Annotated in this window: 23 protein-coding genes and 4 pseudogenes; 18 read left to right on the forward strand and 9 right to left on the reverse strand. The window is 72.3% G+C overall.

Translation table 11 applies throughout. The annotated features are described in order from the left end of the window. Window positions 1-640: 640 nt before the first annotated feature. Complete coding sequence (locus ABZ924_RS02710; protein ID WP_361902977.1) at window positions 641-1,291, reverse strand: hypothetical protein; 651 nt, start codon at window positions 1,289-1,291, stop codon at window positions 641-643. A gap of 152 nt (window positions 1,292-1,443) precedes the next feature. Here ABZ924_RS02710 and ABZ924_RS02715 point away from each other — a divergent pair. Beyond that, a pseudogene (locus tag ABZ924_RS02715) lies at window positions 1,444-1,662 on the forward strand (transposase); the annotation flags it as partial. An 18-nt stretch (window positions 1,663-1,680) separates the two neighbouring features. Here the strand turns inward: ABZ924_RS02715 and ABZ924_RS02720 are convergent. Next, window positions 1,681-2,569: pseudogene (locus ABZ924_RS02720) on the reverse strand (IS110 family transposase); the annotation flags it as partial. Between the two features lie 199 nt (window positions 2,570-2,768). Here ABZ924_RS02720 and ABZ924_RS02725 point away from each other — a divergent pair. Together ABZ924_RS02725 and ABZ924_RS02730 are read left to right on the forward strand one after the other, a co-directional pair. After that, window positions 2,769-3,601 (forward strand): annotated as a pseudogene (locus ABZ924_RS02725) (IS5 family transposase); the annotation flags it as partial. Window positions 3,602-3,720: 119 nt separating this feature from the next. Continuing rightward, window positions 3,721-3,942: pseudogene (locus ABZ924_RS02730) on the forward strand (UDP-N-acetylglucosamine--N-acetylmuramyl-(pentapeptide) pyrophosphoryl-undecaprenol N-acetylglucosamine transferase); the annotation flags it as partial. Between the two features lie 208 nt (window positions 3,943-4,150). Here the strand turns inward: ABZ924_RS02730 and ABZ924_RS02735 are convergent. The 4 genes from ABZ924_RS02735 to ABZ924_RS02750 form a co-directional block, all read right to left on the reverse strand. Next, a complete protein-coding gene (locus ABZ924_RS02735) occupies window positions 4,151-4,462 on the reverse strand; it encodes a hypothetical protein (protein WP_361902980.1) in 312 nt (103 codons plus the stop codon). Then, on the reverse strand, window positions 4,459-5,622 hold the full coding sequence (locus ABZ924_RS02740) for a polymorphic toxin type 44 domain-containing protein (protein ID WP_361902983.1): 1,164 nt from the start codon (window positions 5,620-5,622) through the stop codon (window positions 4,459-4,461). The genes ABZ924_RS02735 and ABZ924_RS02740 overlap by 4 nt, the downstream gene beginning before the upstream one ends. A gap of 12 nt (window positions 5,623-5,634) precedes the next feature. Next, window positions 5,635-6,039: a hypothetical protein gene (locus ABZ924_RS02745; RefSeq protein ID WP_361902986.1), complete on the reverse strand. Its 405-nt coding sequence runs from the start codon at window positions 6,037-6,039 to the stop codon at window positions 5,635-5,637. A gap of 697 nt (window positions 6,040-6,736) precedes the next feature. Continuing rightward, window positions 6,737-7,336: a transposase gene (locus tag ABZ924_RS02750; RefSeq protein ID WP_361902988.1), complete on the reverse strand. Its 600-nt coding sequence runs from the start codon at window positions 7,334-7,336 to the stop codon at window positions 6,737-6,739. Window positions 7,337-8,453: 1,117 nt separating this feature from the next. On the opposite strand from ABZ924_RS02750, the gene ABZ924_RS02755 reads away from it, so the two are divergent. Both ABZ924_RS02755 and ABZ924_RS02760 read left to right on the forward strand, forming a co-directional pair. Continuing rightward, window positions 8,454-9,272, forward strand: a complete 819-nt coding sequence (locus ABZ924_RS02755) for a DUF6426 family protein (protein ID WP_361902991.1) — start codon at window positions 8,454-8,456, stop codon at window positions 9,270-9,272. Continuing rightward, window positions 9,272-10,411 (forward strand): Fic family protein, encoded by a 1,140-nt coding sequence (locus tag ABZ924_RS02760; RefSeq protein ID WP_361902994.1) that lies wholly within the window; start codon window positions 9,272-9,274, stop codon window positions 10,409-10,411. The genes ABZ924_RS02755 and ABZ924_RS02760 overlap by 1 nt, the downstream gene beginning before the upstream one ends. A gap of 416 nt (window positions 10,412-10,827) precedes the next feature. Here the strand turns inward: ABZ924_RS02760 and ABZ924_RS02765 are convergent, their stop codons facing one another. Next, the gene (locus ABZ924_RS02765; protein ID WP_361902997.1) at window positions 10,828-11,097 is read right to left on the reverse strand and encodes a hypothetical protein; all 270 of its coding nucleotides are present in this window, start codon (window positions 11,095-11,097) and stop codon (window positions 10,828-10,830) included. A gap of 179 nt (window positions 11,098-11,276) precedes the next feature. Beyond that, window positions 11,277-12,314 carry a helix-turn-helix transcriptional regulator gene (locus tag ABZ924_RS02770; protein WP_361903000.1) on the reverse strand — a complete coding sequence of 346 codons (1,038 nt, stop codon included), beginning with the start codon at window positions 12,312-12,314 and terminating at the stop codon, window positions 11,277-11,279. Window positions 12,315-12,472: 158 nt separating this feature from the next. Between ABZ924_RS02770 and ABZ924_RS02775 the strand changes: the two genes are divergently transcribed. From ABZ924_RS02775 to ABZ924_RS02825, 11 genes are all read left to right on the forward strand, one after another. Then, window positions 12,473-12,736, forward strand: a complete 264-nt coding sequence (locus ABZ924_RS02775; RefSeq protein WP_361903003.1) for a hypothetical protein — start codon at window positions 12,473-12,475, stop codon at window positions 12,734-12,736. A gap of 45 nt (window positions 12,737-12,781) precedes the next feature. Next, window positions 12,782-13,003 (forward strand): MbtH family protein, encoded by a 222-nt coding sequence (locus ABZ924_RS02780; protein WP_361903006.1) that lies wholly within the window; start codon window positions 12,782-12,784, stop codon window positions 13,001-13,003. A 322-nt stretch (window positions 13,004-13,325) separates the two neighbouring features. Then, entirely contained in the window at window positions 13,326-16,880 is a 3,555-nt protein-coding gene (locus tag ABZ924_RS02785) for an amino acid adenylation domain-containing protein (RefSeq protein ID WP_361903009.1), read from the forward strand. 79 nt (window positions 16,881-16,959) lie between these two features. After that, entirely contained in the window at window positions 16,960-24,273 is a 7,314-nt protein-coding gene (locus ABZ924_RS02790; RefSeq protein WP_361903012.1) for an amino acid adenylation domain-containing protein, read from the forward strand. Beyond that, window positions 24,270-25,556: an MFS transporter gene (locus tag ABZ924_RS02795; protein WP_361903015.1), complete on the forward strand. Its 1,287-nt coding sequence runs from the start codon at window positions 24,270-24,272 to the stop codon at window positions 25,554-25,556. Before ABZ924_RS02790 ends, ABZ924_RS02795 begins: the two co-directional genes overlap by 4 nt. 11 nt (window positions 25,557-25,567) lie before the next feature. Further along, window positions 25,568-27,061: a lyase family protein gene (locus ABZ924_RS02800; protein ID WP_361903018.1), complete on the forward strand. Its 1,494-nt coding sequence runs from the start codon at window positions 25,568-25,570 to the stop codon at window positions 27,059-27,061. Then, on the forward strand, window positions 27,051-28,022 hold the full coding sequence (locus ABZ924_RS02805; protein ID WP_361903021.1) for a kinase: 972 nt from the start codon (window positions 27,051-27,053) through the stop codon (window positions 28,020-28,022). The genes ABZ924_RS02800 and ABZ924_RS02805 overlap by 11 nt, the downstream gene beginning before the upstream one ends. After that, window positions 28,019-30,295 carry a pyridoxal-phosphate dependent enzyme gene (locus ABZ924_RS02810; RefSeq protein ID WP_361903024.1) on the forward strand — a complete coding sequence of 759 codons (2,277 nt, stop codon included), beginning with the start codon at window positions 28,019-28,021 and terminating at the stop codon, window positions 30,293-30,295. Before ABZ924_RS02805 ends, ABZ924_RS02810 begins: the two co-directional genes overlap by 4 nt. A 19-nt stretch (window positions 30,296-30,314) precedes the next feature. Beyond that, complete coding sequence (locus tag ABZ924_RS02815; protein ID WP_361903516.1) at window positions 30,315-31,361, forward strand: GntG family PLP-dependent aldolase; 1,047 nt, start codon at window positions 30,315-30,317, stop codon at window positions 31,359-31,361. A gap of 1 nt (window position 31,362) precedes the next feature. After that, window positions 31,363-37,938: an amino acid adenylation domain-containing protein gene (locus tag ABZ924_RS02820; RefSeq protein WP_361903027.1), complete on the forward strand. Its 6,576-nt coding sequence runs from the start codon at window positions 31,363-31,365 to the stop codon at window positions 37,936-37,938. Next, on the forward strand, window positions 37,935-38,423 hold the full coding sequence (locus ABZ924_RS02825; protein WP_361903030.1) for an FBP domain-containing protein: 489 nt from the start codon (window positions 37,935-37,937) through the stop codon (window positions 38,421-38,423). Before ABZ924_RS02820 ends, ABZ924_RS02825 begins: the two co-directional genes overlap by 4 nt. A 100-nt stretch (window positions 38,424-38,523) precedes the next feature. Here ABZ924_RS02825 and ABZ924_RS02830 read toward each other — a convergent pair whose 3' ends face one another. Beyond that, on the reverse strand, window positions 38,524-38,790 hold the full coding sequence (locus tag ABZ924_RS02830) for a hypothetical protein (RefSeq protein ID WP_361903032.1): 267 nt from the start codon (window positions 38,788-38,790) through the stop codon (window positions 38,524-38,526). Window positions 38,791-39,101: 311 nt separating this feature from the next. On the opposite strand from ABZ924_RS02830, the gene ABZ924_RS02835 reads away from it, so the two are divergent. Both ABZ924_RS02835 and ABZ924_RS02840 read left to right on the forward strand, forming a co-directional pair. Further along, window positions 39,102-39,248 (forward strand): DnaB-like helicase N-terminal domain-containing protein, encoded by a 147-nt coding sequence (locus ABZ924_RS02835; RefSeq protein ID WP_361903035.1) that lies wholly within the window; start codon window positions 39,102-39,104, stop codon window positions 39,246-39,248. Window positions 39,249-39,421: 173 nt separating this feature from the next. Continuing rightward, complete coding sequence (locus ABZ924_RS02840) at window positions 39,422-40,693, forward strand: hypothetical protein (RefSeq protein ID WP_361903037.1); 1,272 nt, start codon at window positions 39,422-39,424, stop codon at window positions 40,691-40,693. Window positions 40,694-40,783 lie beyond the last annotated feature (90 nt).

Consider the following 40,783-nt stretch of genomic DNA (forward strand, 5'->3'; position numbering starts at 1 on the left):
CAGGACCGGGAACTCACCGCGGGCACCAACGCGGCAGCCCTGACCGGGCTCATCCAATCCGTCTGGCACGGATTGTCAGTGCGGTCCAACGTCGATACGGCTCGCGAGGAACTGCTCGCGACGGCACAACTTGCTCACCAGCTGATCTGCCAACAGCTCGCGTCACCAACGTCATGACCCGCAACAACTAGTTGTCCCATGGTGTCCGAGCTGGGATGCCAGGGCCGAATAAGCCAGCAGGATCGGTGACAGAGTTCATACCGGCACCCCGGCTGCGGTGAAGCGCACCGGGGGCAGGTCGTGGCGGGATCGACGGTCCAGCCACCGCCCCGCCCCAGGGTCGTGCGTACCGGCACGCCGGAGTCCATGAGCGCCTGGCGGTGGCGCTGCACCGTCCGCGTACTGCCCTCGAAGCGGGCGGCGAGCGGTGGCTATCGCAGCAGCCATGCTCGAGCTCCGGCCGACCGGTTCCATCAGCTGGAGAATCCAGCGCTGTGCCGCCTCGGTGTTCGCTGCGGCGGGTGACTGGAAGCGCCTGGGCGGGAGCGCCTGCGGATTGCGCTCATGAACGCCGGGGCGATCGAGGTACGGTGACACCGGTCCGACACGGAAGGAGTCGTAGCCGGATCGGTGCACTGGGCTACTGCTTCTGGGCCGCGACGGCGATCTCGGCAGAGGTGGCGGTCGGGCGCTTGCCAGCCTGGATCTGCTGCAGACGCTTCAGGACTGTGGCGGCCATGTCGCGAGCCGCGGTGGCATCCTCGCCGGCGTCCGCGACCTTGACCTCGATGTTGACCGTGCCCGAACGGGTGTAGGCGTACACGCTGCCTGTCTTGTGGACGAGGAATGAGCTCTCCTCCCCCACAGTCGTCGGCTTCGCCTGCACCGGTGTGAGGCCGTCGCGCTTGGCCCAAGCGATGTAGGCGGCCTTCGCGCTCTCAGGCGTGTCGAACTGGCAGACAGCCAGGTCCATCATGCGTGTGCGGGAGGAGCCGTTGTAGAAGAAGTTGGCGTCGCCAGCGCGGGCCCAGCCCTTCGGCGAGCCGCCTTCGGTGTGGGTGCAGTCGTCCGCGGTGCCAGGCCGATCCTTGCTGAGGCTTCCGGGGTCGTAGCCGGCAGGTGCCTCACCGCGGTCCGGGATGGCCTGCGTAATCTCGCCCTGGCTGAATTGCTTCGATATGGGCTTCTCGCTCTCCTCGGGCGCACTCCAGCACAATCCGCGACCGCTGAGCCAGAGCCTGCGCCGTCGTCCGGCGCCGTAACCAGCCCTCCAGCACAGCCCGCTGGGCATCAGTGACCGACAACGGCGGAATCTTCGGACCCGGACGACTCATGCCCGACTACGACGAATCTCCGACTCAGGTCACCAGGGCCTGTCCGGCGGATCATTCGCGGAGCCAGAGCCTGCGGCAGTGAGGGGTGCCATGGAAGATTTAATCGCCCGCCGCGATCGTTTACGTGCTGGTCAGCGGGTGTGCCTGGCGGGCCCTGCCACCCTGCTTCGGGATATCGAAGTCCACGGCCCACCGCCGGTTCCTGATCTGGTCGAGGTCGGGAGTCTGGGGCCGGCTGCACGAAGAGATCCTGTACCGGCTCGACGACGCCGGGCTCCTCGATCTCTCCCGAGCAGTCCTCGACTCCGCGCACGTGCGGGCCAAAAAGGTGCCTCTATGGCTTTCGTCAAGCCGTAGCGGGTGTGGGTGGTTGGTAGAAGGTGCCGTCGCGGAGCATGGCGAAGAGGACGTCGATGCGGCGTCGGGCAAGTGCGATGGGGGCGGCGATGTGGTGCTTCCCCTCGCGGCGTTTGCGGTCGTAGTACGCGCCTGACTCGGGCTGGGACAGCGAGGCGAACGCGGTGAGGTAGAAGGCCCTCTTGAGCTGTTTGTTGCCTCGGCGGGAAGGGTGTTCGCCGCGGATGGAGGACCCGGAGTTCCTGGTCACGGGTGCGAGGCCGACGTAGGCGGCGAGGTGGCCGGCGGTGGCGAAGCCGCTGCCGTCGCCGACGTCGATGAGGATGCGGGCCGCGGTCCTGATCCCGATGCCGGGCATCGAGATCAGGACCTGGGAAAGAGGGTGGGCCTCCAAGAGTTCCTCGCTCCGGGCGGCGAGGAGTTTTCGCTGGTCAAGAACGGATTGGAGCGAGCTGGCGAGGCTGGGGACGATCAGCGCGGCGGCGTCCGTTCCCGGGACGACGACGGTCTGTTCGTCGAGTGCGGTGAAGATGTCGTCGACCAGCCGGTCGGCCATCCGCGGCGCTTTGGGCCGTATCAAGGTCACCAGGCGGCGGCATCCGGCTTTGCGGATCTGGGCCGGGGATCCGAACGGCCGGGTGCTGGATCCGCGGACCCAGGACCCGTTCGAGGGATGGGTGGATCTGAGTGAGAAGACCGCGGAGCCGGTTGGCGATCCGGGTGGACTCGCCCGCGAGGTCGTCGTCGAACCCGGCGATCATCGCGAGCTCGGCCACGGTCTCGTCCGCGGGATCGATCGTCCGCAGGGTGTGGGGCATCTCTCTGGCGGCATCCGCGATGATGAACGCGTCGCGGGCGTCGGTTTTCGCCTCACCGGGACACGGTCCAAGCCACGAGGAACTCCGGCCAGCGGCGGGTGGCGGTGGTTGGGTCGGGGCGGTCATCGAGGAGGCGGTCCGAGAGGAGGGTGGGGGGCGGTCGGGCAGGCGTTGGGCGGCGGTGAGGAGGCGGGGTACTGGTGGACCGGGAGGGAGAGGTCTAGGCAGTGTCTGATGGCTCTTGCCCGGATGGTGGGCCGACCACCGGGCCGTGGTCAACGGTGTGCTTTACCGGACCCGGACCGGCATTCCCTGGCGTGACCTGACCGAACGCTACGGATCCTGGCAGACCGTCTACGAACGCCACCGCCGCTGGTCGGCCGATGGCACCTGGTCGAAGATCCTGCGCGCGTTACAAGCCGGCGCTGACTCCACCGGGCAGGACGCGGACGGCTCGTGGGCGGTCAACGTCGACGCGACCACCTGCCGGGCCCACCAGCACGCAGCCGGAGCCCGGCACGCACCCCCGGCCGACCACCCCGAAAAGGGGGTGGTGCGCGCGTGGACGCAGAGGGCCGCGAGGCCCTGGGACGCTCCCGGGGCGGACTGACCAGCAAGGTCCACCTGCTGGCGGACGACCGCTGCCGTCCCCTGGCCTGGCTGACCTCGCCCGGCCAGCGCGGGGACAGCCCGATGTACATCCCGCTCATAAAGGCCCTGAACGTGGCCCGCACCGGGCCCGGGCGCCCGCGCACCCGGCCGGACCGGGCCCGCGACGACAAGGCGTACTCCAGCCGCGCCAACCGCGTCTACCTGCGCAAACGTGGCATCAAGGCAACGATCGCCCAACCGGACGACCAGCGCGCGAAGCGCCGCAGGCGCGGCCGATCCGGCGGACGCCCACCGGCCTTCGACCATGAGCAGTACCGCCGGCGCAACACCATCGAACGCTGCATCGGCAAGCTGAAGCAGCACCGGGCCGTCGCGACCCGGTACGACAAACGCGACTACATCTTCAACGGCACCCTAGCCACGGCCGCCATCGTGATCTGGCTCCGCGACCTCATCAAAGAGCCATCAGACAATGCCTAGAGGCGGGGCTGAAAAACGTCGGTGGCGATGGCGGCGGCCTGCCCATGTGGACCTGGGCGTTGTTGTGCACGACCTCGCCGGGTACCTGGCCGCCCGACGCGTCAAAGTCCCGGCAGCGGGCCGGTCTGGCCGCACAGCTGTGCCGTCGGCCACTGGTGCTGCACGAGCAGACGGTCCGGCTGGGACTGGCCAACCGGAAGCTCGCGAGCTCGGCCACGCGGATCGCGGTGTCATCGGATTCGCCGCTTGCGCTGCTGCCGGCCGAGGTCCGTGACCGGGCGGTGGTCACCGGCAACCCGGTCCGCCCCGAAGTGCTCGCCGGGCAGGCGGACAAGGCGGTGCATGGGCCGCCGTGTCAGGTACTCAGCGGCAGGCTGCGCGTCGCCGAGGGCGGCTGTTCGGTCGGCCTGCGAGAAGGCGCCGATGGCATCGAAGCTGCGAGCCACGGCAAGTGGCCGAGTTGAGACCGTGGGCAACCTCGAAGCTCCGAGTCCGAAGAAGCCGTGGTTGCGGCCGCGCTCGGCGCATCACCGCGTCGGGGCGACCTCGTCAGCAGCGGTAGCCGTTGGGGACCTGGAGGAGAGCCACGAAGATCCATACCATGACCGCGGCGCCGGCCGTGCCACCCAGGAGGGCGACCGTGAGGTTCCAGCGTCCTACGTACCCGATGAGCATCCCCCACCACACCGCTGCCGCGATCGCGAGCAGTGCTCCGTAGAAGGTCAGCGCGAGGCCGTTGGCCGCGCCGTTCACCCCTACATCGCACGCCCGCCACGCGGCTGCCAGCAGCACCGACCCGAGCACACCGGTGGCCAGACCGGCCACGGGGGCGACCGCACAGCCCCACTGCCCCCGCGTCACTTCCGGGTCCTGACCTGCGGGACGTTCTCGCCATTGCGCTGTGCTTGCTCCATCTGGTCTATCGCGTCGTTGATTCCTTGCCGGAGCTGTTCCTCGGTCAGGTTGTCGCCGTACTTGTCGTAGAGGTCCATGCCGACGCGCATCGTTATCTGATCCCCTTGGTCGTCGTCCCCGGTGAGCACCGTTTCTCCAAGGGAGGCGCCTTTGATCAGGGTATCCGCGTCGAAGCCGGCTGCTCGGCCGACGTATCCGTAGTGGACGTTGGAATAGATGTCGTAGAAGACTTCGCGGTTCGTTCCAGGCTGCTTGAAGAAGTAGTCGTCAAGCGTTTGCAGGTCGTATCGCTCCTGCAGCTGCGGCTTGTGGTCCCAGTCCTGCCCCGGAGCCACCTTCACGCCCCACATCGTCAGCGCCGTGTTGATGTCGGAACCGTAGTTACGCCCGAATTCGTACCACTCGGGTTTGTCCAGCAGGGACCGTATGTTCCCGACGGTGTCCGATTTTGCGTTCCGCTTCATCTCCTCGAAGATCCACTTTTCGGCGTCGGTGAATTTCTGCTCACTCCGCGCCGACCCCGTCGGCGGGATGACGGGACTGGCCGAGGCGTTGAACCCCCCGATGGTGCCGTCGAGGACGTTCCCGTCCACGACCACGGCTTCGAGTGCCTGCTTGACGGCCTTGTCGAACTCGTCCATGGCCCTCACCGCCGCGGCGATGTGCGCGGTCCAGGACTCCTCCACGCTCTTCAGGTCCGGGTCGCGCCGCAGGGTCCGTGCCTGCGCCGGGTCCTGAACCCGCGTGAAGTCGAAGGTCGCGCGTCCCGCTGCCGAGACCGCCATGCCCGCGGCCACCGCGTCCTCCCGCGCCGATTCGACCTTCTTCTTCAGGTCCGCGAAACCGGTGTGCGCGTCCGTCAGGAGCTTGGCAACCGCCTTCGCCTCGGTCTGCGCGGACTTGTACTCACGCCGAGTCGTCGCGAACTTCATCTGCGCCGCTTCCACACTGAACCCGAGCCAGTTCTGGCCCAGGGTAATCTTCTGGACCGTCTCCCCGTAACGCTCCTCTACCTTCGACAGATCAGCGGCCATGGATTGCCACTTTTCGGCAGCTGTCGTCAGGACGCCGAGATCGGTCGTCATGACTTCCTGGTAGGTCAGCACGAGCCCGGCCCCCTACAGTCCCTCGAGCTTGGATTTCGGCGCCAGCGCGCGGAGTTCGTCACCCGTGCGTACGTCGTTCTGTACGAACAAGCCGGAGGTGCCACGTAAGGAGGCCTTTTCGGCGCTCAGGCGGCCCATTAGCATCTTCGCCTGCTGGTCCCAGGTCTCCGTTACCTTCTTCAGGCCGGAAGCCGTTTCCCAGCCATCAAGGGACCTTGCCGCCGCGCTGGTGTTCTCTTTTGCAACGTCCGTGGCCTTCTTGGTGTTGGGCTCCAGCTCGGTCTCGATGGTGTTCGCCGCAGCCTTCTTCTCCGCCGGCGTCGAGCCGAATACGCTTCCGCCTCCCGAAGCCAGCGGCCCCGGTAAACCATCCACGCTGTTCAGGCTTGTTCCCGTGTTGTTTGCGTCTCCTGACATGCTCGTCCTCCCCTGTTCCCCTGGTTTGGATCATATGCGGCGGCCCCCGCGCCTCAGCCAGGATTTCTGTCAGAGGTGTCCGTAAACAGCCGTCAGGCGCCCCAGCCCCCCGAAGGCGGTGAAGCAGCAGACGCCGCTCAGTGGCCCACGGTCTCGACCAGACGTCCGACCGGTCAGATCGGATGGGAGCCTTACTGGAACGGGGAGGGCCGTTGGCCGGACGGCAGCAGCCGCGGCCGTCCGAAGCGGCGCATTCACACGTAGGAGGACTACCACTCCGAGGCAGAACCCGCCGGATGCGCTGGGGCGGCCAAGCCGCGCTCTGTCATCATCCTGCCGATCGCCGCGCCGAGGCCGAGCCGTTCATGGCCGTCGCTGCGTCGAAGCCGGTGGCCGGTCGTCGAGCGCTTTGATCCGGCCACTCCCGGAGAGGTCACAGGGGCGGGGAGTGAGACGGCCGGTACTGTCGACCGGTTTCGCAGCGGACACGCGGGAGGTGCCCCGTGGTCGCCGAGCAGGGGGACGTGTGGCCGAGCTTCACGAGGAGATAGCCCAGGAGGTCAGTTGCAGGCCGAGATCACTGCCGCTCTCCAAGGTCTCGAGAGCTTGGACGAGGACGATCCGCAGTACGCGGCCGCCTTCGCGCGCCTGGTGCAGGCAGGCAACGCGCCTCACCTCGACGTGAGCACCAAGTCGTTCACGGTGGCGTTGTGGGCCCACGCAGCGTGTGCGGTGCTGCTGGGCGTGGGAAGGCGGGGACCCGGGCGAGGGAGGCGCCGTGCCAGGCGGCCTCGGAGGTGATCTGGCGGTTGAGCTCGCCGAAGCCGGCGTCCGGGATCGCCCGGTTCAGGCCGGCCTTCTGCCGGACGTTGCGGCCGGGGCTGTGCAAGGTGCCCTTCGCGGAGGAGGTCATGCCCTTCGTGTTCAGGGTCTCGAGCGCGATCTCGGCGTACTGCTGGACCAGCCGCTTGGAGATCAGGTGCAGGGTGCTGGTGCGGCGGGCGGCCAGCTGGGCGTGGAGTTTGGCGACGCGGGCGCGTGCCTGGGCGTAGCCCTTGGACTGCTGGGCGGCTCCGCGGACGAAGCGGCGGGACATGACGCGCTGGGCGCGGGCGAGCTTGCGCTCGGTGGAGGCGAGGTGGCGTGGGTTGGGGATGAGGGTGGTGGGCCCTGCGGCCGGGGTGAGCGTCACGGGCGCGCCCGCGCCGCTTGAAACGGGGGTAGCCCACCCCATCCAGTTCCGCCACGCCGTGGCCGCGTCGTCCATCGCCGTGTAGTACGCAAGAGGCTCTCCCACCACGGGTACGGCTCGGGCCGCTCGACACCCTCGGGTAAGGGGCCGGTGAACGGCCGCCCCTTGTTCTCCCGGAAGAACGCCTGCGCCCGGAACGCGTTGGGAACCTTCACCTTCGGCGCCGCCTTGTTGACCGCTGCCTTCTCCACGCCCGCCGCGACCAGCGCGTCCCGGCCGCGGGCCCACATTTCGTGGACCGCCACCATGTAGCCGAGGGCGAAGTTGAAGCCGCAGCGGGCCGCGGTGGCGTACCGCCTTGAAGGATCTCGACCTGAGCGGGAGATCGAGCGCGAACCGGTGGGCCCGCAGCGTTTCGGTCATCGGCATCGTCGTCATCACGGGATCGTTACGCGCGGGTCTGACAGCCGCTGAACCGGACGACGGGGAGTTCCCTGCGCACACAGCTGCTCCGGCCGCGTCGCCAGCAGGTACTGCGTGGTGCGCTCCCTCGCGGTGTCGGCGGCGTGGTCCGGCGACGGAGCCGGCAGCGCCAGGGGCGGCAGCGGAAGCGTGATTCTCCTGGAGCAGGACGCCCGAGACGCGCAGCAGGTTGAGAGCCATTGACACCCGTCTTCTGAACCGCATTTTGCGTCTGCAGCAATGATTAGGTGCCAATCTGTGCATTGCTGCCGCAGCTGCCGGCACCGGAGAGTGGAGACGCCCACGAAGACGCGTGGCACTCTCCCCTTCGCCCCGTTCCAGGAGCCGCTGTGCAGCCCGAGAACATCGTCCTGCCGGTGCACCTGACGGCGACGGGCAAGCTGCTCGCGGGCGAGCTGTGCATGACAGACGCGTGTTCCTCAGGCGCTCGACGGTGTCGGTCAAGCCGTTCTGCGGCCCGGCGTTCGTCGACCGATCCGCCTCTGCCTTCACCACCCGTCCATAGAAGCTCTGTCAGTTCCCCACCCCATGAGTGGCCACCGGCTCGGGGCGGACGCCTCCGGAGAGTCTCCGCACAGCCTGTGCCGCCCGTTGCGCGAGGTGACCGGACACGTCGGGGCGGTGGCGGAAGTTCATCCTGGCCAACACCTGGCAGCCCTGCCACTGTTGCGCCGCGCTGCCGAGGAGCCACCTGTGACCTCGGCCCTCATCGGACATCCCTCCCATCGGAATGAAGACAATGAACCTCAGGAAATTCGTGGTCGCCACCGCACTCGGCGCCACCGTGCTCACCGCCGTACCCGCACTAATCGCCCCGCACGAGGCCGCCGCCTCCGCCTGCGACCAGCTGACGGAATGCGGGGAAGGCCCGGGCGACACCGGTGGTGGTGGCGACGACTCGGGCGGCGGCGACACCGGCGGCGGCGACGCGGGCGGCGGTGACACGGGCGGCGGCGACACCGGCGGCGGCGACACCGGCGGCGGCGATATGGGCGGCGGCGATATGGGCGGCGGTGGCGAATGGAGCGGCGGTGGCGCCGACCTCGGCGGAAACATCGGCGACTTCGTGGGCGGCTCCCCGTCGGTCACCATCGTCGGCAGACGCGATCTTCTTCCCGGCGTGCCCGCCATCCCGGACACGACGACCTACAGCGGGCACTCGGGAGGGATCTACGGCGGGGCCCCCGGCAGGGACAAGGCCGTTCCCTGGAGCGCGGGCAAGAGGTGGACCGAGCCGCTGCCCTGCCTCAAGAACACCAACGCCGGGACGACGAAGCTGAGCCAGAACACCACGTACGCGGTGACCTACGAGGTCAGCGCCAACATCTCGGCCAAGGCGTACGAGGTGCTCGGCGCCACCCTCGACACCAAGCTCAACGCCACGGTGACCAGGCAGCTCGGCACGGAGGTCACGCTGGCCGCGGGGCAGAGCTGGACGGCTGACGTGGAGTACCAGACCATGGTCTACGCGATCCAGACGACGTCCTGGGGCTGGACCTCCACCGAGTTCGTGAACGTCACCATGCCGACCGGCACCCTGAACTTCCACTCCTGCTGATGCTCGACCGTGCCACCACGGCGGCGGTGCGACGGGTGCGCCCCGTCGCACCGCCGCTGGACACCGCAGCCGTCCCGTCCGACGCCCGCCGCCGGGCACTCGACGCGCTCGCCGAACTGGCCAACGCCACCCGCGGGCACCTGGACGACCCCGACCTCTTCCACCGCCCCCGGTGGCGGCCCAAGCTCCACCTGCACCGCATCGCCGGAATCGAGCCGGCGCAGCTGGCCGAGCAGCTGGCCGCCGCTGCCGAGAACCGCAGCTCGGCCGGTCTGCTGGCCGTCCACTCCGTCCGGGCCGAGGTGCTCGAACACCCCGGCCGACGCCCGTGCTTCACCCCGGACGCGCTCGCCGAGCTGCACCGGCTGCTGATCGCGGGGGACCCCAACATCACCGCCCCGGGCGGGTTCCGCCGCTCGTCCTCCACCGTCACCTGGCCCGACGGGCAGACCTTCTCGATCGCGACCGGGGCCGGTGCGCAGCTGCGGGAGCGGATCGAGTACTGGCACCACTGGGGCACCCGCACCACCGCGCCCCCGCTGGACGCCGCCGCGCTGTCCATGGTGGCACTGCTGACGATCCATCCGTTCCCGGACGCCAACGGCCGCATCGCCCGCCTGCTCGGCCAGTGCGACCTCGTCGGGGCCGGTCTGCTGCCCGGCCTGCTGCTCGACCTGGACGCCTGGATCGAAGAGCACCGGGCCGAGCACGACACGGCCTTGGTCGCCGCGGCCGACGGCGACCTCATGCACTGGGGAGCGCTGTTCGCCCGCGCGGTGACCGACACCGCCCGGCACCGGACCGGCACCCTCACCGTCCACGGCCGACTGCTCGGCGCCGCCCTCGCTCAGGTCGCCGACGATCCCGCCGCCGTGGCCGTCCTCGGCCAGCTCCGCGCCGCACCGGCGGTCTCGGCCGCCTGGCTGCGCGACCGCATCGCGCACGAGCCGCAGCCGGCGCTGGACCGCCTGCGCGCGGCAGGCATCCTCACCGACCACCCCCGCCTCCCGGGAGCACTTGTCCACCCGCAGCTCCTCGAACTGCTCGACACCCCCTACCGGCCCGACCCGGCGAGGGAGTCCGCCGAAACGGAAGAAGGGCCCGCCGCGCCGGACCGGAGCCGGCTGTACACCCAGTGACCTGAGTCAGAGGTTCACCGTTGGTCGGGCATGAGTCGTCCGGGTCCGAAGATCCGCCGTTGTCGGTGACCGATGCCCAGCGGCCGGTGTTGGAGGGCTGGGTGCGTCGCCGGACGACGGCCCAGGCTCTGGCCCAGCGGTCGCGGATCTGGAGTGCGCCGAAGGACACGGTCCGCACCTGGCGGCGGCGGTTCCTCGAGCGGGGCTTGGACGGCGGTCTCGCGGGGGTCGTCTCTTTCGGATCTTGTTCCCCCAGCTACCGCTGGGAGGGGCCGCCAGACCCGCGCCGCCCGGCACATGGCCGGACTCGAGGTACCTCGTGGCCTCCGCCTTCGGGGACGCGGCCTCGCTTCTCACCTGGTCATGCAGGGAGCTGCGGACAACACGCCGGGGCACGGACTGCAGGCCGTTTGCGGTCAGGAGAAGACGCCGATCAGGAGCTGGATGGTGAACATGGCGACCATGCAGAAGCCGACGGCGGCGAGGAGCCATTGGGCTGCGCCGCGGGGGCTGTCGAAGCGGGTGAAGTAGCCGCCGACGCCGGCGAGGCCGAGGAGGGCGCCGCACCAGAAGACCGGGCCGTCGTGCCACTTCGCCAGTACGGCGATGGCGGCCAGCAGGAGGGCCAGTGCGGTCAGTTGGCCGCGGGTGGTGAAGGTAGGCGTTTTGTCCCCCGAGTGAGTCATGGCCGAATCCTAGTCGGGCCTGTGGATCGGCCTCAGGGCGGCCGCGACCTCCTCGTTTGCGAAGTCGCCCGTGGGTGTGGGCGGGGGCGCGGACGGGCCCTGCTCGGACCCGTTGACGATCGTCCGCCGATCCAGTGTGTGCCGTCCTCGTGGGCGGCACCGTCCTTTTCGCCCGGGTGCTATTCCCCGGTGGGCGGGGTGTCCGGGCGGGTGGCGGCGCGTTGGGTGCCGAGGAGGTAGCCCGCCTGGAAGCGGCTCTTCACGCCGAGGCGGTCCATGATCTCGGCGATGTGGCGGCGGCAGGTGCGCACGGACATGCCCATGCGGGTGGCGATGGACTGGTCGGTCAGGCCCTCGCTCAGCAGCAGGGTGATCCGCTGCTTCAGCTGCTCGGAGATGTCCGCGACATCCCGGTTGTTCCACTCCAGCGGGAACGGCGTCGCGCTGACCCACCACAGTTCGAAGGTGCTCAGCATGAAGTGGACCAGGTTCGGTTCGCGCACGATGATCGCGGCGCCCGGGTCGCCCTCGACCCCGATGACGGCCACTTTGCGGTCGAACACCAGCAACCGGACGAACCGGTCGTCCAAGGTCCGCACCTCGGCCCCCCGCTGGGAGACCCGCTCCACGTATTCGCGCGTGCCCTGGCTGAAACGAGCCGTGTGCTGGTAGAGGGTCCGCATGGCGACCCCCCGGTCCAGCATCGCCTCGTCCCGGGCGATGGCCTCCTGGAGGACCTCCGCCCTGCGCCCGCCGCCCGGCTGGGAGGTGACCACCTCCGTCTCGCACTGGGCGGCGAGCTCGGCGATGGCCGCCCTGGCGCTGCTCAGCGCGGCGATGAACTCCACGCCTTCGCGCCCGCCGCCCGGGGCGGGCCGTTCCTCGTAGATGCGGCTGTACTCCAGCAGCTGCCCGCGCAGGGTCTCGACGGCTGCGCGCTGGGCGCGGATGGCGCGTTCCATCGGGGCGATCACGCGCTCGGCGGCGGATTCGGGTTCCACGGCGACGAACGCGGAAGGCTGCCCGGGGTCCTCGCGCAGCAGGCCCATGGCGGTCAGTTCCGTGCAGGCTCGCTCGGCTTCGGCCGGCGGAATGCCCAGGCCGGCCGCGAGGTCCTCCGAGGTGACGGAGGGCCGGCGCAGTGCGTGGCGGTAGGCGGCACGCATGACGTCGGAGGGGTGCCCGGCGTCGGTTGCGTCCGTTTGGTGCTGTTTCACGTGGGTACATCCAGTGCTCATCATGCGGACATGCACGTTGATGATCCACCACTGGCAAAGATTTGGCCGAGATCGTTTGGAAGAGTGAAGGGCGTGCCACGGGGGCGCAGGGGGATTCCGGCTGAGGTGTCCCCCACGAACTGCTGTTAGGGAACGCAATGAGGCACTTCACCGCTGTTGTCCGGAACACCTGCGCGCTCGCCGCCGCCGCCGTCCTCGTGGGCGCGGCCGGCGCGACGGCCGCCGGCCTCGCGCAGCCGACCGCCGTGCAGGCGGCCGACGGCGTCTCCGACACGGGGTGGGGTGCCCCGCATCCCAAGAACCCGGCAGCACGCAACGACACCGGCTGGGGAGCCCCGCACGCCGAGAACCCGGCAGCACGCATCGACACCGGCTGGGGAGCGCCCGGGCGCGACGCCTGAGGCGGCGCCTGCCGGTCGGGCCCCAGGAAGAGATCAGGAGCAACCATGAGCAACCCCTTCGAGGACCCCGACGGCACCTACCTCGTGCTGGTCAACTCCGAGAACCAGCACTCGCTGTGGCCCTCGTTCATCACCGTGCCCGAAGGCTGGACCGCGGTCTTCGGGGAGGGCCGGCGCGAGGAGTGCCTGGCCTACATCGAGCAGAACTGGACCGACATGCGGCCCACCAGCCTCGTCGAGGCCATGGGGGGTTCGGCGGGCCGCTGATCCGGCCCCGCCGAACCCGGCCTTCCGTGATCCGGCTTCGGTGATCCCGCTTCGGTGACCCGCCCGCCCGGCCCCGTCGGGTCCGGCCCGGCGGGTCGCCGGAGCCCCGCGCCGGTCCACCCACTCCGCACGGTCAGCCGTGCAGCGGGCAGCGCCCGCACCGCCAACCGCTCGGCCGCCCGACGGGCCGCCGAGCGGCGACCACCCTTGCCCGGGAGCCCTGCGGGGAACCCGGAAGCGGGGGGAGGCCCTGTCCGCCTGCCCCTCGACCGTCCTTTTTCGCGCGTTTGCGCTGTGTGCCTATTTCGTCGGGGGAACACCCTTGTCTTCTCACGCTGCCCTCCAGCTTTCGCAGGATCCACAGGAATCACAGGAAGTCCCGGAGAACACCGCGGCCTGGCTGTCGCGGGTGTTCGCGGACACCCTCGGTCTGGCGGAGTTCGCGCCCGAGGCCGACTTCTTCGACCACGGCGGGGACTCCATCCTCGCGGCCCGGGCCGTGATGCGGATCCGTGCGGGCGTGGCCGGTGAGGTTCCGCTGTCCTGGCTGTTCGAGCAGCGCAGCCCCGCCCGGCTCGCGGCCGTCCTGCACGGCAGCGTCCGGCTGCTCGGCGAGGCGGAGTCCGCCGGCGCCGTCGCCGCGAACGTCGCGACCGCCGAGGCCGTACGGGGTGCCGCGCGGCCGCTGTCGCACGCCCAGGAGCGCCTGTGGCTGCTGCACCAGCTCGACCCGCAGTCCCCCGCTTACAACGAGCCGATGCTGTACCGGATCCGGGGGGACCTCGACGTGGAGGCGCTGCGGGCGGCGCTGCACCACCTGGCGTCCCGCCACGACGTGCTGCGCAGCTCGATGGTGCTGGAGGACGACCGGCCGGTGCAGCGGGTCACGGAGTCGGCGGCCGTGGAACTGGCCGTCGCCGACCTGCGGGCCGCCGGGGACGGCGCGCAGGACGCGGCCCGCGAGCGGATCCTCGCCGACGTGGCCGCCCCCTTCGACCTCGCCGCCGGCCCGCTCTTGCGCGCCGCGCTGCTCCGCACCGGGGATCAGGACGCGTACCTGCTGCTCACCTTCCACCACATCGTCACCGACGGCTGGTCCACCGGCGTGATCCTGGCGGACCTGGGTGCCGGGTACGCGGCGGCCCGCGCGGGCCGGCCGGCGGCGGGCGAGCCCCTGGCCGTGCAGTACGCGGACTTCGCCGCCTGGCAGCGCGACTGGCTCGACGGCGGGACCGGCGAGCGCCAGCTGGCGTTCTGGGAACGGGAACTCGCCGGCGCCCCGGAGCTGACGGCGTTCCCGACGGACCGGCCGCGGCCGGCCGTGCAGTCCTACGACGGCGGCCACGTGCGGTTCGCGGTCTCCCCCGAGCTGGGCGGCCGTGTGCTGGAGGCGAGCCGGGAGCACGGGGTGAGCGTCTACGTGACGATGCTCTCCGCGTTCCTGCTGACCCTGCACAAGTACACCGGTCAGCAGGACCTGGTGATCGGCACCCCGGTCGCGGGGCGCCACCACCCGGGCCTCGACGGGCTCGTCGGCTTCTTCGTCAACACGGTTCCGTTCCGGGCCCGCCACCGGGCCGGGGACACCTTCCGGGAGTACGTCCGTGCCGTCGGCCGGACCTGCCTGGAGGTGCTGGACCACCAGGACGTGCCGTTCGAGCAGATCGTGCAGCGGCTGGGGCTCCAGGGCGTCAGCAGCCACTCCCCCCTCGTGCAGACCGTCTTCGCCTACCAGGACGACGAGGCGCAGGACCTGCCCCTGGACGGGCTGCGGACCGAGGCGGTCCCGGTGGACGGCGCCACCTCGCGGTTCGACACCACGCTGTTCGTGACGCGGCGGCCCGGCGGATCCTTCGACTGCAACCTGGAGTTCAGCACCGACCTGTACGACCGGGCGACCGCCGAGCGGCTCGTGGAGCACTTCCTCGGCTTGCTCGGCCAGGTCCTGGACGCCCCGGACGGCGGCCTCGCCTCGTTCCGGCTGTGCACGCCGGCCGAGCTGGCGCAGCTGGACGCCTGGAACGCCACGGCCGCGCAGTTCCCGGCCGACCGCTGCCTGCACGCGCTGGTCGAGGACCAGGTCGACGCCACTCCCGACGCCGACGCCGTGGTCCTCGGGGACGAGCGGCTGACGTACGCCGAGCTCGACGGGCGGGCCAACCGGCTGGCCCGCCACCTCGTCGGGCTGGGCGTCCGCCCGGACGACGTCGTGGGCCTGTGCATGGACCGCTCCCCCGAGCTGGTGGTGGGCCTGCTGGCGATCCTCAAGGCGGGCGCCGGATACCTGCCGCTCGACCCGGAGGCCCCCCGCAACCGGCTGACGCAGATCTCGGCCGACGCGCGCGCCGAGGTCTGCCTCACGCTCGGCCACCAGGCCGAGGCGGCGCCCGAGGTGGCGCACCTCGTCCGGGTCGATGCCGACTGGGCGGAGATCGCGGGGCTTCCCGGCGGCCGGCCCGAGGTGGCCGTGCACCCGCGAAACCTGGTGTCCGTCTACTACACCTCCGGCTCGACGGGTGCCCCGAAGGGCGTCGCCAGCACCCACGAGGGCTGGGTCAACCGGATGGTGTGGATGCAGAAGCAGCACGCCCTGCGGCCCGGCGAGACGGTGCTGCACAAGACGACGCTGACCTTCGACGACTCGGCGCTGGAGCTGTTCTGGCCGCTGATGTACGGGGGCCGGATCGCCCTGATCGAGCCCGGTCTGCACCGGGACCCGCAGGCGGTGCTGGAGGCGGCGAAGCGCTACCGGACGGTGCTGCTGCAGACCGTGCCGAGCATGCTGAACCTGCTGATGGAGGCCGTCACCCCGCAGGACCGGATCGAGCTGGGTGCGCTGCGCAACACCGTGTCCAGCGGTGAGGCCCTCACCCCTGCGGCGGTGCGCCGGTTCGCCGAGACGATGCCCGGCGCGCTGCACAACACGTGGGGGGCGACGGAGGTGTCCATCGACTCCACCATCCGTACCTGCGGGGCGGCGGACGCCGAGGACACCGGGGCGGTGAGCGTCGGCGCGCCGTTCGACAACAACACGGTGCACGTGCTGGACGCCGCGTTCAACCCCCTGCCCGTGGGCGTGACCGGAGACCTCTACATCGGCGGCCGCGGCCTGGCCCGTGGCTACATGAACGACCCGGTGAAGACCGCGCAGGCGTTCGTCGCGAGCCCCTTCGGCCCGGGGGAACGGCTCTACCGCACGGGTGACCAGGGGTACCTGCGGGCGGACGGCTCGATCAAGTTCGTCGGCCGGAACGACCACCAGATCAAGATCCGCGGCATGCGGGTGGAGCTGGGCGAGATCGAGTCGGTGCTGCGCGACCACGAGCTGGTCCGGGACGCCGTGGTCGTGGCCTCGCGCACGGCGGCCGGGTACCGGCTGGCGGGCTACGTCACGCCGCTCGACCCGGCCGCGGCGCCCGAGCAGGATGCGCTGCGCCGACACCTGGCGGCCTGGCTGCCCGAGCACATGCGGCCGCCGTTCCTGCTGGTGATGGACCGGCTGCCGCTCAACGCCAACGGCAAGATCGACCGGCACCGGCTGCCCGACCCGGTGCAGGCGGCCGGAGGCGGCGCGGGCGGGCGGGCACCGCTGGAGGGTCCCGTGCAGCGGGCCGTCGCCGAGATCTGGTGCGAGGTGCTGGAACTCGATGCGGTGGGCCCGGACGACAACTTCTTCGAGCTGGGCGGCCACTCGCTGATCGCTGCCAAGGTGACCGGCCGGCTCCGGACCCGCTTGGGACTGGAGCTGCCGCTGCGGACGGTGTTCGCCGCGCCCGGCCTGCGGGACTTCGCCGAAGAGGTGGACCAGCACCTCAGGTCGCGGATCAGCGGGATGAGCGTGGACGAGATGCAGGCACTGCTCGCGCTGCTGCGCTGAGCCGCACGGCGACGACAACGACGAGAGCGGACGGGGGCGAGCGCCCCCGGTCCGCCCCGTACCAAGGGATGGGGACTTCGTGAACACCGGACTGCCCGGCGCAGCCCAAGAGGGACTCGCAGAGGAGATCTACGAGTTCCGCGCCTCTCGGGCGCAGCACCGCATGTACTTCCTGCAGCAGCTCGCGGGCGACGCGCCCACCTACCACATGCCGCTCTTCCACCGGCTGCGCGGCGCCGTGGACGGCGGGGCGCTGCGCGAGGCGGCGCGCGTGCTGGTCGAGCGGCACGAGGCGCTGCGGACCCGGTTCGTGGTCCAGGACGGCGAGCTGCTCCAGCTCGTCGCCCGGGAGGCCGCCTTCGAGTGGGCGGAGACGGACGTGGCGGCCGTGGCCGCCCTGTTCGGCCGGGCGCCGCAGGACACCGACGGTGTCGTGCGCGCGTGGGTCCGGCAGGAGGAGGCGAGGCCGTTCGACCTCGCGCAGGGTCCGCTCTTCCGGGTCGGGCTGCTGCGCGTGGCGGAGGAGGAGTCGGTGCTGCTGGTGGGCATGCACCACATCGTCTCCGACGGCTGGTCCTGCGAGATCCTCTTCCGCGAGCTGTCCGAGGTGTACGAGGCCCTGGTGTCCGGGGCCGGGGTTGCGCTGCCGGAGGTGGAGTTCCAGTACGCGGACTACTCCTGCTGGCAGGAGGAGTGGCTCGACAGCCCGGCCGCCGCGCGGCAGCGGGCGTACTGGGAGCAGCGGCTGGCCGGTGACCTGCCGGTCATGCGGCTGCCGGTGACCCGGCCGCGCGGTGCGGCGGTGCCCGAGCGGCGCGGGGCCTCGCTCACCTTCCCGGTGCCGGCGGCGGAGCGGCTGCGGGAGCTGTGCGGCGGCGCGGACGCCACGTTCTTCCACGGTCTGCTGGCGGTCTTCGACCTGCTGCTGAACCGCTACACCGGGCTCGAGGACGTCCTGGTGGGCACGCCGATCGCGAACCGGCACCGCGCCGAGTTCGCGTCCGCGGTGGGCCTGTTCGTCAACACGACGGTGCTGCGCACCGACCTGTCGGGGGACCCGACCTTCCGGGAGCTGCTGCTCCGGGTGCGGGACGGTGTCCTCCAGGCGCAGGAGCACCAGGACATGCCGTTCGAGGAGCTGGTCCGGATGAAGAATCCGGACCGGGACGCCGAGTCGTCGCCCGTCTTCCAGGTGATGTTCGGCATGAACGAGGTGGGCGACCAGGCGCTGCGCTTCGCCGGGATCGAGGGCGAGCCGCTGCCGACGGACTCCGGCACGGCCAAGTTCGACCTGTCCCTGGACGTGGCGGACACCGCGGACGGCGTGACGGGGATCTTCGAGTACCGCAGCGACCTGTTCGAGGCGTCCGTCGTCGACGGCCTGGCCCGCCACTACGCGCAGCTGGTCGAGGCCGTCGTCGCGGAGCCGGACGTCCCGGTGTCGGCCCTGCGCATGCTGTCCGACGAGGAGTGCGCCCTCCTGGCGCCCGCCCCCGCGGCGTCCCCGGTGCCGGCCTCCCGTCTGCGGCCGGTGCACGAGCTGTTCGCCGAGTGGGCCTCGCGCACCCCGGACGCCGTGGCGGTGGTCGACGGCGCGCTCCGCATCGGCTACGGCGACCTGGACCGCCGGGCCAACCGGCTCGCGCACCACCTGCGCGGGCTCGGCGTGGGCCCCGGTGTGATGGTCGGGCTGAGCATGGAGCGGTGCGCGGACCTGGTGGTGGCGCTGCTCGCGGTGCTGAAGGCAGGCGGGGCGTACGTGCCGCTGGACCCGGCGTACCCGGTGGACCGGCTGCGCCTCATGGTCGAGGACTCCGGGCTGCGGACGATCGTCACCGGCGGGGAGGTTCAGCGCTGGTGGGCCGGTCCGGCCGGGGAGGGTGCCGCCTTCGACGGGGCGGTGGTCGACGTGACCGCCGACCGGGAGGTGCTGGAGGCGTACCCGGACACGCCGGTCGCCGCCGGCGCGGGCCCGGACGACCTCGCGTACGTCATCTACACCTCCGGTTCGACCGGCCGCCCCAAGGGCGTGCTGATCCCGCACCGCAACATCAGCCGGCTGTTCACCTCCACCGACCACTGGTTCGGCTTCGGCCCCGGGGACGTGTGGACCCTGTTCCACTCCTATGCGTTCGACTTCTCCGTCTGGGAGCTGTGGGGTGCCCTCGCGTACGGGGGCCGGCTGGTCGTCGTCCCGTACGAGACGAGCCGGGAGCCCGCGGCCTTCCTGCGGCTGCTGCGCGAGCAGCGGGTCACCGTGCTCAACCAGACGCCGTCGGCGTTCCACCAGCTGATGCGGGCCGACGAGGCCGCCGGCGGCGATCCGTCGGAGCTCGCCCTGCGCTACGTGGTCTTCGGCGGCGAGGCGCTCGAACCGGCCTCGCTGCGCGGCTGGTTCGACCGGCACGGGGACGCCGCCCCGCAGCTGGTGAACATGTACGGCATCACGGAGACGACCGTGCACGTCACCCACCGACCGATCACCCTCAAGGACCTGGAGGCCGGCAGCGGCAGCGTCATCGGCGAGCCGATACCCGATCTGCAGCTGTACGTGCTGGACGCGCAGGGCCGGCCCGTCCCCGCCGGGGTGCTGGGCGAGCTGTACGTGGGCGGCGCCGGCCTGGCGGACGGGTACCTGAACCGGCCCGGGCTGACGGCCGAGCGGTTCGTGCGGCACCCGTTCTCGCAGGACCCGGCCGAGCGGCTCTACCGCACCGGCGACCTGGCCCGCCGGCTGCCCGACGGGGACCTGGAGTACTGCGGCCGCACCGACGCGCAGATCCAGCTGCGCGGCTTCCGGATCGAGCTGGGCGAGATCGAGGCGGCTCTGGTCGACCACGGGCTGGTCCACGAGTCGGTGGTGCTGGTGCACACCGACGACGAGGGGCACGCCCGGCTCGCCGCCTACGTCACCCCGCGGACCGGAGCGGACGCCGGGGCCCTGGACGGCGAGGTGCTGCGGGCGCACGCCTCCCGCCGGCTGCCCGTCCACATGATCCCGGCGACGTTCACCGTGCTGCCGGAGTTCCCGCTGACAGCGAACGGCAAGGTGGACCGCAAGCGGCTGCCCGACCCGCAGGTCGCCCGGACCGGCTCGGGCCGCGCGTACGCGGCGCCGACCACGCCCGCGGAGCAGGCGCTGGCGCAGGTGTGGTCCCGCGTGCTGGACGTGGAGCGGGTGGGGATCGACGACAACTACTTCGCGCTGGGCGGGGACTCGATCCGCAGCATCCGGCTGCTGGCCCTGGCCGGCGAGGCCGGTCTGCGGATCGGCTTCCAGGACCTGATGGCCCACCAGACGATCCGCGCGCTGGCCGCGGCGGCCACCGCCGCGGACGGCACGGACGCTGCGGGGGGCCTCGCCGGGGCCGCCGCGCACCCGCCGTTCTCGCTGCTCGACCCGGCCGACCGGGCGCAGCTCCCGGACGGCCTGGAGGACGCCTACCCGATGACCCGGCTCCAGCAGGGCATGCTGTTCCACAGCGACCTGTCGGGTGCGGGCAGCGAGTACCACAACGTGTCGACGTACCGGATCAGGGCCCGGCACAGCGAGGACGCCTGGCGGGACGCCGTGGCCGGGCTGCTGGCCCGGCACGAGATCCTGCGCACGTCCTTCGACGTGAGCGGCTTCCGCGAGCCGCTGCAGCTGGTCCACGCGGACGTCCCGACGCCGGTCACCTTCGAGGACCTGAGCGCTCTCACGCCCGCCGGGGCGGACGCCGCCGCGGAGCGCCGCTGGGAGCAGGAGAACGCCGAGCGCTTCGACTGGCGTACGGCCCCGCTGATCCGCTTCCACGTGCAGCGGCGGCCCGACGACACCGTCCAGCTCTACATCACCGAGCACCACGCGATCCTGGACGGCTGGAGCGAGCGGTCCCTCTACGCCGAGCTGCTGCTGCGCTACGGCCGGGCGCTCTCCGGCGGGGAAGCGCCGTCCGCGGCTCCGCTGCGGTCGCGCTTCTCCTCGTACGTGGCGCTGGAGCGGGCGGCGGTCGAGGACGAGGACAGCCGCCGGTTCTGGGCCGGGCAGCTGGAGGGTGCCACCCTCACCCGGCTGCCCCGGGGCCGCACGGCCGCCGGGCAGCCGCAGGACGCGGCGGCCGCGGCCATGGAGTTCACCGAGCGGGCGCTGCCCGATGCGGTGCTGGAGGGGCTTTCCGGGCTCGCCCGCGACCTGGGCGTTCCGCTGCGGACCGTGCTCCTCGCGGCGCACCTGCGGGTGATGGGCCTGCTGACCGGCACGGACGACCCGGTGACCGGGGCCGTGTACAACGGGCGGGGCGAGGAGGCGGACGGCGACCTGGCGCTGGGCGTCTTCCTGAACACGCTGCCGGTGCGCGGCCGTCTGGGCGGCGGCAGCTGGTCCGACCTGGTGCGCGAGACGGCGGCGCTGGACCTGGAGATCCTGCGGCACCGGCGCTACCCGCTGGCGGAGATCATCCGGTGCACGGGTGGGTCCGAGCCGTTCGAGTCCTTCTTCAACTACACCCACTTCCACGTCGAGCGGCAGCTGGACGGGCAGTCGGAGGTGGAGGTCCTCGACTCGCGGGGTGTCGCGCACACCAACTTCCCCTTCGGGGCGGAGTTCTACCGGGACGCGGTGCACGGCGGACTCGGACTGGGGCTGCGCTACGACACGGCCCGGTTCGACGCCGGGCAGATCGAGCTGTTCCACGGCTACTACGCCGCCGCGCTCACCGCCATGGCCACCGACCCGGAGGGCCGCTACGAGACCGCCGACCTGCTGTCCGAGGAGGAGCACCGCCTGTTCCGGGCGTGGAACGGCACGGCCCGGCGCTACGACCGGACGCACGTGCTGCACGTGCTGGTCGAGGAGCAGGCCCGGCGCACGCCCGACGCCCCGGCCGTCCGGTTCGGCGGCCGCTCGCTGACGTACCGTGAACTGGACCGGCGGGCGGAGCGGCTGGCCGAGCTGCTGCGGGCGCGCGGGGCCCGGCCGGGCGGGTTCGTGGCGGTGCTGCTGGAGCGCTCGCTGGAGCTGCCGGTCTGCCTGCTCGCGGTGCTGAAGGCGGGTGCCGCGTACGTCCCGCTCGACCCGGACCACCCGGAGCAGCGGCTGCGCGGGATCCTCGCGGAGGCCGCGATCCCCCTGGTGATCACGCTGCCGGAGTGGGAGGCGAAGGTCTCCGGTCCGGGCACGGTGGCCGTGCACCCGGACGCGGCGGAGGCCGAGGCCGTCGGTACGGGCACGGAGGCCGCAGCGGTGGCCGCCGGTCCCGGGGACGCCGCGTACATGATCTTCACCTCGGGTTCGACGGGGACGCCGAAGGGTGTCGTCGTCTCCCACCGGGCCATCGTGAACCGGCTGCTGTGGATGCAGGAGGAGTACGGGCTGCGGCCCGGCGAGCCGGTACTGCAGAAGACCCCGGCCACCTTCGACGTCTCCGTGTGGGAGTTCTTCTGGCCGCTGCTGACCGGGGCCGTCCTGGTGCTCGCCGCTCCGGGCGGCCACCGCGACCCGGCGTACCTGGCGGAGCTGATCGAGGCCGAGCGGATCACCACGGTCCATTTCGTGCCGTCGATGCTGCAGGCGTTCGTCGAGGAGCCCACCGCCGCGGCGTGCACGAGCCTGACGCGGGTGGTGTGCAGCGGCGAGGCACTCCCGTACGACCTCCAGCAGCGCTTCCTGGCCCGCTTCGGCGCGGAGCTGCACAACCTCTACGGGCCCACCGAGGCGGCCGTGGACGTCACGTACTGGCGGTGCACGGACGACGGCAGCGGCGTGGTCCCCATCGGGCGGCCGGTCGCCAACACCGCGCTGTACGTGCTGGACCGGCACGGCCTGCCCGTGCCGCGCGGGGTGACGGGCGAGCTGTACCTGGGCGGCGTCCAGCTGGCCGAGGGCTACCACCGGAGGCCGGACCTGACCGACCGGGCCTTCGTCCGGCACACCGACCACGCCGGGGTGACGCGCCGGCTCTACCGGACCGGGGACCTCGTGCGGCACCTGCCGGACGGAGCGCTGGAGTACCGGGGCCGCACCGACGCGCAGATCAAGCTGCGCGGGTTCCGGATCGAGCTCGGGGAGATCGAGGCGGTCCTGTCGGGCCACCCGGACGTCGCCGAGTGCGCCGTGCTGCTGCGCGGGGACCGGCTGGCCGCCTACGTGGTCATGCGTCCGGGCGCCGCGGGGGCAGCCGATCCGGCCGTGCTCTCGGCGTACGCGGCCGACGCGCTGCCCGCGTACATGGTGCCGTCGTCGTGGACGGAGCTGGCCGTGATGCCGCTGACCGGCAGCGGCAAGCTGGACCGCAAGGCGCTGCCGGCGCCGGCGGAGGGGGCGCTCGCCCGCTCCGCCGCGGCCGTGGGCCCGCGTGACGCCCACGAGGTGCGGCTGCTGCGGATCTGGACCGAGCTGCTCGGCGCGGACGGACTGGGCGTGGAGGACGACTTCTTCGCCGCGGGCGGTCACTCGCTGCTGGCGCTGCGGCTCGTGTCCCGCATCAACGCGGCGTTCGGGCTGCGGCTGGGCGTCTCGGCGGTGCTGGCGCACCCGACGGTCGCCCGGCAGGCCGAGCTGGTCCGCGGCGGCACCGAAGCCGCCCGGCCCGGAGCGGCGGTGCCCCTTCGGGCCGCCGGCACCCGCACCCCGGTCTTCCTGGTGCACCCCGCGGGCGGCAGCGTGCTGTGCTACCGCGAGCTCGCGGCTGCCCTGGGCGCGGACCAGCCCGTGTACGGGCTCGCCGCGGCCGGGCTCGAAGCCGGGGCCGCGCCCGCGGAGACGGTCGAGGAGATGGCCGAGGCGTACCTGCGCGCCGTCCGGGAGGTCCGGCCCGCGGGCCCGTACCGCCTGGCCGGCTGGTCGTTCGGCGGGCTCGTGGCGCACGAGATGGCGGCCCGGCTGACCGCCGCGGGCGAGCGGGTGGAACTGCTCGCGCTGGTGGACAGCGGCCACCCCGAAGGCAGCCGCGTCCCCGGCACGGAGGCGGAGGTGCTCCTGCACTTCCTGGAGGACCTGCTGGCCTCCTCCGGGGGCGAGGGGGTGTCCCCCGCGACGGCCGCCGCGCTCGCCTCGGCCGCAGCGAGCGGCGGGACCCGGGACGGCCTGCGGCTGATCCGCGACGAACTGCACCGGGGGGACGCCGGCGGCGCCCCGCAACCGGACGACCTCGCCCGCCACCACGCGGTGTTCCGGGCGAACCTGCTGGCCGCGGCGGCGTACCGGCCGCCCGTCTTCCCCGGAGCGGTGCGCCTCTACCGCAGCGCCGACGGCATCCGGGCGGGCTTCACCGAGGCGTGGGGGCGGACGGCCGGATCCGGCCTGACGGTACGCGACCTCGACACCGACCACTACGGGATCGTGCGCGGCGCGCACGCCCAGGAGATAGCGAGAGACATGCAAGACAACACCCAGGAAGGGCCCCGACCGTGACCGACAGGAGAACGACCCTGTGGCGGCACGCCGACTTCCGCAACCTGTGGCTCGGGCTGACCGCGTCCCTGTTCGGCTCCAAGGTCACCGCCGTGGCACTTCCGCTGATCGCCGCCGTCTCCCTGGAGGCCACGCCGTTCGAGATGGGCGTCCTGGTGGCGGCGGAGGGCCTGCCGTACCTGTTCATCAGCCTGTTCGCCGGGGTGTGGCTGGACCGCAGCGCCAAGCGGCCCATCCTGATCCTCACCGACCTGGTGCGGGCGGCGCTGCTGCTGCTCCTGCCCGTGGGCTGGGCGGGCGGCTTCCTCTCCTTCCCGATGCTGCTCGCGGTGTCGCTGGCCGTCGGCGCCTGCACGGTGGTCTCGGACATCGGCAGCGCCTCGTACCTGCCGCTGCTGATCGACCGCAAGGACCTGGTCGAGGGCAACAGCAAGCTGGAGCTGAGCAGCTCGGCGGCCGACATCGCGGGCAACGCGATGGGAGGCGGCCTGCTCCAGATGATCTCCGCGCCCTTCGCGGTGATCGTCAACTCGGTCACGTACCTGGTCTCCGGCGTCTTCACGGCGCTGATCCGGCACCGTGAGGCCAAGCCCGCACCCGCCGCCCCGGAGGCGGACGGCGGGGCGGCGGTGAAGCCGAACCTGTGGCGGGAGATCGCCGAGGGCGCGCAGCCGGTGCTGCGGAACCCGGTGGTGCGGACGCTGGTGAGCGCCACCCTCGTCTTCAACCTCTTCACGCTGGTGATCGAGCCGGTGTTCCTCATCTTCGTCACCCGCACGCTGGGCGTGGATCCCTTCTACATCGGCTTGATCTTCGCCTCGGCCGGGGCCGGCGCACTGGTCGGCGCCCTGGTTGCCGAGCGGGCGAGCCGGCTGCTGGGCGTCGGGCGGGCGATGGTGGTCTCCCTGGGCATCGCCGGTCTCGCGGCGCTGCTGATCCCGCTGGCCACGCAGCTGCCGAAGACGGAGGCGTCGCTGCTCATCGTGGTCATGCACTTCGTCGACTCGGCCATGATCATCATCTACAACGTCAACCAGCGCAGCCTGCGGTCCGCGGTCACGCCGGACCATCTCCAGGGCCGGATGAACGCGACCATCCGGATGGCCGTGATGGGCGTGACCCCGGTCGGCGCCCTGGCCGGCGGCTTCCTCGGCGGTGCCCTCGGCACCCAGCAGACCCTGGTGCTCGGCGCGATCGGCGTCCTGCTCTCCGGTGTCGTGATCCTTCTGTCCGGTGTCCGGTCGGTGCGGGAGATCCCCGACGCCGAACCCGTAGCGGTGTGAGGCGGTACAACATGAAGAACACGCTCACGGGCCGCATATCCAGCGGCCCCAGCGCCCTCCTCCGGGACGAGCTGCTCGACCCGCAGTTCGCCTACGAGGCCGAGCACCTGCTCCCGTACTACGTGCAGATCGAGCGGACGCTCGTCGCCGAGTACGCGCGGATGCGGCTGATCTCCCCCGAGCAGGCAGCGGAACTGGACGGCCTGCTCTCCGGCGCCACCCGCGAGGTCATCACGGGGCAGCAGCAGGCCAACATGTCGGACATCGCCTTCGCGCTGGAACGCCACGTGGAGAGCGGCCTGTCCGCGCCGGTGCCCGCATGGCACCTGGACCGCAGCCGCAACGACCTCCAGGCGTGCGCCCAGCTGATGTTCGCCCGCAACCGGCTGATCGGAGCGGCGCGCTCCCTGCTGGACTTCCAGGCCGCCGCGCGGGAGCTGGCCGCGGCCACGGTGGACCTGCCGATGCCCGGCTACACCCACCACCAGGCCGCCCAGATCATCACGCCGGGCTTCTACCTGGCGGCGGTCTCCGAGCACGTGCAGCACACGCTGCGCCGCCTGCTGGCCACGTACGACGGCATCGACGCCTGCCCGCTGGGCGCGGGCGCCATGTCCGGCCAGGAACTCCCCTGGGACCGGGACCGGATGGCCGCGCTGCTCGGCTTCCGGCGGGCCCAGCCGAACGCGCTCATGTCGGTGGCCTCGCGCGGCTGGGCCCTGGAGATCACCGCCGAGTTCGGGGTCCTCGGCGTGGCGCTGAGCCGGTTCGCAACGGACCTGCTCGCCTGGGGCAGCAGCGAGTACGGGTTCATCGACCTGCCCGACGAGCTGTCCGGCATCTCCTCGGCGATGCCGCAGAAGAAGAACTTCCCGATCCTGGAGCGCATCCGGGGCCGCAGCTCGCACCTGTCGTCCTTCCACATCGACGTGACGCTGGGCCAGCGCAACACGCCGTACTCCAACACCGTGGAGGTTTCCAAGGAGGCGGGGGCGCACGTCTACCAGGCGTTCGAGGCGCTGCGCAGCACCATGCGGCTGTTCACCGAGGTACTGCGGCACCTGTCCTTCCGGACCGACCGGATGGCCGAGGTGTGCGAGCGGGAGTTCCTGGGCGGCTTCGCCCTCGCCAACTCGCTGACGCTGCGCGAGGAGGTTCCGTGGCGGCGGGCGCAGGTGATCGCCGGCCGGTACATCGTGGCGGCGGTCGCCGCGGGCCGGAAGCCCGCCGAGGGCGACCCGGAGCTGCTGCGCCGGGCCGCGCTGGAGGAGGGCCACGAACTGGCCGACCCTGCGGCCACGCTGGGCGACGCCTTCGACGTCGGCCAGGCGCTGCGCCGGATGCGGTCCAGCGGGTCGGCGCACCCGGACGCGGTGCGGACGGCGCTCGGGGCGCAGCAGGAGGAGCACGAGCGGCTCGTACAGGAGTGGGCCAAGCGGGCGGCGACCGCCCGCACGACGGGGGAGGACGGGGATGGAAGCGCACGCGAGCCCCATGGCGGCTGAGATCGACATCTGCGGCACCGGTACGGCGTTCGGCACGTTCGGCGAGCTGCTCCAGGGTGTCCTGCCGGAGGGAGACCGGCACTTCATGGTGACGTTCCCGGTCGCGGGGTGGAGCCGGGCGGTCTTCCGCCACTCCCCCGGCCGGGAGGGCTTCACCGTCTGGCCGCCGCACAAGCGCAAGGCGGTGCGGATCGCCGGGCTGGCGCTGGCCGCGGCCGGGCGGACCGGGGGCGGCTCGCTGGAGCTGAGCAGCGAACTGCCCGAGGGCAAGGGCATGGCGAGCTCGTCGGCGGACCTGGTGGCCACGGTGCGCGCGGTGGGCGCGGCGGTGGGCACGACCTTCGGGGCGGCGGAGATCGAGTCCTTCATGCGGAAGATCGAGCCGACGGACGGGGTGATGTACGACCAGATCGTCGCCTACCACCACCGTGAGGCCGAACTCCGCGAGGAGCTGGGCATGCTGCCGCCGCTGGTGATCGTCGGGTACGACGAGGGCGGCCAGGTCGACACCATCGCGCACAACCGGCAGTCCCGCCGGGTCGGCGAGGCGGAGAAGACGGAGTACGCCGTCCTGCTGGACGAGCTGTGCGCGGCCGTCCGGGCCGGCGACCTGACGGCGGTGGGCCGGGTCGCGACCCGCAGCGCGGAGCTGAACGCGGCCGCCCGGTCGCGCCGGAGCCTGCCCGAACTCCAGCGGATCTGCGCGGAGACCGGCGGGCTGGGGGTGGCCTGTGCCCACAGCGGCACGGTGCTCGGCATCCTCTACGCCGCCGACGACCCGGAGCTGGCCGTCAAGGTCGGGTCGGCACTGGCGGCGTGCGCCGCGCTGCCGGGGACGACGACGGTGCACCGGTCGCTGGGCCGCGGAGACGTCTGGAGCGCCAGCTCCATGGAAGTGACGGTACGGGACACCACCGCGCCGGCTCGCGAGGCGAGCACCGAATCTGCCTGGGGGGCATGAACATGATCTTCGAATCGATGAACGACGCGGTCGGCAACACACCGCTGGTCCGGCTGGACGTGCCCGCCTCGGAGGGCACCCGGGTGTACGCGAAGCTCGAACTCGCCAACGCCTTCGGCATGAAGGACCGGGTGGCCCGGAACATCGTCTCCGAGGCCCGCCGGCTGGGCGTGCTGCGGCCCGGCGCGCCGATCGTGGAGAGCTCCTCGGGCACGATGGCGCTCGGCGTCGCCCTGGTCGGGCGCTCGCTCGGGCACCCGGTGCACATCGTCACCGACCCGCGGACGGATCCGACCACGCTGGCGAAGCTGCGCGCCCTGGGCTGCGAGGTCCACGTGGTCGCCGCGATGACGGACGGCGGCTGGCAGGGGGCGCGGCTCGACCGGCTGGCCGAGCTGATGCGCGAGCTGCCGGGCGCCTTCTGGCCGCAGCAGTACAGCAACCCCGACAACCCCGGCGCCTACCGGGTGCTCGCCGCGGAGCTGCTGCACGACCTCGGCCCGCTCGACGTCCTGGTCGGCGCGGTCGGCAGCGGCGGCTCGCTGTGCGGCACCGGCCGCGCCCTGCGGCGAAGCCTGCCCGGGCTGCGGGTCGTCGGAGTGGACTCGGTGGGCAGCACGCTGTTCGACCAGCCGGACGTGCCCGGCCGGCTGCAGAGCGGCCTCGGCAACAGCCTCCACCCGAACAACCTGGACCGCACCGCGATCGACGAGATCCACTGGCTGAACGACCGCGAGGCGTTCGCCGCCACCCGCGAACTGGCCCGGGAGCAGCAGATCTTCGCCGGGAACACCTCCGGCTCCGTCTACCGGGTGCTGCGCCACCTGGCTCGCACGGCCGAGCCGGGCAGCCGGATCGTCGGCATCTTCCCCGACCGCGGCGACCGCTACACCGAGACCGTCTACAGCGACGGGCACTGGGCGGCGCACCGGCTGGAGGAGCTCGCCTGCTCCGACGCCCCGGTCCGGGTGGACTACGGCACCCCCGTCCGCTCCTGGTCCTCCGCCGACCTCGGCGGCCGGCCTGCCAACCCCCGCCACCTGCTGTTCGTCGAGGCGAACACCAGTGGCACCGGCGTCCAGGCGCTGCGCACCGCGGGGGCGCTCGGCCTGACCGCGGTCCTGCTGACGAGCAACCCGGACCGGTACGCCGGCGCCGCGGAGACCGGCTGCCGGATCGTGGTGTGCGACACCAACGACGTCCCCTCCCTGCGCCGCACCATCCAGGAGCGGTTCCGGCGGGAGGAGATCGCCGGCATCACCACCACCAGCGACTTCTACGTGCCCGCGGTGGCCGGGCTGGCCGACTGGCTGGGCCTGCCGGGCAACGACGAGGCTGCGGCGAACCGCTGCCGCAACAAGGCCGAGCTGCGGCGGACGCTGGAGGCGGCGGGGGTCGCCCAGCCCCGCTTCGCGGTGGTGACGGACGCCGCCCGCACCGAGGAGGCCGTCGCCTCGGTGGGCCTGCCCTGTGTCGTCAAGCCCGCCGACGACTCGGGCTCCAACGACGTGCTGCTGTGCTCCACGGCTGCCGAGGCCGCCGTGCACGCCGCCCGCATCCTGGCCGTCGAGACCAATGTCCGCGGGCTGCCCACGGCCCGCACCGTGCTCGTCGAGGAGTACCTCGACGCGCCCGAGTACAGCGTCGAGATGTTCAGCGACGGCGACGAGGCCACGTGCGTCGGCGTCACCGCCAAGCACCTCACCGGGATCCCGTACTTCGTGGAGTCGGGGCACGACTTCCCGGCGCCGCTCCCGGAGGCGGAGCGGGCCGCGCTGGAGGACGCGGTCACCCGGGCGCTGAAGGCGACCGGCATGCGCTTCGGGCCGACGCACACCGAGGTCAAGCTCACCGCGCGGGGCCCGGCCGTCATCGAGATCAACCCGCGGCTGGCCGGCGGCATGATCCCCGAACTGATCAGGCTCGCCACCGGATCGGACCTGCTGGAGCAGCAGGTCCGGGCCGCCGCGGGACTCCCGGTGGACCTCGCCGCCCGCCGGTCCGGCCACGCCGGGATCCGGTTCCTGCTCGCCGACCGGCCCGGCACGCTCGTGTCCGTCGACGGCACCGACGAGGCGCTGGCGGCCGAGGGGGTCGAGCGGGTGACCGTGACCGCGGCCGCCGGCCGGCCCGTACGCCCGCCGCAGAACGCGTACGACCGGCTCGGCCACGTCATCGTCCGCGGCGACGACGCCGCGCAGGTCGCGGGCGCCCTCGATGCGGCCCGGCAGCACATCACCGTCCGACTGGACGCCGACGCGTCCGCGAAGTAGGGGAAGAACAACAGTGACCATGATCGAACTGCGCAGCGACACCTTCACCCTGCCCACTCCGGCGATGATGCGCGCGATGAACGACGCCCCACTGGGCGACGACGTCTACGGCGAGGACCCGACCGTCCGCCTGCTGGAGGAGCGCTCCGCCGACCTGCTGGGCAAGCAGGCCGCCTGTCTGATGCCGAGCGGCACCATGGCCAACCTGGCCTCCATCCTGGTGCACGCGCCCCGCGGCTCGAAGATGCTCGTCGGCGCCGAGAGCGACATCTACATCTACGAGGCCGCCGGCGCGACCGTCTGCGGGGGCGTGATGTACGAGCGCATCCCCAACCAGCCCGACGGCCGGCTCCTGCTGTCCGACCTGCGCGCCGGATTCCCCGACGACCCCGAGGACGAGCAGTTCGCCCTCCCCTCCCTGATCTGCCTGGAGAACACGCAGAACCGCTGCGGCGGCGTGGTGCTCCCGCAGAGCTACATGAAGGAGGTCTGGGAGTTCGCGCACGAGAACGACGTCGCCCTGCACCTGGACGGCGCCCGGCTGTTCAACGCGGCCGCCGCCCTCGGGATCCCGGCCGCGGAGATCGCCCAGTACGCCGACTCCGTGCAGTTCTGCCTCTCCAAGGGCCTCGGCGCACCCATCGGCTCGATGGTGGCCGGCAGCGAGGACTTCATCACCGAGGTCCGCCGCGCCCGCAAGATGCTCGGCGGCGGCATGCGGCAGGCCGGCATCATCGCGGCCGCCGGACTCGTCGCCCTGGACGGCCTGGACCGGCTGGAGGAGGACCACGCCCACGCCCGCCGGCTGGCCGAGGGCCTGGCCGGGATCGACGGGATCGAGACCGACCCCGCCGCCGTGCAGACCAACATCGTGATGTTCCGGGTCACCGACCCGCGCTTCACCTGGCAGACGTTCGTCGAGGCCGCGGGCTACCGCGGGCTCTCCCTGGCCGAGCTGGGGCACGGCAGGCTGCGGGCCGTGACGCACAACGGCGTGTCCGCGGCGGACATCGACAAGGCCGTCTCCATCGTCCGCGACGTACTCACCGAGGACCGGACCCGCTGACATGACTCCCCACGACCTCGTCCGGGACACCACGGACACCCCCACGGCCACCCCCGCGGACGCCACCACCGCCACCACCGACACCACCGCCCGGGACCTGCAGGCCGAGCTGCTCGGCATGCTGCTGGACAACAAGAAGGAGCTGTTCGCCCCGGACGCCGTCCGCCCGGTCCCCCGCGACGGGCTGCTCCCGGCCTCCAGCGCCCAGCAGCGGCTGTGGTTCCTCGACCGGCTGCACGGCAGCAGCGCCGCGTACAGCGTCCCGTTCGCCGTCCGCATCGACGGCGACCTCCGGGTCCCCGCGCTGCGCGCCGCGCTCCAGGACCTCGTCGACCGGCACGAGGTGCTGCGCTCCTCCTTCGCCGAAGAGGACGGCGAGCTGGTCCTGCGCATCGCCGACCGGCTCCCGCTCGACGTCCCGTGCACCGAGGTGAGCGCCCCGACGGAACAGGCGGCGGAGGACGAGGTCCTGCGCGAGATCGGCGCGGCGGCCCGGATTCCGTTCTCTCTCACGCAGGGCCCGCTGGTCCGGGCCGCCGTCTACCGTACGGCCACCACCCGGCACTACCTCTTCATCAACTTCCACCACACGGTCACCGACGGCTGGTCCGAGGGCGTCTTCGCCCGCGAACTATGGCAGCTCTACGAGGGCCACGCCTGCGGCACCCCCGCCGCCCTGCCCGCCCTGCCGCTCCACTACGCCGACTACGCGGCCTGGGAGCGCGGCTCGCTGGCCGACGGCGACCTGCGCCGCCAGCTCGACCACTGGCTCGAACGGCTCGCGGGCGAACTGCCGACCCCCCGCCTGCCCGCCGACCGGCCTCGCCCGGCGCGGCCCACCTTCGCCGGCGGCACCGTCCTGGCCGCCCTGCCCGCGGACCTGGAGGAGCGTCTGCGGGACCTGTGCCGCCGCGACGGGCTGTCCCCGTTCGCCGTGCTCCTCACCGCGTTCAACGCACTGCTCCACCGCTACACGCGGGAGGAGGACGTCATCGTCGGCGCTCCGGTCGCCAACCGGACCCGCCCCGAGTTCGAGGGCGTCATGGGGTTCTTCGTGAACACCGTGGCCCTGCGCTGCCGGGTGTCCGGCGACGCGACCCTCGGCGACGTGCTGCGCGCCACCCAGGAGACGGTGCTCGCCGCGCACGCGAACCAGGAGGCGCCGTTCGCCCGCGTGGTGGAGGAGCTCGCCCCCGACCGGGACCTCGGGCTGAACCCGCTCTTCCAGGTGCTGTGCAACTACCTCGACCTGGCAGAGGAGCCCGCCGCCCCCGGTCTGGCCACCCGCGTCCTGGAGGTGGAGGAGGACGTCACCCGGTTCGACCTCGAAGTACACTTCGAGGCGAAGGCGGAGGGCACGGTCTGCCGTTTCGTCTACAGCAGGGACCTCTACGACGCGGACCGCATCGAGCGGATGACCGGCCACTACCTGGCCGTGCTGCGGGCCGTGCTGACCGAGCCGGACACCCGGGTGGACGACGTCGACGTGCTCTCGCCGGCGGAACGCGAGCAGGAGCTGGCCGGCTGGAACGCCACCGGGGCGCCTGTCTCCCCGTACACGCTCCCGGAGCTGGTCGAGGCGCAGGTCGGGCGGACGCCCGACGCCCCGGCCGTCCTCTTCGAGGACGAGACGCTGACGTACGCGGAGCTGAACGCCCGCGCCAACCGGCTGGCCCGCTCCCTGATCGCACGCGGCGCCGGACCGGAGCGCTCGGTCGCCCTGCTGGTCCCCCGGTCGCCGGACATGGTCGTCGGGCTGCTCGCGGTGTTCAAGAGCGGCGCCGCCTACGTCCCCGTCGACCCCGACTACCCGCGGGACCGCATCACCTACCTGCTGGAAGACGCCGCTCCCGCCCTGGTCCTGGCGCACTCGCGGACCGCGGAGCTGGTTCCGGACGGCCTCACCACCCTCCTGCTCGACGACGCCGCGACGGCCTCCGAGGTCGCGGCGCGGTCCGCGGAGAACCCCACCGACGCCGACCGCAGTGCTCCCCTGCACGACCTGCACACGGCGTACGTCATCTACACCTCGGGCTCGACCGGCCGCCCCAAGGGCGTGCTGATGCCCGCCGCGGGGCCGCGGAACCTGGTGCTGTGGCAGCGGGACACCATGCAGGGCATGAAGGGCACGCGGACGGCCCAGTTCACGTCGGTCGGCTTCGACGTGTCGGTGCAGGAGATCCTCGCCAGCCTCATCTCGGGCAAGACCCTGGTCGTGCCCACGGAGGACACCCGGCGCAGCGCCGAACAGCTCGCCAGCTGGCTCGACCGCCACCGGGTGAACGAGCTGTACGCGCCCGCGCCGGTCATCGACGCGGTGTACGAGGCGGCGGACGAGCTGGGCCTGGCCCTGCCCTGCCTGACCGACGTCCAGCAGGCCGGTGAGGCGCTCACCCTGACCGGCCGGACCCGGGCACGCCACGCGGACCCCGCGCACCGCCTGCACAACCTGTACGGCCCGGCCGAGGCCCACGGGGCGACCGTGCACTCGCTGACCGGCGACAGCGCCGGCTGGCCGGACGCCGCCCCCATCGGCGGCCCCATCGCCAACACCCGCGTCTACCTCCTGGACGAGCGGCTGCGCCCGGTGCCCGCAGGCGTCGCCGGCGAGATCTACATCGGCGGCGAGGGTGTCGCGCGCGGCTACGCCGACCGCCCCGGCCTCACCGCCGAGCGGTTCGTCGCCGACCCGTACGGCCCGCCCGGCACCCGTGTCTACCGCTCCGGCGACCTCGCCCGCCGACTGCCCGGCGGCGAGCTGGAGTTCCTGGGGCGCGCCGACCACCAGGTGAAGATCCGGGGCATCCGGATCGAGCCGGGCGAGATCGAGTCGGTGCTCTCCCGGCACCCCTCGGTCGCCCAGGTGGCGGTCGTGGCCCGGGACGACCGGCCCGGCGGGAAGTACCTGGTCGCCTACGCCGTGCCGGCCGCCGAGCACGGCTGGGACCCGGAGGAGCTGCGCCGGCACGCGGAGGAGTTCCTGCTCAAGGCCATGGTGCCGACGGCGTTCGTGGCCGTGGACGCCTTCCCGCTGTCCCCGAACGGCAAGCTGGACCGCAGGGCCCTGCCCGCTCCGGCGCTCGACGCCGAACTGACCGGCCGGGCCCCGCGCACCGCTCTGGAGCGCGCGCTGTGCGGGCTGTTCGGGGAGGTGCTGGACCGGCCCTGGGACAGCATCGACGACAACTTCTTCGCGTTCGGCGGCCACTCCCTGCTGGCCACCCGGCTGATCAGCCGGATCCGCTCCGAACTCGGCGCCGAACTTCCCATCCGCACCGTCTTCGAGACGCCGACCGTGGCGGCCGTCGCCGAGGCGCTGGCCGGCGCGGGCGGGGAGGCGGTGCGCAAGCCGCTGGTCCGGGCCGCGCGCCCCGAGGCCGTCCCGCTGTCCTCCGGGCAGCGCCGGCTGTGGTTCCTCAACCGGTTCGAGGGCCGGCGGGCCGCGTACAACATGCCCTCCGCGATACGCCTGTCCGGTGCCCTGGACGTCCCGGCGCTGGAGGCCGCCCTCGGCGACCTCACCGCCCGGCACGAGATCCTGCGCACGGTCTACCCGGACTCCCCGCAGGGACCGCGCCAGCGGGTGCTGGACGCGGCGGACGGCCGACCGGTCCTGCGCACGGAGGAGGTCGCCGAGGCGGACGTGGCCGCCGCCGTGGCCCGCGCGGCCGCCGAGGGTTTCGACGTCACCGCCGACCTGCCGGTCCGGGCCCACCTGTTCGCCACCGGCCGCGACGCGTACGTGTTCGTGCTGGTCGTCCACCACATCGCCGGCGACGGCTGGTCGATGGGGCCGCTGTGGCGGGACCTGTCGGCCGCGTACGCCGCCCGGCTGGGCGGCTCCGCGTACACCTGGCCGGAACTCCCGGTGCAGTACGCGGACTACGCGCTGTGGCACCGGGAGCTGCTCGGCGACGAGGACGACCCGGACAGCACCGTCTCCCGGCAGCTGGCCCACTGGCGACGGGTCCTGGACGGGGTGGCGGAGGAAACCGTGCTGCCGGTCGACCGGCCGCGCCCGCCCGTCTCCTCCCACCGGGGCGGGATGGCACCGTTCCGGGTGCCGGCGCCGCTGCACCGGCGGCTGCTGGAGGTCGCCGAGCAGACCGACTCCAGCCTGTTCATGGTCGTACAGGCCGCGCTGGCGGCGCTGCTCACCCGGCTGGGCGGCAGCACCGACATCGTGATCGGCACGCCGATCGCGGGCCGCACCGACCAGGCCCTGGACGAACTCGTCGGCTTCTTCGTCAACACGCTGGCGCTGCGCACGGACACCTCGGGCGATCCCACGGCGCGCGAGCTGCTGCACCGCGTCCGCACCGCCGACCTCGCGGCGTACGAGAACCAGGACGTGCCCTTCGAGCGGCTGGTGGAGGTGCTCAACCCTGCCCGCTCCATGGCCCGGCACCCGCTGTTCCAGGTGATGCTGGCCCTCCACAACACCACGGAGGACCTGCCGGACCTGCCGGGGGTGGCCGCCTCGGCGCTGCCGGTCGAGATCGACGCCGCCCAGTTCGACCTGCACTTCGACCTGACCGAGAGCCGTGCCGAGGACGGCGCGCCCGCCGGCATGGAGTGCTACGTCGAGTACAGCGAGGACCTCTTCGACCGGGAGACCGCGCAGTCCTTCGCGGCCCGGCTGGTGCGCATGCTGGACGCCTTCGGCGAGGACCTGGACCAGCGGACGGCCGCCGTCGGCCTGCTCGGGCCGCAGGAGCGGGAGCTCTTGCTCACCGGCTGGAACGGCGCCCGGCGCCCGGTGGAACCGGACACCGTGGTCCGGCGGTTCGAGGAGCGGGCGGCAGCCTCCCCGCAGGCCGTGGCGCTGCGTACCGGATCGCTGGTGCTGAGCTATGCGGAGCTGAACGCGCGGGCCAACCGGATCGCCCGGCGGCTGATCGCCCGGGGCGCCGGACCGGAGGACCTGGTGGCACTGGTGCTGCCGCGGTCGGCCGAGATGGTCGCGGCGATGCTCGGGGTGCTGAAGGCCGGCGCGGCCTATCTGCCGGTGGACCCCACGCACCCGCAGGCGCGGACCGCCGCCGTGCTGGAGGACGCCGCTCCGGCGGTCGTCCTCACCGCCGCGGACGTCGCCGCGATGCTGGACGGGGCGGAGCCGGCCGGTGACGCGGCAGGGTCCGCGAACCCGGTGGACGCGGACCGCGTGCGGCCGCTGACCCCCGGCCACCCGGCGTACGTCATCTACACCTCGGGTTCCACCGGACGCCCCAAGGGCGTGGTGGTGGAGCACCGTTCGGTGGTCAACTTCCTGCAGACCACCAACGAGTACTACGAGCTGACCGCCGCCGACACCGTCCTGCACTTCGGGACGCCCACCTTCGACGTCTCCGTACTGGAGATCTTCTGCACGCTGCTGGCCGGGGCCACCCTGGCGGTCGCCGACGCCGACCAGCGCCGGGACCCGGAGCTGCTGACGGACTTCATCCGGGAGGCCGGGGTCACGATCGCCGACCTGCCCCCCGCTCTGCTGCCGCTGCTGGACCCGGACCGGCTGTCCTGCCTGCGGATCATGTCGGTGGGCGGCGAGGCCTGCCCGGCCGGCCTGGTCGCCGCCTGGGCCACCGAGGACCGCCGGTTCATCAACAGCTACGGCCCGACCGAGAGCACCGTGGCCGTCACCGTCATGGACTGCACGGGCAGCTACGACCGGAATCCGCCGATCGGCCGCCCGATGGACAACATCCGCGCATACGTCCTGGACGGCGACCTGAACCCGGTCCCCGCGGGGGTCGCCGGCGAGCTCTACCTTGCGGGCGCCGGTCTGGCCCGCGGCTACCTGCGGCGCGCGGCGCTGACCGCGGAGCGCTTCGTGGCCTGCCCGTACGGGGAGCCGGGGGCGCGCATGTACCGCACCGGGGACCTGGTGCGGTGGCAGCGGGACGGCACGCTGGACTTCATCGGCCGCACCGACGACCAGGTGAAGATCCGCGGGTTCCGCATCGAGCTCGGCGAGATCGAGGCCGTGCTCTCGGCCCACCCGGCGGTCGAGCAGGTCCGCGTCCTGGCGGTCGACCTGCCGTCGGCGGGGCTCGCGCTGGTCGCGTACGCCGTCCCCGCGGCGGGTTCGCGGGCGGCCGGGGCGCATGAGCTGCTGCGCGGGCACGCGGCGGCCGTCCTGCCCGGGCACATGGTGCCCGCGGCGTTCTGCATGCTGGACGCGCTGCCGATGACGCCGAACGGCAAGCTGGACCGGAAGGCGCTGCCGAGCCCGGACATCCGGGCGGCGGAACGCCCCTGCACCGCTCCGGAGTCGGAGACGGAGCGGGCCGTGGCCGCGATATGGGAGGAGCTGCTCGGCGTCGGGCGGGTCGGCCGGGACGAGAGCTTCTTCGCCCTGGGCGGCCACTCGCTGCTGGTGGTCCGGGCCGTGAACGCGATCCGTTCGCGGTTCGGGGTGGCCCTGCCGATCCAGCAGTTCTTCCGGGAGCCGACCGTCGCGGCGCTGGCGCGCGCGGTCGAAGCGGGCGCCGCCGCCCCGGTGGCGGACTCCGCCGCCGACGGTCCCCGGATCGTCCGCCGCGCCCGCACGGCCCGTACGGCTGGGGGGAACCGGTGAAGCCCGTCACGCAGAACGAGATACGCCGGGCGTTCGTGAACATGTCGAAGAGCCGGTCGCGGGCCCTGGCCGTCCCGGTCCTCGACGAAGTGGACTGGGAGGACCGCGACTTCTACGCGTGGACGGACGGCCGCGACCTCAGCCGCGCCTACCTCGTGGCGCAGCGGCCGGACGGGCCGGTCGGCGTGGAGCTGCGGGCCACCCGCCGGACCGCGGACTTCCGCCGGAAGTCCATCTGCGGGCTGTGCTTCACCTCGCACCCTGTCGGCGGGACGGCCCTCTTCTCCGCCCTCAAGGGTGGCAAGGAGGGCCGGCTGGGGAACTCGGTGGGGCTGTACGCCTGCCGGAACCTGGCCTGTTCCGCCTACGCCCGCAAGAAGATCGCGGCCCCGATGGGCCAGATGGACGAGACGCTCGACCCGGACGAGCGGATCGCCCGGCTCGTCCAGGGGCTGGAGGGGTTCCTGACACGGATCCTGCACTGACGGCGGTACCCGCCGGGCGCCGCGCCGGGCGCCCGGCGGGTACCGGGGGGGCCGGGCCCGCGTGCCGCCACCCGGCAGGTGTCCGACGGTTCGCCGGACCTCAGGCGTCCCCGCGCAGGCGGCGCGCGATGGCGATGTCGTCCTGGAGGGCGCTCAAGCGGGGGAACGGTTCCCGCGTGGCGTCCAGCACGCACACGTGCAGTCGGTCGCCGACCCGGGGCGGGGCGACGCCGGCGTCCCACCACGAGGGGTGCTTCACCTGGTCGATGAAGCCGAAGAGGCCCTCGGCCCCGTCGACCTCGACCTTGGCGCCCACCGGGGCCACCGCGACGACGGTCACGTCGAGTTCCTGATGGTTACGGAGCATCAGCTCGGCCCTCCGAAGATCTCCACCCAGCTGCGCCTCTGCGTCAGCTCGTTGAGCCGGTCCATTTTCTCCACGGGGATCTCGAACTCAATGCGCCGCCGGGCGGTCGCCGCGCGCCGCCATATCCCCGGCGCCCTCTGCTCGTCCCGAGCGAGCCGGACCGCCGACGCCTCGCGCACCGGGCTCTCCGCCACCGACCGGTCCGCCACTGCGACCGCGGGGTCGACCGCCTGACACCCCGTGCCGGCCCGGCCGCGCTGGCTAACCTGGCCCGGGGCGCCTGACAGAGGCGGAGCACACAGGGGGAGTACATGGCCGAGGACGACATCGAGCAGGAGCAGCCCCACGACCTCCAGGCCGAGAAGGCCGTCCTGCGCGCGATGATGTTCTCCACCGATGCGATCGCGGACGTCGTGGAGATCCTCCACGGTCCACCTGACAGAGGTGGTGTGTGGTGAGCCGTGCCAGGCGAACGCCCCGGCGTCGGGTCAGAACGGCGCTTCGCAACCGGATGCTGCTGTTTTTTTCGATCTTCCAGGGCAACCGGTCGGGGTCGGGGTTGGTCGTACTGGGGTCGGGTGTGTTCGAGCGCCTGACCCGTATGACATGAGGGGGACCCATCTTGATGAGGTTGAACCGAACGTGCGGCACGGCGGCGCAGCGGATCGGGGCGGCGCTGGCCGCGAGCGGGCTGGTGTTGGGCGCTGCGGCTGTTGCGCAGGCAGCGCCGTCGCCGACACCGGCGATCCCGGACAGTGCGGCCGCGAAGCAGAGCCAGAGCGGGCCGAATGGCTCGCCGGACGCGTACGAGGGGCTCGTCACCTCCGAGGAGCTTCTCGACACCACGGTCGGGAACGGCCAGAAGCAGAGCCTCCGCCTCGGTTTCAAGGTCGTCGGCGACAAGCCTGTCGAAGGGGCGGAGTTGGGCGTCGCCCTGCCGCCGGGCCTGGAGCTGAATCCTCAGGAGCGGCCGTCGAACTGCGAGCACTTCAAACTCGACCCGGTGCGGGATTACCGTGACGAAAGGCTGTTCTGCAGCTTCACGGGCACCTTCGAGCCGGGCAAGTACTACCGGATCGACACGGGGCTGAACGTCACCGCGACCCCGGAGCTGTGGCGGGACCTGTTCTACGTCTCCTGGACCCCGGGCGGCAGGCCGATCTACAAGCCGGAACAGGGCGGGGTCAAGGGGACCGCTGCCGCCATCAAGGTCGTGCCGTCCGAGCCGTTCAAGGAGTGGCGTGGCTGGGGCCACGAGGTGGCGGTCGAAAACCCTGCCAACCAGCCCGACTTCACCGTGCACGGGGCCGCCGGCAGCGGCCCGGCCGGCGGCCAGGTGCTGCTCAACCCGGGCTGGGAGATCAAGGGCACCGGTTCGGTCGCTGCCACGGCCCTCGACGCCAAGGTGGCGGAGACCGAGTTCGTGCTGCCGCCGGGCATCAGCTTCGTCGGCGGCCGGCTGGGCCCGGAGGGGCGCCGGGTGTTCGGCGGGACCGGCGGCTCGGTGAAGGGAATCTTCAAGATCGAGCCGTGGGTCAAGCCGGGCACGTACCTGGGCGAGTACCGGTACAAGACGGAGCGCGGTCCCGGCGAGCTCAAGATCGCCGATATCGACCGTGACCTCGGCAACAACGCGGCCAAGCTCACCATCACCGTGACGCCGGCCGAAAGTCCGCAGCCCAGCCCGTCGGCGTCCGCCTCCGCCTCGGCCACGCCGTCGCCTTCGGCCTCCGCGGGCACCACGTCGGGCGCCGGCAACACCCCGGCCCCGAACGGCGGTACGGGCGGCAGCCTGGCGAGCACCGGATCCACCGCACTGACCGTGGGCGGGCTCGCCGTCGCGGCCGTGACGGTCGGCGGGGCGCTGTACGCAGTCGGCCGACGCCGTCGTCGTTCCGCCTGACGCCCGCGACGCTGCCCTGATCAACGTCGGCGTGCAACAGCCGTCAGCGGGTCCCGTGCGGGGCGCTTCGACGCCCCGCACGGGACACCG

It is taken from the genome of Streptomyces sp. NPDC046876 (assembly GCF_040645035.1).
In the GTDB taxonomy this organism is placed as follows: Bacteria; Actinomycetota; Actinomycetes; order Streptomycetales; family Streptomycetaceae; genus Streptomyces.

What these genes read in the sequence shown, in the direction of transcription:
- ABZ924_RS02830 (WP_361903032.1), bottom strand. Translation starts at nt 38,790, where the DNA reads ATGCTCCGTAACCATCAGGAACTCGACGTGACCGTCGTCGCGGTGGCC.
- ABZ924_RS02765 (WP_361902997.1), bottom strand. Translation starts at nt 11,097, where the DNA reads ATGACTCACTCGGGGGACAAAACGCCTACCTTCACCACCCGCGGCCAA.
- ABZ924_RS02780 (WP_361903006.1), top strand. Translation starts at nt 12,782, where the DNA reads ATGAGCAACCCCTTCGAGGACCCCGACGGCACCTACCTCGTGCTGGTC.
- ABZ924_RS02755 (WP_361902991.1), top strand. Translation starts at nt 8,454, where the DNA reads ATGAACCTCAGGAAATTCGTGGTCGCCACCGCACTCGGCGCCACCGTG.
- ABZ924_RS02800 (WP_361903018.1), top strand. Translation starts at nt 25,568, where the DNA reads ATGAAGAACACGCTCACGGGCCGCATATCCAGCGGCCCCAGCGCCCTC.
- ABZ924_RS02810 (WP_361903024.1), top strand. Translation starts at nt 28,019, where the DNA reads ATGAACATGATCTTCGAATCGATGAACGACGCGGTCGGCAACACACCG.
- ABZ924_RS02820 (WP_361903027.1), top strand. Translation starts at nt 31,363, where the DNA reads ATGACTCCCCACGACCTCGTCCGGGACACCACGGACACCCCCACGGCC.
- ABZ924_RS02775 (WP_361903003.1), top strand. Translation starts at nt 12,473, where the DNA reads ATGAGGCACTTCACCGCTGTTGTCCGGAACACCTGCGCGCTCGCCGCC.
- ABZ924_RS02835 (WP_361903035.1), top strand. Translation starts at nt 39,102, where the DNA reads ATGGCCGAGGACGACATCGAGCAGGAGCAGCCCCACGACCTCCAGGCC.
- ABZ924_RS02805 (WP_361903021.1), top strand. Translation starts at nt 27,051, where the DNA reads ATGGCGGCTGAGATCGACATCTGCGGCACCGGTACGGCGTTCGGCACG.
- ABZ924_RS02760 (WP_361902994.1), top strand. Translation starts at nt 9,272, where the DNA reads ATGCTCGACCGTGCCACCACGGCGGCGGTGCGACGGGTGCGCCCCGTC.
- ABZ924_RS02815 (WP_361903516.1), top strand. Translation starts at nt 30,315, where the DNA reads ATGATCGAACTGCGCAGCGACACCTTCACCCTGCCCACTCCGGCGATG.
- ABZ924_RS02745 (WP_361902986.1), bottom strand. Translation starts at nt 6,039, where the DNA reads ATGTCAGGAGACGCAAACAACACGGGAACAAGCCTGAACAGCGTGGAT.
- ABZ924_RS02710 (WP_361902977.1), bottom strand. Translation starts at nt 1,291, where the DNA reads ATGCCCAGCGGGCTGTGCTGGAGGGCTGGTTACGGCGCCGGACGACGG.